Genomic DNA, 57,671 nt, shown 5'->3' with positions numbered 1-57,671 from the left:
GGAATCATCACCATTGATAGTTAATAGGCGACGACGACGGTCATAATATTCTAAGATAGGGATAGTGCGATCGTAGAATAGCTCTACACGCCGCTGTACAATCTCTGGTTGATCATCTGGGAGCGATCGCCCTAAGGAACGGCTAACCATTACTGCCTGTGGTACTTGCAGATATATTGCCCAATCTAACTTTTCTCCCAAATTGTCCAATAAAAAATCTAATTCTTCCGCTTGAAAAGCCGTTCGAGGATAGCCCTCTAATACCCAACCACAATTAGCATCCTGTTGACTCAGACGCACCTTGATAAATTCAATCATCATTTCATCTGGGACTAATTCCCCTCTGATCACATAAGCACGGGCATTACGTCCTAAATCATTCAGTTCACCATAGCCATTGCCTGTTTTGTCACCAGAGATAGCGTCTCGTAAAATCTCACCTGTGGAAATCAGCGGAATATCAAAGTATTTGCACAGCCTTTGTGCTTGAGTACTTTTTCCAGATCCTGAACCTCCTAGAATCACCAATCTCACAATCATTCACTCCTCATCATCTTAAATTCACTACCACCTAACTCTGTTTTGCCCAAATAAAATGATCAATCTACTTTTTTAATGATTTTCAGCCCCTAGCCCAGAGTTTTAATTGATAAATACTGCCAATTATTTGTTTCTATTTTTACAACTACCTTCAGGTAAGAAAAACAAAAATGTAAATCAAAATAGCTCTTGACTTCAGAATAAATCTAGTGTTTGACTAAATAATGGCAATCATGAAATACACTAGACCTGTACAAAACAGACTGATTATACAGCTTAGATTTACGATTACTACTCTCAACGAAAACTATTTAATTTATTGTGACTTTTTAAACTTAACCCTATGGTTGCACAACTAGAAACCCCAAGTATCAATTCGACTCTCAGCTTACCATATTCAGTTGAGGGACTATTACAAGTTTTCACTAGTCCCCATCGTAACTTTTTCACAAGCGTTATGGCACAAGCGCTGAGAATAGCAGGTCAAGGTACACCAGTATTGATAGTGCAGTTTCTCAAAGGTGGTATTCGTCAAGGAAATGACAAGCCTATTCAAATGGTTCAAAATTTAGATTGGATTCGCTGTGACTTACCCCGTTGTATTGACACCCCACATTTAGACGAAACCGAAAACCAAGCTTTACAAATATTGTGGCAGTACACACAAAAAGTAGTATCTGAAGGGAAATACTCTCTCTTTGTTTTAGATGAGTTAAGTTTAGCTATCAACTTCGGCTTAATTCCAGAAGCAGAGGTTTTAGAGTTTCTGGCAAAACGCCCTCCTCATGTTGATATCATTCTCACCGGCACAGAAATATCGAAATCTCTACTAGATGTAGCAGATCAAATTACAGAAATTCGTCGTAGTCATCAGCCTTAAAAAAGGTATGACTTAGAGTTCTCCAATTAAAAAAATATCCCAAAATTTCTTGTGGTGCGGGCATCTTGCCCGCTAATAATACAAGGACGGGCAAGATGCCCATCCCACAAGATTGGATCATCTTTTTTGTGGAGTTCTCTTAGAGAACTCCATAGAATAGACATCTCTGGAAAAGAATTGTAGAGACGAGAATCCCTACCCATTAAACGTCTCTACAAGGTTTCTAGGAAACGCAAATTTAATTTTCAAAGATGTCTAATGATTGATCCTGTTTTAATATCATTCCCCTAAAGCTTGTCCCCGTGAAAGGGACTTCCAGAAAATAAATGGTCTTATCTTGTGGGGTAGGCTAGTTCTACCCGTAATTGATTGACAACCCGATCTAATCCAACGGAATGGGCTGCTTTAAATAATAAGCGATCGCCCTCCTGCATATAATTCTTCAATCTCGCTACCAAATCGGTATGGGTGACAAAACACTCAGAAGGTATGCCAACAGCACTTTTGGCGATAGTTTCTGCATCTTGTCCATCAACTAAAACCAGCAAACCATCTAACTGCAAATTCTGCACCATTTCCCCAACTTGTTGATGCAATTGAGGGGATCTTGCCCCTAATTCCTTCATTGCCCCCAAAACAGCTATTTTTCGCTTTCCGGGGGTATCTGCCAATAACTGCAACGCCGCTAACATCGCCTCTGGGGCAGCATTGTAGGTTTCATCTAAGATTAAAATATCATTAGCTAAGGTAAACCGTTGCGATCGCCCATTAGGCATATTCACAACTACCCCAGCTTGTAGAGATTTCCAATCAATTTCTAATACCTTAGCTACTGCTAAAGCTGCTAAAAAATTAGTAGCATTATGACGACCTGGTAACGGTAAAGGTAAACGCATTCCTGCTACTTCTACAACTTCGTTATCAATTAACTTCCCTTGAATATCTCCACCAGAAAAGCCATAACTAATCACTTTCCCTTGCCAAAATCTCGCTGCTGTCTCCATTAATAAGGAATTATCATGATTCAGAATCGCCACACTATCACTAGGCATTTCTGCTAATAATTCACATTTCGCCTCAGCTATGGCTAATTCTGAACCGAGTAACTCAATATGTGCCGTTCCCACATTAGTAATTAATCCAATTGTTGGTTTAGCGATTTGCGTTAGTTCGGCAATTTGTCCCCTTCCTCGCATTGCCATTTCTATCACAGCAAAATCATCTTCTGCACCGAGTTCTAACAAGGTTTTGGGGACACCAATTTCGTTATTGAAATTCCCATAGGTTTTGTGAACTCGTCCCTGAGTGGCTAAAACTGCGGCGATTATTTCCTTGGTTGTGGTTTTACCCACCGAACCTGTTACCCCAATCACCGGCATAGCAAAGGAATCACGCCACCATCTAGCAATTTGCTGATATGCCTTGAGGGTGTCTTTCACCTGCAAAACTGGGAATCCAGGGTTTTCATAGTCGTAATCTACAATAGCTGCGATCGCACCTTTAGCGATCGCTATCTCCACAAAATCATGTCCATCAAATTTTTCCCCTCGTAAAGCCATAAACACTTCACCAGGTTGCAAAACTCTGGTATCTGTTTGCATACCAATGCCCAATTGAGCTAAAGCAGATACAGATACATTAACAGGATTCGCTAAAAGAACTTCAACTAGTTGGGATAGAGTAGCAGAGACAGGCATACTGATAAACGATAGGGTCTTGAAATCAGATAACCAAATCCTACAATCCTTAGGGTCAGAAATAATGCATCAATTTCAATACTTTTAAACTTCACAAAACTATTTATTTACAAAACTTCATTAAGGAATATTTATCCGAGAAAATACAGAAAAGATACAGCGGTCTTCTTTATTAAAAAAATATATTTCTGAATAATAGTAATTATGTACTGTAAAAAATATTTTTCCTACTCTCCATCAATGGTATTTAGTTAGCCAATTTCCTGTGTAGAGTCATACTCCTGATTCGTCATCAATAAAGAAAAAGTCAAGCTTGTTTTTTCCTTCCCCTACTGTCAATAACCGTCCCGATAGCGGTACAGTTACCTGCGCGGTTGATCACTTCCAGGTAAACCTGCAACGCTGTGAGACTTGTAGGGCTTACTGTTCCCATGATTAACACAAAGGGAACACGGACAGAGAATTTTTTGGTCGCTGAAGCACACCTAGAAAGTGAACTTAGTGATCTCCTGTTTTTTCAATCGTCTCAATCACTGCCAAACCTATACTCGAAGCTGCAATTAAAAGAATTGCTGAGATCAAATAGGCATTGGTCAACATTCGGAGGGCATCGTCAAAAAACATATAGGTGGTCATTTGTTCACCTTCAGAACTTTAAGCAGTTGCTAGTACTATTAATGTCTCAGCATCCAGATGGATTGATCTTGCTGATTAATCCCTAGCAATAGCATCTTAACAAAACTTTAGCTCTTTCAGGAGATCATGACAAATTTTTATCGCTAAAGATTTGATGAATTTAGCCCTGATTTGGTGAAAGACAATACAGAAAAATACTATAAGTAAAAATAACGCCACTTCTAAGTACCGTAAGCAACTTTATAATTCCGTGTCATTGATTACATCTACTGTGAGGAAGATTATGGAATATTTACATTTGGCAATATCCACCAATCGCCTATTATTACAGCCGATATCACTTAAATATAAAGAAGATATTTTTCGAGAATTCACTCCTGAAATCACAACTTATTTATATGCTGCCCCACCTAGAGAAATTGAAGATACTGAATTTTTTATTAATGAATCTTTACTAGAAATGAAAAAAGGAGAGAACTTAATAGTTGTGATATTAAAGAAAGATTCTCAAGAATTTTTAGGTTGTAGTGGCATATATAAAATTAATAGTAAATCGCCCCAAACAGGAATTTGGTTGAAAAAATCAGCACATAATCAAGGCTATGCTACAGAAGCAATTAGATCATTGAAACAATGGGCTGACGATAACTTAGATTACAAGTATTTGAGATATCCTGTAGATCGTGAAAATGCCGCCAGCCGCAGGATTGTAGAAAAACTAGGAGGGCAAATTTATCTAAAATATCAGCATATTAATTTGAGTGGCAAAGTCTTAAATATAGTTGAGTATAGAATCCACAAATTAGCAGATATCTATACTAAAAATACAGCATTAGGCTAAACAGCGTTCAATAGTGGCAACTACTGATTGTGATAATGATGATAAATCATAGCCACCTTCCAAGCCAAATAAAATTTTGCGAGTTATACCTAAACAATATTCTGTAAATAAACCAAAATCTTCAGGTTGCAAATTGACACTTGCTAAAGGATCATCTTTTAATGCATCATAACCAGCACTAATGATCAGTAAATCTGGCTGAAACTTATTTAAAAAAGGTAAAATCAAACTTTTCCATAGAGGTTGATAGACAGTAATATCACTACCAGGGGGTAAAGGTAAATTGAGAACATTCTGATGTAAACCTTTTTCGGAAGCTTTCCCACTACCGGGATAAGCTGGGTATTGATGTAGAGAACAATATGCAATTTGTGAGTGAGTCTCCACTATCGCTTGAGTACCATTCCCATGATGTACGTCCCAATCTAAAATAGCGACGCGGTTAACTCCTGGTTGTTGTAAGGCGTATAAAGCCGCAATAGCCGCATTAGAAAATAAGCAAAAACCCATTCCTGCATCACTTTCGGCATGATGTCCCGGTGGACGCGCTAATACAAAGGCGGGATTTTCTCTGGCTAAAACTACATCTACCCCTTCTAACCAAGCGCTAACCGCTAATAAAGCTACGTCATAGCTACGGGGAGAAACTGGGGTGTCTCCATCTAAATAACCACCACCACTGGAAGCGATTCCTGCGGAGCGCTTCGCTATCGCTTGTAGTTTGCTAATGTATGTTGCAGTATGGGCAGTTTCTATCCAAGACATCAACCCTAATTTGAGGGTAGGAGATAGCCATTCTAGCTTCTCAGCAAAGCTGGCACTTTTCAAAGCATTAACAATAGCTATTAAACGTTCCGGTTTTTCGGGATGATAGCGTCCGGTTTGGTGTTCTAGAAATTCATCAGAATATATAACTGGTAGCATGAATTAGAAGAGTCAAAACACTGAATGTAATTCTAACCTGACTCCTCTTTAAATCAACCCAGTCATTTCATTAGCGGGTTCATCCATCATTTCGGGAACTAAAGCTGGATTTCCGCGTTTTTCAGTTGGTGATTGTTCTCGAATGACATCATCCATTTTTGGTGGATGTTTAATTTTGTCTAGTAACTCTAGACTTAATTGTGATGCTTCTTCTTCAGGGTTCAGCTTTTCGGCTTGATTGGGAACTGTTTCTTGATTCATGAATTTTTTCATAGCTTTACCAACCTAGCCTAAACAATCTGATTGTTAAATTTACCTATCTATAGGCTTAATTGTGATCTAAAAATTCCTCATCCAAAAGACTTAGAGAACTCCATAGAATGATTGATTCTGTTTTAACCCACATTTCCCTAAAGCTTGTCCCCGCGAAAGTAGGGGTAATTCATGAATTACCCCTACTCCATTGGATCATGTTTTTTATGGAATTATCTTAATAACATAAAATAATTTTGAGCTTGGTTGAATATTTATGATTAAAATACATCAAATTAAAGGAAATAAACCACTTCTCCTAGATACCATTGAAAAAGTATGGTTAGTAAAATCAGGTTCTTTGGCACTTTTTAGTACTAAAGTTGAGGCAGAAAAACCAATAGGAAATCGCCGTTATCTTTTCTGTGTTAGCCAGGGAGAAGCTGTATTTGGATCTAGATTATGGCATGAACCAGAAACTAATACTCAACGCGGTATTGTAGCCATAGCTTTGGAAGATACAGAACTTCAGTTATTAGAATTTAGCGATATGATTGCAGGGATAGAGGAGAATACAGCAGAAACTCCGCTATTTACAAACTTAATAGAAACCTGGCTCATTAGTTTAAATCAACTAGTGATAGGAGAATCAAAACCGAATGTAAAAGTTGTTGTCAAAAAAGATTTAGAACAACTTTCTTTATCACCTGGGGAATTTTTACAAGCTAGACATCAATCAGTTATTTGGGTGCAGGTGTGTGAAGGTGATGCTTTATGGATGGGTAGAAAAGATTTTTCTTTAGATGAGAAAAAATGGTTTCCAATTACTTCTGGGACTTGGTTGCAACCGATTACACAAACTGAACTTAAAATTAGGATGACTGCGGATTTAAATTATGAACAATTACTGATTGGGTTAACTTATTTTTATAAATATTTTCATAACTATTTTTATCAATTCTCGTTAAAAGAAATAGAATTGAAAGTGCAGAAATTACAAAAACAGCAACGACTTAACCATGAAAATATTCAGACAGCAATTTCAAATTTAGCCTCTAATTTAACACAGCCACAACAGAGATTTGAGAAAAAAGAAACACCATTATTAGTTGCGGCTGGGGCTGTTGGTAAAGTTATGGGAATTAGGATTGTTTCCCCCAAATTATCAGAGAAAAGTCAGCGTCAAAACAAAGATATAGTAGAAGCGATCGCTCAAGCTACCCAAATTCGCACCCGCAAAGTCATATTAGCAGGAGACTGGTGGCGAAAAGATAATGGGCCGTTATTGGCGTTTACTCAAGCCGAAAATCGTCCAGTAGCACTGTTAATTGACAAAAGTCAAGGCGATCGCTACTTCTTATTTGATCCAGAACTACAGACTCACACCTTGGTTTCTGAACATATAGCCACAACTTTAGCACCAGAGGCTTATATGTTTTACCGACCTTTCCCATCGGTAGTCAAGAAAATAACAGATGTGCTGAAATTTGGCATTAAAGGATTTGAGAGAGACGTTTTTGTACTTATAGCCGTGGGGATAGTGGGGACATTATTGAGCATGATTACGCCCCAGGCTACAGCCATTCTCATTGATACAGCCATTCCCAACAGCGATCGCTTCCTCCTCATTCAACTAACTGTAGGTTTATTAGCTGTCAGCTTTGGCAGGACTATTTTGAACCTATCCCAAGGTTTAATCTCCCAAAGAATAGCCGAAGGAACTAGTAGTCAAATACAAACAGCAGTTTGGGATAGATTATTGAGATTGAAACCCTCATTTATTCGTCAGTTTAATAGTGGCGATATGCTACTGCGAATCATGTCCGTCAGCCAAATATATAGCATGATTAGCGGTGCAATTCAACGCACTCTTTTAAGTGGAGTATTTGCCTTATTAAACCTGGGGCTAATGTTTATTTACAGCCCCCAACTAGCTTTAGTAGGAGTTATAGTTGCCCTAGTAGGGATCAGTTTTACAATCTTCTCTAGCTTGATATTATTAGCCCAAGAACGCCAACAGGAAGTATTGATTGGTCGCATTCAGGGTCTAGTGGTGCAAATGCTGAACGGAGTTGCTAAAATACGAGTTGCAGCCGCAGAAACAAGAGCATTTACTATTTGGGCAAAAAGTTACAATCAGCAGATCCAGTTTACCAATGAAATTATCCGCCTCAATCACATAGTTTCCATATTTAATGACCTACTTTTACCAGTTAGTTACCTGCTACTTTATTGGTTTGGGTTTACAGCCATGCAAAACAATTTAATAGGTCAAGGGGATTTGACACTAGGAACATTTTTAGCTTTTAACGCTGCATTTGGAACATTTTTCGTCGGGGTAACTTCCCTCAGTAATACTTTAGTGGGTATAGTCCACATTATACCTTTGTGGCAACGGTCAGCATCAATTTTACAAGGGGAATTAGAATCTGCATCGAATCAAGCCGAACCAGAACCTTTACAGGGGCGTGTAACATTAAAAAATGTGAGTTTCCGCTACCGTCAGGATGGACAATTGATATTGAATGATGTCACTATTAATGCTGAACCAGGAGAATTTATAGCCATTGTTGGCCCTTCAGGAAGTGGTAAATCAACACTATTGCGCTTACTCTTAGGATTTGAAACGCCCTTAAAGGGAACAATATCCTATGATGATCAAGATTTAGCCCAGTTAAACCTCTCCGCAGTCCGGCGACAATTGGGAGTAGTGCTGCAAAATAGCAAAGTCATGCAAGGGTCGATATTTGACAATATCACCACCGGGTCATTTGTGACTATGGAACAAGCTTGGACAGCAGTGAGAATGGCAGGTTTAACCGCAGATATCGAAGCCATGCCGATGGGAATACATACTTTAGTGAGTGAAGGTGGTAGTAATATTTCCGGTGGGCAATTGCAGAGGTTAATGATTGCGCGATCGCTCGTCTTTCAACCTAAAATCATCTTCATGGACGAAGCTACCAGTTTCTTAGATAATCATACCCAAGCGATCGTCACCGAAAATTTAAATCAATTGAATGTCACCAGAATCGTCATTGCCCATCGTCTTAGCACCATTCGTCATGCAGACCGCATCTACGTCATAGAAGCCGGTCAAATTGTCCAGGTTGGTTCATTTACAGAACTGATGCAACAACCAGGAATATTCACCAAACTCATTGCCCGACAACTAGACTAAACCGGAACAATTAATTAAATATACAGCCAATAGCAGGTTGGAAGAAATTCAAAAAATCATTATCACCTGAGTTCGGTGTGAGGAGTTTCTCCTATGCCTACGGCACGGCTTCGCCGAACGGAGACGCTACGCGAACGAAGTTATCATTTTTAAGAGCGAGAGAATAAGGGTTTGAAACTCCTACTGGGGGAGAGTTTTCCACAAATGATCTGATGTCGAACTCAGGTATTATCAAGACTTACGCAAAACAGAATGAAAGTAGCAGTAATCTGTTACGCACCTAGATTGGATAATCCTCAAATGGTTAAATCCTGTGGGTGGGCATCTTGCCCGCCATACTTATACAAATTAAATGCACAACAGCTTAATTCATGAATTAACGCTACATAATCATCAGGTTTTCAGACACATCTTGCCTAAGTCCTAATTATTTAAGATGGATGGTTTTAATGCTGCGTAACTAGTCTACTAATAGGCGTATGCTGCAAAGCTCTGGTATTTAAAGATATGATGAAAATTTATGTTTATGGGTAAGAATTACGATTCCCTCATAGTATGCTATCTATACACAGATATAAAAAAAATTTGCTGTTGAGCAAAAATACTGTGTCTCTTAAACGGCAGATAATCTAGCAAAGTATCAGCCTAGAGATAGAGTTGGCACATATAAATCAATAAAATTAACTAGGAGCGCAAATAATCATGTCTAACACAATTGAGCCAAAGTCTAATCTAGATATATCTCAACCATCTGAAACAACAGATATAGAACAAGAGCAAGAAGACTTGGAATTAAGTGATGAGCAGTTAGAAACCGTTGCAGGTGGTAAACCCCAATCCCCACTTGCCCCAGTAGATGTCTAAGTCTCATCCAGTCACTGAATATTTATCTGACGGTGTAACAAACTTTAACCCATCATAATTATTTTCATATATTTGAGTGTATTAGGGCAAAGTCCTTAATACACCATATCCATATATAGGAATTAGGACTTACGCATTGACACAATCTATCAAATATGAATTTTATCTCTTGTAGGGTGCGGTTCGGCAAGCTCACCAACCACGTCAGACCCGATAATTTAGGACACATACAGATTTTATCTATCTGACGCACCGCACTAATATGCGATTCCAAAAGCCTGAAACTAGGTAATTTCGTGCATAAATATCATATGAAGTTTCTACAGTGCGTCAGTCCTAGGAATATAGGAATCCTATTTGATTTTTGTTGGTGAAGCCTGCGCTTTGAGATTAAAAAACTCAGTACACAAAGCACACCGAACTTTCTAAAATCCTATTCCCCGCCTTCACGAGTAATTCAGTAATACAACCGGATTCGTATAGATGTTTTTTATTGCTATTTGATTAAATATTACTCTTAATAAAATTATTGAAAATTGCATCTTCATGAGCATTTTAAACAGCTTTAGCAACTGCATAGAATTAAATTTGAAGTAATGGAAATTATTGAGGATGGCATAAAAAATTCATGCAGTGCAATTACTATCAAGACCATCAAAAATCATGAAAAAACTTGTGCCGCGTTGTCATAACTCTCATTTATCGTGTATTAGTTTTCTACAATCCACACTACTGAACAAATCCACTAAATTAAACGTAAAATCTATTTCCTACACAGAGAGAAGCTTCGATTTCATCTGGCCACTTCATCAAAGAGGTTGGGTAGTTAAATCTATTGTATATTTTGTAATTTTAACTTCCTTATCAACACAAAAAACCTCAGCACAACTTACTCCTGATACTACCCTGGGAACTGAAAACTCCGTCATTACCCAAACCGTAAATAGCAAGGATATGAGTATTAACCGCATTGATGGCGGTGCTGCTCGTGGTGCTAACCTTTTCCATAGTTTCCAAGAATTCAATGTTGAGCAAGAAAGAGGTGTTTACTTCTCTCAACCTGCTGGTATTGAAAGAATTATCACAAGAGTCACCGGTTCTCACCCATCTCAAATCTTGGGAACTTTGGGGATATTGGGCAATGCTGACCTGTTTATGATTAATCCCCAGGGAATTATATTTGGTCAAAACGCCAGCCTAGATATCAAAGGCTCTTTTGTAGGCAGCACCGCCAGTAGTATCAACTTTGAAAATGGTATCCAATTTAGCGCTATTCATCCTGATGTTAAGCCTTTACTGAGTATTCATGTTCCCCTGGGCTTACAATTTAGCTCCAATTCTGGCAGCATCACCAACCTGAGTAAACTAGGTCTTCAGGTAGATTTAGGGCATACATTTGCTTTAGTTGGAGGTGATATCAACTTTGAAGGTGGTGCGGCAACTGTTGAAGGCAGAATTGAGTTAGGAAGTGTTAGTGACAACAGTTTAGTCAGCCTCAAACCACTAGCTTTAGGTTGGGAATTAGGCTATCAAGGAGTACACAACTTTAAAGACATTCTTATATCTCAAGGCGCTGCAATTGAAGTAAAACATAACCCAAATTCAACTTCTAATAGTCAAGGTGTTGATGTGATTACGATTCAAGGAAGGAACTTAACTATTAGTGAAGGTTCTTATATTTTTGCCGAAAACTTTAATCCCATCAATACACCCAATTTATTGATCAACACATCTGATTCTATCAAACTGATTGGAGTTGGAGCAGGCACTAATTTCGGTAGTGGCTTATATAATCAAACTTCATCTGCAAATAATGCGGGAAACATTATCATGGAAACCCAGCGACTAATTATTCAAGATGGAGGTGTAGTATCTACTAGCACCTTTGGCAATGGCAGAGCAGGTGATGTGACTATCAATACCTCAGAGTCTATAGAAGTAATTGGTTCTAATCCAGATCCCAGAAATGGTGTTGGTATTTTTTCAGATGCCAGTAATGGGAATGGAAGTAGTGGGAACTTGACCATTTATACAAAACGATTAATTATTCAAGGGGGGGGAGCAATCACAACATCCACAAGGACATCAGGTAAAGCTGGTGATTTATCTATCACCGCTAAGGAATCAATTGAACTGATAGGTGATAATAAGATTACTGGCTTGTTTGCTAACAGCTTGGCTGTAAACAATCCTGGTATTGGGGGTAACTTGGATGTGACTACAAAGCAGTTGAGCGTCAGCGACGGAGCAACGATCACAGTTAGTAATCGTTTTGGACAGGCAGGTAACTTAACAGTAACAGCAGATAAATTGTTTCTGAATCAAGGTAAATTAACAGCGAATACTGGCGCTAGTGAAAGCGGAGAAGGTGCGAATATTACCCTATCTCTGCAAAATTTATTGCTGATGCGGAATCAAAGTCTAATTTCCGCACAAGCTTCTGGTTTAGCTAACGGTGGTAATATTATCATTGATGCTAAAGATGGATTTGTTGTAGCATTATCTTCAGAAAATAGTGATATTATTGCCAACGCTGACAAAGGCAATGGAGGTAACATTAACATCACAACACAAGGGATTTTTGGCATAGATTATAATCTCCAAAACACTGAATTTAGTGATATTACAGCTAGTTCTCAGTTTGGCTTAAATGGTCAAGTAACCATCAATACCCTAAATATTGATCCCTCCCAAGGATTAGTCACATTATCTACTAATGTGCTTGATACCACCAATCAGATTGATCAGAGATGTGTGACTAGTAGAAAATTTGCACTTCAAAAAAATCAATTTACTGTTACTGGCAAGGGTGGATTTCCATCTAGTCCCAATGATTTATTTACAGGTACAACAGCACTAGTTGACTTAGTAGATTTAGTACCCAGTCAGAAAAATAATAGAGATATTCAACCAGTTGATGTTAGTGCCATTCCTCAAAAAGAGATTTTGGAAGCACAAGGATGGGTGATTGATGATCAAGGTCAAGTTCATTTGGTTGCTAAGGCAGTGAATACTCTGTCTATTAGTCCTATACTTCCTTCAATTTCTTGTTCCAAACCCTGATATCAAAACAATTCTGGCATCATGCTAGAGTCCTAACTAATAAACAGGTTATTCCAAAAGCCCGAAATTAGGCTATTTCCTTCATACATATCATGTGCATTTTGTACAGTAAGTTCTATATGCTATAGTTCTGATACCATAAAATTTCAAGTTATGAAACCAAAACTTTCTCCTTTTGGTGTGTTGCAAGAGCAAGATATTCAATGGATTTTAGATCAAGGCATAAAGAGGGAATTAGCTGTTGGTGATATCTTAATTCAAGAAGGAAGTTATATTCATAATCTGTTTATTATTTTAGAGGGAACTTTGTCGGTTTTTGTCTCCCAGCAGTCTGAGGTAGATACGGAAAATCCTGATCAGGAAATTGCTAGAATCACACCAGGAGAGATAGTAGGGGAAATTTCTTTTTTAGATAAACTACCAACATCAGCCACAGTCAAGTCATTTGAAAATTCAGTGGTTTTATCTTTATCTTGGCAACAATTATCATCTAAACTAAATTATGATTTAGGTTTTGCATCCCGTTTTTATCAAAGTCTTTGCATTTTGCTTGCTGAACGAATGCGGAAAATCACATTTCTTTTAGTTAGCCGCAAAGTATTGTCGAATCCTCCTTTGAGAAAAGTCCTATTTGTATTTGGAATTTTAGATGATATTGATATTGATTGGATACTCGCTACAGGAAAATTGTTGCAATATTCACCAGGGACAGTATTACTCCAACAAGGAGAAACAGTAGAGTCACTTTATATCCTTCTTGAAGGCAAATTAGCAGTATTTTTAGAAATTATTGAAAATGAAGTAAAAATTATTAAAGAAGTTGCTCAATTACCACAAGGGGAAATAGTAGGAGAAATGTCTTTTGTAGAAACAGGAAAAGCTTCTGCCACAGTAAAAGCATCAGCAATATCACTCTTATTGGCAATTCCTCAGCAGAAATTGAGAACTAAACTAGAGAATGATATGGGATTTGCATCCCGTTTTTATCGGGCAATTACAGTAGTTATCACAGATAGATTAAGAGAAAGAATGATTAGCAGAGGTTATCGTAATGTGGCATATATTCAAAGTCAATCTGTCTCTGAAGCTATGGAAGATGAAGATGAACTGAATTTAGATACTTTGGAAAATACAGCACTAGCTGCAACCAGATTTAATTGGCTATTAAAACAAGTCAGAAATAGTTATTAAGATAACAGTTTAGAGGATGTTTTAAAAGTCATGCTGTAGCTTGCTTCCCGTAGGATAAGTAGTGAAGCATCTCCGAGTAATCGCTCAAACCCTAGATTCTTTCCTTCGGAACGCTACGCGAACGTTCCACTCAGAATGACAAATTATACCTTTTCCAACTTTTCAAACACCCTCTTATAATCTGGCTGATAAACGCTCATCTATGATCACCAGATATCTAAAAAAATGACTAATGATAAAAATAAAAATCTATTCCGAAAACAAGCGCTAGATCATTTATCTTCCCCTGAGCAATTAGATCTACTAATTCATATTATTAAGCCTCAAGATTGGCTACATTTATCTGTATTAAGCACATTATTTTTACTAATTATTGTTTGGATGTTCTTGGGGAGAATTCCTATTTCGGTTAGTGGCAAAGGAGTATTAATTTATCCTCGTCAAATAGTAGACATACAATCCCCTATTTCTGGACAAATAAAACAGTTAAATGTAAAAGTTGGGGATTGTTTAAAGAAGAATAATGGTAATGAAATTGAACAAGCAGAAGAAATAATAGCATTCATTGACCCAATTGATCTTAAGCAACAGCTACAACAGGAAAAAACTAAATTAGAGGTATTACAACAACAAGATATTGAAGCTACTAATCTAGAAGTGCAAAAAAATCAACTAGAAAAATTAGCATTACAGCAACAAAGGGAAAGTTTACAACAACGGCTGCGAGATAATCAAGTTATAAGTCCTATTCTTAAAAATCAAACTAATAGTGCTATCCAACAGCGACAAGTAAGTTTGCAGCAAAATCTCAAGGATACAGAAGCTTTAGTGCCAGTATTTCGGGAGAGATTAGAGAAAAGGCAAGAACTATTTACCAAGGGAGCAATTTCCAAAGATGGAGTATTAGAATCTGATCAACAATATCGACAAAATCTACAAAATATATCTAATATTAAAGCACAGCTAAAGCAATTAGATGTAGACATAACTACAACAGAAAAACAATACATTGATAATGTTAATAATTTATCTGAAATACAAGTTAAGTTAGAAGAAATAACCACCAAAGAAAAAACTCTAAAACAACAAAATTTCACCGATGTAATTAACAGAAAAAATCAAATTTTACAAAACAAACAAGAAATTGATACCCTGGAACAAAAAATCAAAAACAACAGCATTATTAAAAGCCCTTATACTGGATGTATTCTTGAACTCACTACCAGTAATGGACAGGTAGTTAATACTGGGACTAGCATTGGTTCTCTAGAAATAAAAGCAGCAGCGTCTGAAAAATTAGTAGGAGTTACATATTTTTCTGTAGGAGATGGTAAAAAAATTAAACCTGGAATGGAAATTCAAATTACTCCTACTAGTGTGAAGCGAGAACAATTTGGGGGTATTGTTGGTAAGGTTATCTCTGTTTCACCTTTTCCCGTTACTAAACAAGGTGCGGTGAATGTTCTTGGTAATACTGAATTAGTAGAAAGTATAGTTACCAAATCTCAAGAACCACAAATAGAAGTATGGGCTGAATTAAAACCAAATTTTACTAATTTTAGCAAATATGAATGGTCTTCTTCTACTGGGCCAACAAACTTAAAGTTATCTTCGGGAACAACTACTAAAGTCAATATTATTTTAGAACAAAGACAACCTATCACATTTATTTTACCATTTTTGAGGGAATGGAGTGGCATCAATTAATCCCTGCCAGAGTTTCTGGCAACTTATTAAATATTCGAGAAAGAGGGTAAAAACGCCAACAGTGCTGCAAATGGAAGCGACTGAATGTGGTGCAGCCGCACTGGGTATTATTCTTGCTTATTATCAGCGCATTGTCCCTCTGGCAGAACTACGTCAAGAATGTGGGGTATCGAGAGATGGTAGTAAAGCTGCAAATATCCTCAAAGCTGCCCGACGTTATGGAATGCAAGCAAAAGGTTATAAAAAAGGTCTAGAATCTTTAGAAAAAGTTCAATTTCCTTATATTGTATTTTGGAATTTTAACCATTTTTTAGTAGTAGAAGGATTTAGCATCAATTGGGTTTATCTTAATGATCCAGCTAGTGGTAGATGCCAGGTGTCTAAGCAGGAATTCAATGAAGCTTATACGGGTATTGTATTAGTAATAGAACCGGGAGAAGATTTTAAAAAAGCTGGAGAAAAGCGCAATACTTTTTTGGCTTTATACTCCCGGTTTAAAAGTTCCTATGATGCTTTGCTGTTATCCATTTTAGCAGGAATTCTGCTGACGTTAACTCGGTTAGCTTTACCTGCAATTGCACAATTTTTTACAGATGAAATTCTCATTCAAGGGCGAGAAGAATGGCTAAAACCTCTGTTGTTGGCTATAGTAATTACCGCTATACTCCAAATATTAATAAGGCAATTACAATTACTATATTTGCGGCGATTAACTATTAAATTATCAATGGTGATGACAGGTAATTTTATTTGGCATATTCTGCGTTTACCTATCAATTTTTACGCTCAACGTTTCGCTGGTGATATTAGTAATCGTGTAAATTTGAATAAAAATGTAGTTAATGGTTTAAATAATATCAGCACGACAATCATTGATACCTTGATGTTGGTATTTTATGCAGTGATGATGCTCATTTATGATCAAGTTTTAACGATAATGACCATCAGCTTTGCTGTTCTTAATCTTTTAACTTTACAGATGGTGAAAAGATTTCGGGTAGATGCAAACTTAAAGGTAAGTCAAGAACGAGATCAACTTTATGGTTTTGCTACTAGTGGGATTCAAAATATAGAAACGGTGAAATCATCTGGCTTAGAATCAAGTTTATTTGCTAAGTTTGCCGGATATTATACTAAATTTCATAATGCCCAACAAAAGCTAGATTTACAGAGTTTATATTTAAATCTGTTACCAACAATTTTTAGCTATCTTGCAACTACTATCATTTTAGTAGTAGGAGGTGTGCGAGTGATGGAAGGTAGCATGAGTATGGGAATGTTAATTGCTTATCAAAGTTTGGTAACTAGTTTTCTCCAACCAGTTAATAGCTTGGTCAATTTTGGTGCTAATTTACAACTTTTAGAGGCTGATCTGGAACGTCTAGATGATGTTTTTAATAATGCTATCGATTCTGAAGTTACTAGAGAATTAGTGATTAAAAATGATGATGTTTCGTTATTATTAGAGGGACAGGTTGAGTTACGTAATCTTACGTTTGGCTACAATCACTTAGAAGCGCCTTTAGTTGAGAATTTTAACTTGATTGTCCAATCAGGACAGAGAGTGGCATTGGTGGGAGGTAGTGGTTCTGGTAAATCTACGATTAGCAAACTAATTACAGGGCTTTATACTCCTTGGAATGGGGAAATTTTGTTTGATGGTATTCCTCGTCAACAAATTCCACGTTTGGTATTAGCAAATTCATTGGCAATGGTGGAACAAGATATCTTTTTGTTTGAGGGAACAGTTAGAGATAATTTGACTCTTTGGGATGAATCTATATCAGATGTTGATATTATAAAAGCTTGTCAGGATGCGGAAATTCATAGTTTGATTATGTCTTTACCCGGAGGATACAATGCTCAATTAAGTGAGGGTGGTTTAAATATTAGTGGGGGACAACGCCAACGTTTAGAAATTGCTAGGGCTTTAGTCAGAAATCCGGTGATTTTGGTGATGGATGAAGCTACAAGTTCTTTGGATGCGGAAACTGAACTAATTATCGATCGCAATATTCGTCGTCGTGGTGTATCTTGTATTATTGTTGCCCATCGTCTTAGCACTATTCGAGACTGTGATGAAATTATTGTGTTAGATAAAGGAAAGGTGGTACAACGTGGAAGTCATGAAGAATTGCGATCGCAAGCAGGAACTTATAGTTATTTACTAGATAAGTAAAAATTAGCACAAAATTCAGGAGTCAGGGGTTCGGAGTTTGGGGTTCGGGTGTCTGGCGTTGAATTTAGATTCTTTACTTCATTGATCTGCTATGGGCTGTAAATCCTAATATGATTAATTTATGGTGGTTATTTTTGGCTAATAATATTGGCTTTAAGGATAAATAAATCCGAATAAATGTATCAATAAAAAATATCAAAGTATTAATTTAAACTCTTGTATTCTCACTTCTCAATTTGTCTTGAACATATGATAGAAGATTTTAATTTTAAGTTTCTATTGGATTAGATTTTTGTAGAGCTACTTTGTCCACAAACTAGGATAAATATATGTTAAAATTATAGCAAAATATGACAATTATTCAAGACTAATTTGACATAATTTTGTATTTTGTCAAGTACAAAGGCTAAAACCTGCATTTTTTGGAGTTTTGTAGTTTATGACAACCTCACAGGAGAGGATTATCCCGACGGATTTGCGAAATGAAATGTCGCGATCTTATCTGGAATACGCCATGAGCGTAATTGTAGGTCGGGCGCTGCCAGATGCCAGGGATGGTCTAAAACCTGTGCATCGACGCATTCTCTACGCCATGCACGAGTTGGGTTTGCTGCCCGATCGCCCTTTTCGGAAAAGCGCCCGTGTGGTGGGGGAAGTTTTAGGTAAATTTCACCCCCACGGTGACACGGCTGTGTATGATGCGTTGGTGCGGATGGCGCAGGATTTTTCGATGCGATCGCCTTTAATCAACGGACATGGTAACTTTGGTTCTGTAGATAATGACCCGCCGGCGGCAATGCGGTACACAGAATGTCGTTTGCAAGGTCTAACCAGCGCGGCATTATTGCAAGATATTGAATCAGAAACGGTAGATTTTGCCGATAACTTCGACGGTTCCCAACAAGAACCGACAGTTTTACCCTCACGTATTCCCCAACTACTACTCAATGGTTCTTCTGGGATTGCGGTGGGAATGGCCACAAACATTCCTCCTCACAACTTAGGAGAAGTGATTGATGGGTTAGTGGCACTAATTCACAATCCAGAAATCACCCCAGTTCAGTTAATGCAGTATATCCACGGGCCGGACTTCCCAACCGGGGCGCTGGTTTTAGGAACAGCAGCAATTAAAGAAGCTTACACCACTGGGCGCGGTTCCATTACCATGCGCGGCGTTGCCAATATTGAAACTATTGAACAACGAAATAGACCAGACCGGGAGGCAATTATTATCACAGAATTGCCTTACCAAACCAACAAAGCGGCATTAATCGAAAAAATTGCCGAGTTGGTGAACGATAAGCGCATTGATGGCATTTCTGATATTCGGGATGAGAGCGATCGCGATGGGATGCGAATCGTCATAGAATTAAAACGCGATGCTTATCCCCGTGTTGTTTTAAATAACCTTTACAAACAAACCCCACTGCAAGCCAACTTTGGCGCGAATATGTTGGCATTGGTGAATGGTGAACCCCAAATCCTCACCATTAAAGACTTCTTAACAGTCTTCCTCGATTTCCGCATCGAAACCATTAACAGACGGACACGTTTCCAACTGCGAAAAGCAGAAGAACGAGATCATCTTTTACAAGGTTTATTAATTGCCTTATCACATTTAGATGCAATTATCGTTTTAATTCGTCATGCACCAGATGCACCCACAGCTAAAGGGGAGTTAATTACAACCTATGGACTTTCAGAAGTACAAGCAGATGCAATTTTGCAAATGCAATTGCGACGGTTAACAGCCTTAGAAGCCGATAAAATTCGTCTGGAACACGAAGAATTACAAAATATAATTGCCGACTTGCAGGATATTTTGGACAGACGGGAACGGGTGTTAGAAATTATTGAAACCGAAATTAGTCAAATCAAAACTAGCTTCGCTACACCCCGACGCACACTCATTACCCACGGTGAAGGTGATTTAGATGATCTTGACCTCATCGCTAATGAAAAAGTCCTGATTCTGATTACCAAACAAGGCTACATCAAACGGATGCCCGTGAGTACCTTTGAAGCCCAAAGCCGCGCTACAAGAGGCAAAGCCGGGGCTAAAGTCAAAGAAGATGACACCATTGAGCATTTCTTCACTTGCTGCGACCACGATAGCGTACTATTTTTTAGCGATCGCGGTGTCGTCTACTCAATGAGAACCTATCAAATCCCCCTTGGTTCTCGTACCAGTCGCGGTACACCCATCGTGCAGATGTTACCCATACCCAAAGAAGAAAAAATCACCTCCATCGTCCCTGTAGACGAATTTAGGGAAGATGAATATTTGATCATGCTCACCAAAGGCGGTAACATCAAAAAAACCGCACTGGCAGCATTTAGTAACATTCGCGCTAATGGTTTAATTGCCATATCCTTAGAAGAAGGCGACCAACTACGCTGGGTACGAAGAGCAAAAGTAGAAGATAGCGTCATCATTGGTTCTCGTAACGGCATGGCTATTCACTTCCGCTGTACCCAAGAACAACTGCGTCCCCTCGGTAGGGCGACTCGTGGTGTAAAATCCATGAAACTCAAAAAAGGTGATGAATTAGTGGGAATGGATATTCTTCCAGCCGCAGTTCTCGAAACTTTGAATACCGAGACAGAAGCGGAAATCGAAGAAATCATCGAAACCGAAGAAATCATCGAAACCGAAGAAATCATTGAAACCGAAGAAACCGCAGAAGTACCCAACAACAGTACTGGCCCTTGGGTGTTAGTAATTACGATGGGAGGATATGGAAAGCGCGTTCCAGTTGCACAATTCCGACTCCAAAATCGTGCCGGTCAAGGTTTAACAGCCACCAAATTTAAAAACCGCAAAACCAAAGACAAACTAGCAACCCTGCACATTGTCAACAACGACGAAGAAATCATGATGGTCACAAATCGCGGTATCATTATTCGTCAAGCTGTGAATGCAATTTCCGTACAATCACGTTCAGCTACTGGGGTGAGAGTGCAGCGTTTAGACGAAGATGATGCTATTACAGGAGTAGCGATTGTTCCAGCAGATACGGTTGAAACTGGTGAACTTGGTGAAACTGGCGAAATTGGCGAGTTAGAAGCAGCCGAATAACTATAAAAGATAAAGTATGAAGTCTTTGGAAAAAAAGCTGTTTTCATCCTTCCATCTTTACACTTTATCCTTGATCAGCGGCCTGTTGATGGGGGTGACAGTCGCCCCCGTCGGCGCTTGGGTTTTCGCCTGGTTTGCCCTTGCACCACTCTGGATATTGGTAATTAAATATACTGGCAATAAAATACTCTATGCCTTTATTTGGGCGATCGCATATCATGGATTTGCCCTATCCTGGATCACCGGCATCTATCCTATGGATTGGTTAGGTGTTCCCCCCTTACCAGGTTTAGCAATCACTCTTTTTTGTTGGTTATTTATTAGCCTCTGGGGAGGAATATTAGTCTCCCTTTGGGCAGCTTTAATGGTGCGGTTAGACAAGCAAAAACCCTGGTTGCGTGTATTAGTTGGTACGGCTTTATGGTGCGCCTTAGAAAGCCTTTGGAGTGCAAGTCCTTTGTGGTGGAGTTCTCTAGCTTATACTCAATCACCACACAATCTGGTAATTTTACATTTGGGTCAATTGTCTGGTACTAGTGCTGTAACGGCTGTTATTGTGGCTGTTAATGGCTTGGTTGCTGAGGCTTGGATTTATTATGAAAAGCTCACGCAAAGTCGCAAAGGCGCAAAGGAAGAAAAGCAAGAAAGAAAAACCTCTGTGTACTCTGCGTCTCTGCGGTTCGTTAATTATTATTTAATCCTTGCTATCGGACTATTGATTATCTCTCATATTTTAGGGTTTATTTTATATACTCAACCTTTGCATGATAGCCAAAATACTGCTTTAAAAATTGGTATTGTTCAAGGTAATATTCCTAATAAAATTAAATTGCTTCCTGAAGGATTTCGTCGGGCGATTACAGGTTATACTGAGGGATATTTAGAATTAGCAAATCAAGGTGTTAATGGAGTTCTTACACCTGAAGGTGCGTTACCTGTATATGAAAGCAATTTCAGTAATACACCTTTGGTTGCAGCAATACGAGAAAAAGGTGTGGTTGCTTGGATAGGTGCTTTTGGAAAACGGGGGAAAAGCTATACAAACAGTTTATTTACTGTCGTTGGTAATGGAGAAGTTACCAGCCGTTACGATAAATCTAAACTAGTTCCTTTGGGAGAATATATTCCTTTTGAACAAATTTTAGGGGCGCTTGTACAACGTTTATCACCATTAGATGAACATCAAGTTCATGGTTTACCAAATCAAGTTTTTGATACTCCCTTTGGCAGGGCAATTGTGGGAATTTGTTATGAATCAGCATTTCCAGAAATCTTCCGTCGTCAAGCTTTAAAGGGTGGGCAATTTATCCTCAGTTCTTCTAATGATGCCCATTACACGTCTGCTATGTCAGACCAACATCATGCCCAGGATATCATGCGGGCTATTGAAACCGATAGATGGGCTGTTAGGGCAACAAATACGGGATATTCGGCTTTTGTTGATCCTCATGGCAGAACTTTATGGAAATCGGGCTATAACACTTACGAAACCCATGCAGAAACTATTTATCGTCGTCAAACGCAGACTTTATATGTGCGTTGGGGTGATTGGTTGATGCCTTTGTTGTTGGTTCTAGGGGTTTTAGGGTGGATATTCCGATGATTTTTCTGTGCTTTTTTAACCTGACTTTTCAAACATGCTCTTAAATAAACCTTTTGCAGTAGAGACGTTTCATGAAACATCTCTACTATTTCCACTGAATTTAACTACTCAATGCCTTAATAAACCGTTGCAAACTCTTGAATACACTAGCTTTTTTTGTGGGTGTTCCGTCGGTGGTGGTTTGCGGTTGTCCTTTCATGAGAATTACATCTATTTCATCACCAGAAGGACGTTTAGGTAATTCAGCGATTTTTTGATATTCGTCGTTGGTTTCTAGCCATACTTCCCAATCTCCAGGGTAGCAACGAAACAGGGCAGATTCATCATCAACGGGACGCAGATAATAACAAGATTCAATGGTGCTAATAAAACGTCTGCGGGTTTCTCTAGCCGCATAACCGATACCTACCACACCGGAATCTTCTAAACGGGGATTTAATAAAATAAAGGGACGTGTGCCTATGATTTCACAGAGTTTTTCTAATTGTGGCACTTCCACAGAAGTGGGAGCGATAAACAGGAAAATTTCATCTTCTGGCTGAATTTTGGTTTCTAAAGATGCCGCCCTACCTGTACCGATATCTTCAACTTTAAATGGTGAATCTGCCCAATCTCGACGGGCTAAAGCGGCGGCCCCAGCATCTGCAAAAAAGACTTTCAGCCGGGATTCATATTTAGCGAACAGGGGTATAAACTGTTCTGCAATGGGCATAATTTTGAGTTCGGGAAACAGAAAATCAACTTGAATGCGATTCATACCATCAGCTAAAGCCGATTTTACAGCTTCACGGGATTGTGCGATCGCATCTTCTAGGGTTTTGGGTAATTCAGCCATAATTTATAAAGTCTCTCAAATTAATGATCAATATTTCGATTCTCTCACCACCAAAGAAGAATTTACTTCTCCGCGAACCTCTGCGCTTACCTCCGCGTCCCTCTGCGTTAAAAAACAATACCCCTCTCCGCCACCGGAAAGGGGTAAATCACAAATGAACGCACTAGCTAATAAGCATCTTGCAACTCATAGAAATCAGGCGAAATGTAATCCTTACGCAAAGGCCAACCTACCCAATCTTCCGGCATCAAAATCCGCTTCAAATTAGGATGACCTTCATAGATAATGCCATACATATCATAAGACTCACGCTCTTGCCAGTCCGCAGTCTTCCAAATCCAGTAAACTGAAGGCACAGAGGGATTTTCTCTAGGTAAGAACACCTTCACCCGGACTTCTGCCGGCTTATCAGCATTATCATTTACCTTCACCAAATGATAGACACTGACCAAATCTTGTCCTGGCCCCAAGTCAATACCTCCCTGAAACTGGAGATAATTAAACCCGTAGGCGTACAAAGCTGTAGCGGTAGGAAGCAAGAAATCAGGTGCTACCTTAATAATCTCCACCCCATTCACGTCTGGGGCTAAAGATTCATGGTCAAAACCATTTTCTGTCAACCACTGGGAAACCTCACCTGCTGGAACTATAGCCTCTTCAGCCGCAGGAACTAATTTAGATTCTTCTTCAGCCACGCTTTTCTGCCTCCTTTGTCTTTGTTGTCAGTAGCGCAGGTGGTATGGGCATACCCATTGCTTCCGTCAATTCCTTCGGTGGAGTAAAGCGGGTATCTGACTGCATATACTTACCAGTTAAAATTTCCGGTACTGGTTTCAAGTTATGAGTCGTGCTGTAATAACGGTGAGTTTGTTTAATTTGACCCCGTTCTTGCATGGAATCATTAGCAATTTTTTTCCGCAACTTAATAATTGCATCAATAATTGCTTCAGGACGAGGAGGACAACCAGGTAAATACACATCAACTGGAATCAGCTTATCAACTCCGCGCACAGCACTAGGAGAATCAACACTGAACATTCCGCCAGTAATTGTACAAGCACCCATAGCAATTACATACTTGGGTTCGGGCATTTGTTCATAAAGACGCACCAATTGAGGAGCCATCTTCATGGTGATTGTACCAGCAGTGATGATTAAATCAGCTTGCCGGGGACTAGAACGGGGAATTAGACCAAAACGGTCAAAATCAAAGCGAGAGCCAATTAAAGCCGCAAATTCGATGAAGCAACAAGCTGTACCAAACAGCAAAGGCCACAAACTAGAAAGTCGCGCCCAATTGTAGAGGTCATCAACAGTGGTTAAGATGACGTTTTCTGACAGTTCTTGAGTAACTGTAGGACGCTCAACCGGGTTAATGATGCGCTCTTTGTCCTGGGTGGTTATGTTAGAATTTAAGACCATTCCAATGCTCCTTTACGCCATGCGTAAACTAAGGCGATTACAAGAATCGCAATAAAAACTAACGCTTCAATAAACGCTAATAACCCTAAACGATGGAAAGCAACTGCCCAAGGGTACAAGAATACAGTTTCCACGTCAAAAACTACAAAAACCAGCGCGAACATATAGTAGCGAATGTTGAATTGAATCCAGGCTCCGCCAATGGGTTCCATGCCGGATTCATAAGTGGTGCGCCGTTCTGGGCTGAAACTACTAGGTCTGAGAAGCTTGGACGCTGAGAGCGCCAGGGCTGGTACTAGGCTACAAAGGAGGAAGAAGCCTAGAAGGTATTCGTAACCGCTAAGGACAAACACAATGTATATCTACCGCTGATGGTGCAATTGAAATGGATAATTTTCTCTTACATTATTATATCTTTCCCGGCTTTTTGAAATCGTGGAATTAAACACACTGAGGGTAAGGTGTTGATTTAATTGGCAATTAGTCTAAAAATGCTCATACAGTTTCTATGAATAGCAAGAAATGGGTGGTATTGAAGCGCCGTAAGTCCCTAAATTGAGGAATGGGTAGAATAAATTAACAATATGAATTCCTTGATAGAAGCTACTAATAGTTACAATAGAGAAACCTATGAATGCATTGCGAGAGCGATAGCGAAGCGCTCCGTAGGAATCGCATTTATGCAAAAAAATTATCTACACCAGCCTGACTTGGCAACTGTCGCCCAACACGTACATCTGAGCGAGTATCACTTTCAGCGATTATTTACGAAATGGGCAGGAATCAGTCCCAAACGTTTCTGGCAATATCTCACGGTTGAGTATGCAAAATCAAAAATTGCTGAGACTAAGAGCCTTTTAAATCTAACTATGGATGTGGGGTTATCAAGTCCGGGACGTTTACACGACTTGTTTGTGAAGCTAGAAGCCATGTCACCCGGTGAATTTAAATCCGGGGGTGCTGGGTTGAAGATTTGCTATGGGATTCATGAAACCCCTTTTGGTGATTGTCTCATTGCCACAACAGCGCGTGGCATCTGCAATCTTCATTTCCTCAATGCAAAAGATGAAGAAATTGCTGAACATACGCTACGTAAAGAATGGAAAAATGCGGAAATTATTCATGATCAGCAAGTGACAAAAGAAACTATCACTCGCATCTTCCAACCAGTTGCAGAAAATAGTCCTTCCTTAGTTCTGAACGTGAAAGGGACTAACTTCCAGATTCAAGTTTGGCGATCGCTACTGAGAGTTCCCTGGGGAGGGATTACCACCTATCAAGGTTTAGCAGCATCAATCGATCGTCCCACCGCTGCTAGAGCCGTAGGTAACGCCATAGGAAGTAATCCAGTTGCATACTTAATTCCCTGTCATCGGGTAATTCGAGCATCGGGTGAGATGGGCGGTTATAGGTGGGGATTAGAACGTAAAACGATGATTCTAGGATGGGAAGCAAGTCGAAATCAGTATTAAGGATTGTAGGTACATTGACTTTGAATAGCAATTCCGACGCAGTAAAAAGCTCTGGAATTCAGAAATGACAAATATTTTCGGAAATTAATAGAATAGGGATAACTAGCCCTATCCTTTGATATTGTCATTCATAATTATGGCGCTCTGCAAAAGCGTTAATTTCATTCACTAACCATGCTTTCTCGTGATCACTCAAAAACAGTCCAAGCTTGATATTTGTTGAGGCGATCGCTAAAGTAAAAAACGAGTTGAGATTTTTCACTATAAAAAACTGGTGCTGCATAGGAATCAAGCTGGCCTGGAGTTTTGCATTTCGTCTAATTGGTAGTAGTTGCAAAGTAAAAAATCCTAAAGAGTATATCTTTTGAATCCTCCAGCAAGGCTGAATCTCAATCCGAGTACGAAAGGCACTGCTAAATAGCAAACTTTGAGCCGCATTAAGGTAAATACCTAAAGCTAAGGGGAAAAAGCCGATCAAAACAAGAAGGCGGAATATTAGCTCCCCTCCAAAGTAAAAATCATATTTGGGTTCTAGCACCTCAACAATAAAAGCATCAACAATCCAAAAGATAAAGACACATCCAAACACTGGTGATAACCCTAACCACAAACTCTGAGGACTATTGAGGAGTGGGGAAGGAATATCAATGATCATTTTGTCGGTTGTGGTGGTTAATTGAATTTTGCTTTGTTTGGGTTTTTTGTAGGTAGTTGCACGCGGCGGGAGTGGTTGCTTTCCTTGCAAGACAACTAACGCTTCTACAGCCGAAGGGAATCTTACTGTACTGATTGGTTCAATCATTCGCTCTAACCAAGCAGCGAAGCGTTTGGGCAATTGGACAACACTATGAAAGTCAATTGTAAGTTGGTGGTGTGGTAAATCTGCGGGGGATTTGCTTGTTAATAAAAATAACAATGTTGTCCCCAGTCCATACAAGTCAGTAGATAACACTGCCTGTCCGCGAAATTGTTCGGGAGCCATATAGCCAAAGGTTCCCACTACTGTACTGCCACCAGTTACAGTATTGTGATAGGTATCTTGAACTGCCCCAAAATCTACCAGAAAAATCTGCCCATTCTCCTGACGGATAAGATTTTGTGGTTTAATATCACGATGAATTACGGGTGGAGTTAACTGCTGCAAATACACGAGGATTTCTAGCACTTGAGCAGCGATCGCTTGGACTTGATCAACGCTTGGTTTCCAGCCTTGATTAACTAGCTCAAACAGAGATTGTCCTGCGGCTAGTTCTTGCACCAGATAGAAAGCGCGATCGCCATCTGTTTCTATTTCAAAGTAATTCAAATATTGCGGAATCCCCGGATAGTTTAGATTAGCAAGAATTTTCGCTTCTCGTGCAAATAATTCCAGCATTTTCCAATCTTTGATGCGATGCAAGGAAAGCATTTTCAGCGCCACAGGTTGATTAGTTTGCAAATCAAAAGCCGCATAAGTAATACCCATACCACCATGTCCTAAAACATGGCGAATCTGATATCGTTCCGCAATCACATCACCGCAGTTGTGTAACGTGTTCATACTTGCTTCCTATTTATTATTTCGGTTTTTGAGTTCTTTTTGCCAATCACGAAGGCGCTCAGAATCAGACTCACGGTTGGCGATCGCACCTTTTTCTAACAGCATGAGAGCAATTTTGACTTCATAACGCATGGTTGCTATATCTAATGCTGTGTTGCCCTTGCTGTCTTTGGCGTTGATATCAGCACCATTGTTAATCAAAAATTCGGCAACTTCCTGTTGACTGTTGAAAATGACTTGATTAAGTATCGGTTCTTCTTCGTACAAGCCTCTGCTAGTATCTTTACGAGAGAGTTTGGCGTTGGGATTTGCACCGTATTTCAAAAGCAATTTCATGAAATCAATATCGTTGTCAATTGCTGCTTTATATAAAATTGGTTCGCCTGACTCTACAGCATTGGGATCAGCTTTATACTGAAGCAGTAGTTCTACACTTGCAAGGGAAGAGACACAAAATAATAAAGGCCATCGATCGCTTCCAGCCCAACTAAACCTGCGGTAGTATTTAATGCGAAGATTAGGGTTGCCGCCTTGCTGAAGATAGTTTTGTACAATACCGATATTGTCACAAATATAGCGCGGTGCTAGACCAAAACTACTCCATACTTTCCACTTGAAAGCATTACCTAACCCCATCGCCGCAAATGTGCCGATAATTAAGGCCATGACAGCAACACGGGGGGAGATTTGGCTAGTTATCTGAACAGCTTTTGTCGGCTGTCTTAAGGCTAACAAAGCGGCTTCGGCTGAGGGAAAGCGATCTTTAATATCAGGTTCTAAAAGTTTCTCTAACCAATCAGCAAAAGCATCGGAAACTTGAATATGATCGCGGAAATCTATATGTAAACCAGTTTGGGGTAGTTCTGCCGGCGATCGATGAGTCAATAAAAATAGTAATGTTGCTCCCAATCCGTATAAATCTGTTGCTGGTGCTGCTTGTCCAAGAAACTGTTCGGGAGCCATGTAACCATAAGTCCCAACAACTGTACTACCCCGCATGAAGGTACTGTAGTAAGTATCTCGCACTGCACCAAAGTCTACTAAATACAGTGAGCCATCTTCATGACGAATGATATTTTGCGGTTTAATATCACGATGAATCACCTGTGGATCTAACCGTTGCAGATAAACCAGAATCGCTAATATTTGCCGAGCAATTTGCTTGATGCCTGTTTCATTAGTACGCCATCCCTGTTCTATCCATGCAGCTAAAGATTGCCCTTTCGCCAATTCTTGCACAATGTAAAATCGGCGATCGCTTTGAGTATCGATCTGAAAATAATTGAGATAACGTGGTATTCCTCGATGCTGGAGTTTTTCTAGTACCTTAGCCTCGCGCTCAAATAACTCCAACACTTTCCAGTCTTGTGTTTGCTGAAAAGATATAACTTTTATTGCTACGATGACACCCGGCTGTGTTATGTCTTCTGCCGCATAGGTGATACCGCTATTGCCTTCACCCAATATATTAATAATGCGATAACGATTACAAGGCGGCTGCTTTGTAGCATCAATGATTGTGTCACCTAATTGATGCATAGTTCTAAATCTGAAATTTTGAGCGATCGCAACAATTCCATGATTCCACCCCAATTCACCATTGAAGATCAAGGTGATTTTATCCCGTTTGTTGTCGCTTTAGGTGCTGCATCAACTCGCTCATGAATGAGAATTGCTGTATCGAATAACTCAGCGATAGAAAAGCCTAACAAATATGTCATAATTTGTAACGTATATTTAAGATTTCCCTCTGGGAGGCTATAGCCATGAGCGAACAAGCTGAAGAAGCTATTGAAACTCCAGTGTTAGATAGATACGAGTGTCGCTCTTGCGGTTACGTTTATGAACCGGAAAAAGGAGACGACAAGAATGATATTCATGCTGGCATACTGTTTGCAGAATTACCTGCAAATTGGCGTTGTCCAGTTTGTAATGCCAAAAAGGTAGCTTTCGCTAACATTGGGCCTGCGGGTACAGCATCTGGTTTCAAAGAAAATTTAGGTTACGGTTTAGGTGTTAATACGCTGACACCAACCCAAAAGAACATTTTGATTTTCGGTGCTTTGGCGCTTGGATTCTTGTTTTTTATTAGTCTTTACGGCTTACAATAAAACCCGGTTTTTATAGACATCCTACAAAAATTTACAAAACACTAAGAAATACTGATGCATTCAATTGTGAGAAGTTGGCAACGAATATTTGCCGCGTTAATAGTAGTCATCGCCTGTATTGGCTGTAGCAAAGTTCCCTCAATCAGTTCTAATCCCTGGCAAGTTATTAATGTGCCAACAGAAGCGAAACTGTTGGATATTGGCTTTACTGGTAATCCCCAGCATGGTTATTTAGTCGGTAGTAGTGCCACTTTATTGGAAACTAATGATGGTGGAGATACTTGGCAGCCTCTAAAATTGGAATTGGATGATGAAAGGTATCGCTTTAACTCAGTTAGTTTTAGTGGTAATGAAGGCTGGATTGCCGGAGAGCCTTCACTGTTACTACATACTACTGATGAAGGCAAGTCTTGGTCACGTATTCCTTTAACCGAAAAGCTACCCGGTAGCCCAATTACGATCGCAGCCTTGGCTGAAAATACAGCAGAAATGGCTACTGATGTCGGTGCTATCTATCAAACTACAGATGGTGGTAAAAACTGGAAAGCTCAAGTCGAAGCAGCCGTTGGTGTGGTGAGAAACTTAGAGCGATCGCCTGATGGTAAGTATATAGCTGTTTCGGCTAAAGGCAGTTTTTACTCAGTCTGGGAACCAGGACAAGCCGCTTGGGAACCCCATAACCGTCTCAGTTCTAGACGGGTAGAAAATATGGGCTTTGCTGATAATGGCCAATTATGGTTATTAGCACGAGGTGGTCAAGTTCAATTTAGCGATTTAACTAACCCAGATGAATGGCTAGATGTACAATATCCAGAGTTATCCACTAGCTGGGGTTTACTAGATTTGGCATATCGCACACCCGATGAAATTTGGATTGGTGGTGGCAGCGGTAATCTACTACGCAGTACCGACGGTGGCAAAACCTGGGAAAAAGACCGTGAAGTAGAAGAAGTTGCAGGTAACTTGTATAAGATTGTGTTTCTCAATCCTGAACAAGGCTTTGTGATCGGTGATCACGGTGTTTTGCTCAAATACAACCCCAATGCAGCTTAAATAGTATTGAGTAGCGAGTAATGAGTATTGAGTAAAAAAGGCAATAATCTCAAATTACTCAAGACTCGGTACTCGGTACTCAGGACTCGGTACTCAGTACAAAGAGATTTCTGAGAAGAACGTTGCAAGTTGTAACTCTTTTTAAACTTTGTAGGATAATAAACTCAATAGTAGTTTTTGAGAAGGTAGTGATCTAAATGTCAGGTACCACCGGAGAACGTCCGTTTTCGGATATTATCACCAGCATTCGTTACTGGGTAATCCACAGCATCACCATTCCAGCTTTATTTGTTGCTGGTTGGTTATTTGTCAGCACTGGACTGGCTTATGATGTGTTTGGCACACCCCGTCCTAATGATTATTTCACACAGGTACGGCAAGAAGTGCCAATCGTCAGCGACCGTTATGAAGCTAAAAAGCAAGTAGAAACATTTATCGGAAAGTAATTTGAAATCATGACTAGCGGCAATAACATCAATCAACCAGTTACCTATCCAATTTTTACGGTCAGATGGCTTGCAGTTCACACTCTAGGTGTGCCAACTGTCTTCTTCTTGGGAGCGATCGCCGCAATGCAGTTTATTCAACGCTAGGAGCAACTCATGGAAAGATCGCCTAATCCTAATCAACAACCGGTTGAATTAAACCGTACCTCTCTGTATCTAGGACTGCTATTGATTTTCGTTCTAGGAATTCTGTTTTCCAGTTACTTCTTTAACTAACTGGATCTGTGGCTGCTAATTTCTGTTGACTTTTGTAAGGGAGGAGAAAACTGTGTCAGGAAGTGGAAGAATTCCCCTGTGGGTCGTCGCTACGATCGCAGGTTTAGGTGTAATTACAGTTGTAGGTATTTTCTTTTATGGAGCCTACGCCGGAATCGGTTCTTCACTGTAATGTGAACCTTAACCGAATTTTTGGTTAAAAACCGACATCAAAAAACCGCCCTTCTCATTGAGATAGGCGGTTTTTTAGGTAAAAATGGTAATTGGTAATGGGTAATGGGTAATTGGTAATGGGTGATTGGAAAAATGACTTCCCCATCTTCCCCATCTTCCCCATCTTCCCAGTCCCCAGTTCCCAGTCTCCAGTCCCCAATCCCCAGTCCCTAATTAAGCGATATCTTCGCGTTCAATATATGAAAATAGAAATGCGAAGACTACTGCTGGTAAAACTAGACCAGTCAGAGGTACGAAAATAGAAGGCAAGAATGAAGAATAGGCCAAGATAGAGGGCAAAAATGAACTTGACATAGAAAAAAGTCCTCTGAGTCACACTACAATTCAAAAAGAGCTTACTGCAAAATTCTGCTTATTTTTGCAAATTATCAAGATTTTTAACACAGCCATTTACATTCCTAGTAAGTCATCTAGTTCTATATTTGGCAAATCGGCGGGAATAACGGTTTTGACGACGGTGACTTTACCACTTTCCTGTTGAGTATTCAGGTCGAGTGCGATCGCTCCTACACGGATTTCTACACAGCCGAAAGGAACAATTAATTGAGTTATCGCTTCCCAATTTCCCCAAGGGGTAGGTCGCAAATCTTTGAGCAGATGAGGCCCGTCTAGCAAACCGCGAGTTTGATAATCTTCAACCCACAACTTAACCACCACCGCTGACGACACCGCAGACAATTCTAAACGCACTTTGATCGACGTTCCCGCCAGTAATTCACCATTTGGTAAAAACAGTTGGGGTGTTGGTAAAGATTTCTGAACAGGACTCGATAAATCTACCAGTGGTGGATCTGGTTGGGTAGATAACTGATTGTTACCCTCATGGCTCAAACTAATATATGTATCATCTAAAACTATTTCTTGGGACAACACAGTAGGTAGAATCTGAATTGGCTGCACTATTTCTTCTGCTGTCTCTCCTGTTTCACTATTATTTATAGCCAGATTTTCCTCAATATCATCTTCCTGTGTATCCATCTCAACCGAGGGATTTTCTGCATTCAGAACTAAAAGTGGCTGCTCATTCAACTCATTAGTATCATCTTCTGCGGCTGCCAAATTGAGACTTTCCGCCAAATACCCTTGGCTATGCATCCATTTTTGAATCAGGGGAGATGTTTCTGGAGTCTTCGCTGTGATTAATTCCTCACTGGACAAAGTAGGAGATTGAGCAGGAACATTTTCTCTAAATTCAGCGGATTCATCCTCATATTCTGCATTATTGAGCCGAAATTCCGATGTATTTTCAACTTCAGATAATTGAGTTTCTGAGATATCTGACGGATAGACTTGAGGTTCTTCTTCCTGAACTGGAGTCGGTTTTAACCTTTTTAAAAAAGGCAAAGTAGTTTTAACCTGTTTAATCACCAACTTTTCCAGATTAATTGGGGATATCTGAGGAGGTTTGATAGCATCTTCAGATTTGAGTGATTCTGCTATTAAATTTTTGTGAACGCGAGGCAAATTCGGTAATTCTGGCGACAAACCACCTAACACAATTACTGGTTTAATTCTGGGTGGCAACTGTTTGTTGGCAGAAGACTTTAAACTATGAAACTGAGCTAACTTGGGAGTTTTAACCAAATTGAAAAGTTCCAAGCCAACGCTAACAGCTGGTTCTGGCTTTGTCTCAGCTTGAGTTTGTATTTCGGTGCTTGCAGATGGCAAGTCTGGTGGACTTGATTTTGGTAAAGAAATTGTCAGTAATTCTGTGACATCTGCCGTAATTGTGAAAGCGTGGTTGGCCAAGAATATGACTTCTCCACCATCTGTAACTGCGCCGTATAAACTAATGTCTGCCAAAATCAACTTTGATTCACACTCAGGGGGAATATTAATGGCAGTGCTGAATGTAAAAGGCAGAATTTTATTTGTTAAGGGTTGTCTGACTTGAGTTAAGACTTGTGATTCTGAGGGCGATCGCAATTCGATTAATAGCTGTAGCTGATTAAGACTGGTTATTGATAATATTTCATCTTCCAGATCACCCGTTTGAGCCAGTTCCACATCCCCATTCACTGTCAGAGTTTTTCCCCAAGCCGTAATATAGGTGTCCCTTTCCAGAGATAATTTCAGTGGTGATGGTGGGGATATTGGCAGCCAATCCTCAGATGTTTGCTCCTCCCCCAAAGATTCCGAATTGGGTAAAGCTAAATCTATTAAACTTTGTAAAAGTTGTTCTGCTGTCTCACCTTTGAACCAAACTGGGCTGACAGGCTGATTAATAATTATATCTTCTTCGGTTTGATCTTCTTGATTCAGTAATACCTCAAGCTCATTGTCAAACTCATCACCACTACCTTGATTTGGTTGGTTACTGTCTTCTTGTGGAGAGACTTTGATCAGCAGACTATATTGCCAGGATTTACCCAGCATATCTGTCATTAAGTCGGCTGAACATCGTAACTCCCAAATTCCCGGTTTCAGTTCAGTAAAGGGAATTACAGCCATCAGCCCATCTGCATTAGTGCGACGCAAACGTTTAAAAATTCGCCGTTTGGGTGGAACTTCCTGGATTGAGGAGTGAGTTACCCGCACTTCTACATCTTTATTGGGAAGGTGTGAACGAGCCAAAACCCTGTATTTACCTGCTAAAATTTGCAAAGTAGGCGATTCCAGGGGTTGCCAAGCGCGATCGCCCTGTTTCTGTATCAGAAATTGCCAGTGTTCCATTGTGAGTAATGCCCAAACCGAAGATCCGCCAATTAATATTTTGCATTAACTTGCAAGCAAGTTTAACTCAGCATTGTGTAATTACATCAGTTTTACTCCAGGCTCCTGACTCCTGAATTCTGCCATAAGACCCAACATTATTATTATATTCATGCAATGAAAGTAGCTCCATTACCATCCAATGAAGCAGAGAGGCTAAAAGCACTAGAAAAATACCAAATTCTTGATACCGCTGAAGAACAAGGTTTTGATGATTTAACTGCTTTAGCCGCATATATTTGCAAAACTCCCATTGCCTTAATCAGCTTAATAGATGAGCATCGACAATGGTTCAAATCAAAAATTGGTTTAGAAGTCACAGAAACTCCTAAAAATATATCATTTTGCGCCCATGCTATTCTCCAACCAGAAGAAATGCTAATAGTGCCAAATGCCCTTGAAGATGGTCGTTTTTATGATAATCCATTAGTCACAGAAGACCCTAATATTCGGTTTTATGCAGGCACACCGCTAGTCACATCTGATGGTTTGGCTTTGGGAACTTTATGCGCTATTGACCAAAAACCGCACATTCTGAATCCAGAACAAATTGCAGCAATGAGAAGATTAGGTCGTCAAGTTCTCACCCAAATGGAACTGAGAATTAATTTAATGCAATTAGAAAAAAATATTGTCCAGCGTCAAATAATTGAAGATGAACTACGCATCAGCAATCAGGAGCTTTCTAATACTGTAAATAAGTTAAGAAAAACTCAAACACAACTGATTCATGCTGAAAAAATGTCTAGTTTAGTTCCCTTAATCACAGGTATTGCCCATGAGATTAATAATCCTGCTAACTTTATTTATGGCAATCTCAAACACGTAGATGATAATGTCCGAGATTTATTAGATTTATTAAGTTTATATCAAGAAAATTATCCCCATCCCAGTTCTCAGATTCAGCAGAAAACCGATGCTATTGATTTTGGCTTTTTGAATGAAGATTTATTTAAAATCCTTAACTCTATGAAAGTTGGTACTCAGCGCATTCGTGAAATTGTGCTGTCGCTGCGGAACTTCTGTCGGATAGACGAATCTGAAAAAAAATCAGTAAATATAACCACAGGTATTGATAGCGCACTATTATTTTTACAGCATAGACTGGAAGCAAAGGGAGATTTTCCGAAAATAGAAGTTATTAAAGAATATGGTGAACTGCCATCAATAGAATGCTATCCAGCACACTTAAACCAAGTTTTTATGCATTTAATTAGTAATGCTATTGATTCGCTACAGGAGGCATTTGTTAACCAACCTGAAAAAAAGCAAGAACTCAAAATTAGCATTCAGCCCAAGTATCTTGAACCTGGCTTTGCTATCATCAGAATTGCAGATAATGGATTAGGTATACCTGAATCTATTAGTAAACAAATATTTGATCCATTTTTTACAACTAAGCCTGTTGGGAGAGGGCAAGGTTTGGGATTATCTATTAGTTATCAAATTATAGTGGATAAACATGGTGGACTATTGAAATATGTATCCCAAGAAGGAAAAGGTGCAGAATTTTGGATTGAAATACCTTATAAAACCCTGACAGCAAGCTCTTCCTCTTGTATCTAAATTCCCTGATGCTAGTAATTGAAGTTCACTGAGACATTTTCCATAGAGAAGTAAGAATTCAGGAGTCAGGAGTCAGAATGCAGATAAAATGAAGAATAGAGAGACGTGAGATTTTATCAAAATCATCAAATTTGACTAAAAGATCTTTATTTTACTGACTTTTATATTCTCTATCCTGAATAATTACATAGAAAACTCAATCAAAAGAATAGTGAAAAATTTGACAATTTATGATTTTTAGTTGATTTATTATGAATAAAATCAATTTTGTTAGAAATAGTAGTTTAATCATGCCTAGTTCTAAAACTTTATCCACATCTTTAAATTTTCAAGAAGATTACCCATGTCCTGTTTGTCGAGTCGGTAAAATTTCCCCCATGCCATTAATGGAAGCAATGTCTTGTAACTTTTGCCAAGAAATTTTTACAGTTAACCTGGAAATACAGCAAATCAAGATGCCTTCTAGACAACCTCCCCTAGTTTGGCATTGGAATGGCTTTAAGTGGACAGAAGCTCAATTAGAAGGTGTTGAATTAGGCTGGGGTTACGTATTAGCAGCAATAGCTTTTGTCATTTTACCAACTGCCTTAATTGGCCTAGCAGCTTATTATTTTCCTCCAAATCCTGATGTACCTCTTTCGTGGCTACCATATATCTGGACATTACTCACATTTTTGTTACATTTATCAATTATAGTTTGGATTTTTATTGAAGTTTATCAGATTCCGATTGGGGCATATTTTCGAGCCATCAATCGCTTGAGAAATAGTGTAACAAGGTAAATTTCCATATCTATATTGTGATACCTTTAGTAGCCGTAGTCATCACCATTTGACACATCCTCGGCTAAAATTGAAAATTTGGTGGGGGTCTTAAACCCGATTATTCATACGTTGGTCGCACAGAATTAAATTCTGAATTCTGGCTCCTGACTCCTGAATTCTGTTTGATAAAATACAAGACATTAGGGATTGGGGATTAGCCATCAGGAAAATTTCTACCTTAGCCGTCAGTTCGCAATTTTCCGTATGAGTGCGGAAGCCAACTCAATGAATCGTTATACTCAACATATAGCGATATCACTCATAATTAATTTAATTATTATTTGATTTTCCATCAACACATCATATGAGCGAACTGGAGCGATACTACAAAATCTTAGAATTAGAGCCTGGAGCAACACTAGAAGAGATCAACCAGGCTTACAAAGATTTAGTGTTTGTTTGGCATCCTGATCGCCTTCCTAAAGACAACCACCGCTTACAACAAAAAGCTCAAGACAAACTCAAAGCCTTTAATGAAGCTCGTGAAAAATTACGTTCTTTAAACGATAGGTCTCAAAGTGCAAATTCTAGACCAACCCAACCAAAAAAACCATCCTCTACTTACTATCAACAACCACAAACAAACTATCAACAACCCAATCAAAATCCAGACTTGAGTGGAAAAGATTTTAGCCGCGCTAATTTAAGTAACAGAGATTTATCTGGTAGAAACCTAAGCTATGCAAATTTAAGCGGTTCCAATCTCAGTGACACTTTTATGCACAAAGTTAATCTCAGAGGTGCGGATTTATCAGAAGCTAATTTATTTAGAGCTAACCTGCTGTTAGCAGATATGAGAGAAGCAAATTTACGCTCGGCTAATTTAATTGGTGCGGATCTCAGCGGTGCAGACTTGCGGGGTGCAGACTTGACAGGTGCTAGAATTCGCTCAGGTGAGCGTCTATTAGTGAAACTTATTGGTGCTAACTTAGCTGGGGCTATTATGCCAGATGGTGTAATTCATGCCTGACCTCAACCCTAGTTATCAAAAAAAACGAATAACTTAAGTTGACGTACCTACAATATGGGAAACTTCGTAATATTCCTGAGAACAGAAATTCCTCCAAAAAGGTATCCTAGGTAACAGAAAGTTGAAAATATTCTGAGAGAAGCTACTTTATAGGTGTCTAAAATTTTCCAAACAGACTACTTAAGTTTGAATTTTTAAATTCAAACTGGAAAATAGCGACAATCATTTAGTTATAAACTCTTGTAATATCGCTTTTTGCAAATGTAATCTGGAAAGTAATTTAATTTTTTGTTTAGATCGTCATGAATATAGCAATAATTGGTTGTGGTTATGTTGGTTATGCAGTTTCTCAATATTGGCAGGAAAATAAAAATTTTATCATCACTGCAACCACAACTACACCTGAGCGTGTATCTGATTTAAAGGCTGTAGCTCAAAAAGTTATAGTCACCCAAGGGAATGATTTAGAATCTCTAAAATCAGTATTAAAAAATCAAGATATCGTCATATTAAGTCTAGGTGCAAAAAGTGGAAATACCTATGAAGAAACTTATCTGCAAACAGCCAAAACCTTAGTTTCTGTACTACGACAATCTCCCAATATTCGCCAGTTGATATATACAGGAAGTTATTCAGTATACGGAGATAGAAATGGTGTTTGGGTAGATGAAGAAACACCACCAGCACCACCTAATCTAAATGCTCAAATTCTTCGCAAAACTGAAGATGTTTTACTATCAGCAGAGAATGAAAACCTCCGTGTTTGTATCTTACGTTTGGGAGGGATCTATGGGCCTGGTAGAGAATTGGTGAAAATATTTGGACGAGTAGCTGGTACAACTCGTGCCGGCAATGGTGAAGAAATCACAAATTGGATTCACCGAGATGATATTGTTGGGGCTATAGAATTTGCACGTAACCAGCGTTTACAAGGTATTTATAATCTAGTAGATGATTCACATCTCACCAGTCGAGAACTAATTGATAATGTGCTAACAAAACATAATTTACCTGATGTAATATGGGATGCAACAAACAAGAGTAACCGCCCATATAATACGTGGGTGTCTAATCAAAAGATAAAAGACGCGGGATACAAGTTAATTCATCCTCAAATAACTTTTTAGCCAGAAATACTGAATTTAGGATTATGCAACATTTTACCATAGCCAATACATCGGGGATTACAGCATCTCCTACCCAGTTTTATGATTGGCAGAATTATCGCTGTGCTTATGAAGTACATCAAGCCATAGATTCATCTGCTGATAGTACTCCTTTACTTTTAATTCATCCTATTGGGGTAGGATTATCAAGGCAATTTTGGCAACGATTTTGCTATAAATGGTATCAAACTAATCATCACAATATCATTTATAATCCTGATTTATTGGGATGTGGTGAAAGTGATATGCCTCCTCAGGCTTATAAACCAATTGATTGGGCAAAACAATTACAACACTTTTTAAATACAGTAGTACAAAAACCTGTGATTATAATAGTACAAGGTGCTTTATCACCAGTAGCTATTGAATTAGTTAAATTAGAACCAAATTTAATTAAAGGACTTGTACTTTCTGGGCCAACAGCTTGGAGTGTAACTACTAAAAATGCACCTAAATGGCAACAGAATCTACTTTGGACTATCTTTAATTCACCTTTAGGAAATGCTTTTTTCGCTATGCACGTACACGCAAATTTTTAGTTTCTTTCTCAACTGAAAAATTGTTTGCATCTAGCGAAGCTGTTGACGAAGAATGGTTAAATACTTTAATAGCAGATGCTAAAAATATGGGTGGTCGCTACGCTGTATTTTCTTTTTTAGCTAGGTTTTGGCAACGGGATTATAGTAGTGATATTGCCTCTATTCAAAAACCGACATTAGTTGTTTTAGGAGATACAGCATCAGCTATTAGTAAGGAAGGTAAAAAAGAAACGCCTGATGAACGTTTGGCAGATTATCTGGCTTGTTTACCTCAAGGTCAAGGTATGAAAATCAGCGGACGAAATGTTTTACCATATGAATCAACTGCTGCATTTGTAGCAACTATATCTTCATTTGTTAATGAATTTTCTTAGTTGACATCGTTTACTATGGCAGCCTATCGGTAAAGTGGCTTGCGCTTAAAAACCAATTATACAATTTAATATTGCGTGCTAAGTATAACTACGTTATTAAACTTTTACAAATCAAATTTGATGTGTAGAAGCTATGATAGTTGCCACTCTCGTGTCAAACTTATAAAGGAATCTTAATGACGAAATTATAGGAGTGGTGGGAATGGATGTGAGCTTGATTGTATCCAACATCTTGAATCCACCTGTGTTAGCTTTTTTTATGGGGATGTTGGCAGTTTTCCTGAAGTCAGATTTGGAAATTCCAGCACCCATTCCTAAGCTGTTTTCCCTGTATTTGCTATTTGCGATTGGGTTTAAGGGTGGTGTGGAACTGGTAAAAAGCGGTATTAGCCAGGAAGTGATTTTCACCATGCTGGCGGCGATTTTAATGGCTTGCATTGTTCCAATTTATACTTTTTTTATTCTCAAAGTAAAACTGGACTCTTACAACGCCGCTGCGATCGCTGCTACCTATGGTTCAATTAGTGCTGTAACCTTTATCACGGCTAGTTCTTTTCTGACTCAACTGGGTATCAACTTTGATGGTTATATGGTTGCAGCCTTGGCTTTAATGGAATCTCCGGCTATTGTTGTTGGTTTGATATTAGTAAAATTATTTACTGCTGATCAAAGTGACAGAGAGTTTAATTGGGCGGAAGTATTACAAGAAGCATTTCTCAATAGTTCCGTATTTCTCCTAGTTGGTAGCCTGATTATGGGTTTACTCACAGGTGAACATGGTTGGACGACATTAAAACCTTTTACACAAGATATGTTTTACGGAGTCCTCACGTTCTTCTTATTAGATATGGGACTTCTAGCAGCAAAAAGAATCAAAGATTTACAAAAAACCGGCGTTTTCTTAATCTTATTTGCCATACTCATACCAATCGTCAATGCTGGAATTGGTTTAATTATTGCTAAACTAATCGGTATGCCCCAAGGAGATGCTCTTTTATTTTCCGTGTTGTGCGCTAGTGCTTCATACATTGCAGTTCCAGCAGCTATGCGACTAACCGTTCCAGAAGCTAATCCTAGTCTATACGTTTCTACTGCTTTGGCTGTGACATTTCCTTTTAACATCATCATCGGCATACCCTTTTATTTATACGCAATTAATATCTTTTGGAGTTGAGATTATGGAGTTAGTTAAACGGCTAGAAATTTTTGCTAATTACGTTGAAGTCGGCAAGATTTTAGAAGCTTTAGAAAAAGCTGGTGTTCCTGAACATACGGTTATTAAGAATGTTGCTGGTAAAGGTAGAGGAGGAACAGACAGTGATGATTTAGCAATGACTTTGCTAGATAACATTTATATTATTGCTTTCTTTCCTCCTGAAAAATTGCCACTGGTAGAGGTACAAATTAGAAAGATTTTAAATAAATTTGGCGGGACTTGTTTTATTTCTGATGCAATGGAATTGAACACAACTAAGTGTGTTGGTTAGATAAACATTAAATTTTCCACTTCTCCAATAACTCCGCCTTGTTTTTGGGAAATAGTATTCTCTAGGTACAGGCGAAAAATTAAGAACCTGATTACAATACACAAGGCTAAAACTAATTACCTTGTGTGACTAATCGTGGAAAATTTTGTTTTTTACAATCCTGTTAAAATCCTATTTGGCAAAGGCCAAATCGCCAACATTGCAGCGGAAATCCCCGCAGATGCCAAAATTCTCATCACCTACGGTGGTGGTAGCATTAAAGCAAATGGCGTTTATGATCAAGTAAAATCTGCATTAGCGGGAAGGAATGTATTTGAGTTTGGGGGAATTGAACCCAACCCTCACTTTGAAACTTTGATGAAAGCAGTGGAATTAATCCGCAAAGAAGGTATTGATTTTCTTTTAGCTGTGGGTGGTGGTTCCGTTGTTGATGGGACTAAATTTATAGCAGCTGCGGTTCCTTTTGTCGGCGACCCTTGGGATATTTTAGCAAAAGGCGCACCGATAACTGCGGCTTTACCTATGGGGGTGGTTTTGACTTTACCGGCAACTGGTTCGGAAATGAATACAAGTTCTGTTGTTACCAAGTGGGAAACTCAAGAAAAGTTATTTTTCAGCAGTCCCCTAGTGTTTCCTAAATTTTCGGTTCTTGACCCAGAAACAACTTTCTCCCTCCCTCCTCGGCAAATTAGCAATGGTATTGTTGATGCTTTTACTCATGTGATGGAACAGTATTTAACCTATCCGGTGAATGCACCATTACAAGACCGCATGGCTGAGTCAATTCTGAAAACTCTGATTGAGGAGGGGCCAAAAACCTTAGCAAATCCTACAGATTATGATGCACGGGCGAATTTAGTCTGGTCTGCGACAATGGCGTTAAATGGATTAATTGCTGTTGGTGTACCCCAAGATTGGACAACCCACATGATTGGTCATGAGTTGACAGCCTTACATGGTATGGATCATGCTCAAACTTTAGCGGTTGTGTTACCTAGTACGTTGACAATTAGGCGCGATCGCAAATGGCAAAAACTTCTACAATATGCAGATAGAGTTTGGGAAATTGTCGGTGGTTCTGAAGCAGAACGGGTAGACGCAGCAATTACTAAAACTCGTGATTTCTTTGAATCAGTTGGTGTCCGCACCCGTTTATCTGACTATGGTGTGGGATTAGAAACTATTCCCGCAGTTATCGAGAATTTAGAAAAGCATGGGATGACAGCTTTGGGGGAAAATAAAGATGTTAACCCCCAAGCTGTTGAGAAGATTTTAGCTCTTTGCGTTTAGAAATTAAATAATTAGGTCAGGCTTTTGTCTGACCTTTATCTACATTTATTGCTGAATGACTGATGAAGTAGTGTAAAATGTTGCTGAGGCAGAGCCTCAATTCTGCATTCCCAGTCTGAGACTAGGAACGAGATAAATCAAGTAGGCAACACCCGCCTGAGTTAAATTAACTATTTTTTATTCACACTGTTGTAGTAATGCAAAAACTTTACTTATCCTTACTATCTCCCCTTTGTTGTCTGGGTTGACTGGGTGGAGGAGATGGAGGTGGTGTTTTAGACGGCTCATTTTTTTTGTCATTATTCTCTTGCTGATTAGACATGGAAAACAATCTCATAGATAGTGAAGAACATACTAATACTAAATTAGCTTATGAGTATACAGAAAGTGTATTAAAAGATGTCAATAAAAGTATAGATTCACTTAATACTAAGATGACCACTGTCATAGGTTTTAGCGGTGTACTGCTGAGATTTTCGGCCGACCTCTCAAACGATGGTTACTGTTTGTACATCAAAATTGCTGTTTGCGCTCTTCTTGCTATAGATATTGGTTTATGTATCATTGGTTTAATGCCGTCTCCATGTGGTCATGTCGTCTCACCTGAAGATTTGTTAGACGGAGAGTGGTATTATAAATCAGATGAAAGATGTCGTCACTATATTGCTAGTGCGTGGAAAGTGGCTATACAACAACTTGATATTCAACTAATTAATAAGAGAAATTGTCTAAGATATGCTATGTGTAGTTTGGCCTTATCAACAATACTATTTGCTGTTAGTATAATCATGGAAGCAATAGCTAAAAGTGACTTGACTCTTGAATAACTAATTTTGTGTGAATAATTGGTAAAAAATAATCATTTTTCAAGCTGAGATAATTTTATGAATAGATATTTTCTATTATTTCTAAAAATTCTTTTACTACTTTATCAGAATTTTCATAGCAATTTTTAGGCTCAAATCTTTCTACTACCTTGATACCATTTCTTTTAAGCATACGTTGTCTTTCTTGCTCTTCTATTCTAAGTTCTGGTGTATAATAAATTTCATCAACTTCTAAAATACCCCAATTACCCTTATAACGCACTAAAAAATTTGCTTCTTTATTTGCTCTGCCATTGTCTGCATTGAGTCTAGCTACACAGTTTGGTAAATATAGAACTCCAGCGCGGTCTAATGCTTGAGCAATTTTTATCTCTGCTTCTGAATGAAACCGTAAATTTTCCCAATAGGAAGAGGTTTGGTTTAAATAAAGCTCAAGTCCTTGATTATTTACTTCATCATCTTCAAAAATTTTACTTACAATTAAATTTTTACTGTCTATAATTTTTTTGCAGAAAATAGCAAATTTTCCAGGTTCAAAATTACCCTTTATGGGTCGCCTTTCTCTTTCATTTACATCCAGATAAATATAATCACAAATTACACCATTCAATTTTGTTTTATGGTTAATGTTCCAATTTTTTATACAAGCACCTGTTATGTTAGCCTGATTAAAGTTAGTAGCTATTACCTGTGAGAAACTTAAATTTGCATTATTTAAGTTAGCATGACTGAGATTAGCTCCACTTAGAACAGCATAACTGAGATTAGCATGACTGAGGTTAACTCCACTTAGATTAGCCCTACTGAAAAAAGCATAACTCAGGTTAGCACCACTAAGATTAGCCCCACTGAATTTAGTCTCATCAAAAGTAAAACCATAAGCTTCAACATCATACAAGTCAGAATCACTGAAATCAAACCATAGAGTAGCCCTAATCAGATTAGCACCGCTAAGATTAGCCCCACTAAAGTTAGTATTATAAAAATCAGCTTGACTGAGATTAGTTCTACTTAGATCAGCACCACTAAGGTTAGTATCCTCAAAATGACATTGACTTAGATCAGCATCAGTGAGATTACTATGACTGAGATTAGCTCCACCGAGATTAGTGTTATAAAATGTAGCATGACTGAGGTTAGCCCCACTTAAATCAGCATCACAGAGACTGGTAATGTAAAATTCAGTATGCTTTAGATTAGCTCTTCTTAGATCAGCACCATTAAAGTTAGCATGACTAAGATTACATCCAGTGAGGTTAGCTTCACTAAAATTAGTATTATTTAGAATGGCATCACCGAGATTAGCTCCACTAAAGTTAGCTCCACTAAAGTTAGCAAAACGTAAATTAGCCTGAAAGAAAGAAAAATTACTGAAATCAGGTATTATATTTGGATTTTCATCCCTCCAATTATTCCAAGTTTCTAAACCTTTCTCTAAAATTTCCAAGTGTTCCGAATTTGCCATAATTAATTTTTTATATCTAAACTTTGCGTAATTTACCATCCTCACGATTGGTAAGTTGGTTTTAATCTATGGTTATAATACCAGCATTACTGTAAAAATAGACCTATGATAAATGTCCAGAAAAGACATCTTCCATGATTTAGTCAAAGATGCCCTCACTCAAGACGGTTGGAATATCTCTCATGATCCTCTATACTTAAGTATCGGCAATTTGAATATTCAGATTGATTTAGGGGCTGAATGTCTAATTGGTGCAGAGAAAGATCATCAAAAAATCGCCGTTGAAGTGAAAAGCTTTCTCAGAACCTCGAAAATTACAGATTTCTATGGTGCTTTGAGACAATATCTATCTTACAAAATTGCCCAAGAGGAAAACGAACCAGAACGCATATTATATCTAGCAGTTCCCGATTCAACATATCAGTCATTATTTGGAGAAGTTCTCATCCAAAAAGTCCTACAAAACTATCCTGTTAAACTAGTTGTCTATGATGAAGTAACAGAGGTAATAAAATTATGGATAAACTAAATTACTATCGCCAATGTTTGCGAGAATTCCTCACCCAATACGCCAATTACGGCTCAGAAGATCAAAACATGGAAACCCAATTGATCTTTGATACAGAAAATGATCATTACCTTTTATTGCGGACTGGTTGGGATAAAAAACGCCGAATTCATTCCTGTATATTTCATTTTGATATCAAAGATGGAAAAATCTGGCTTCAGGAAAATAATACAGATATTGATGTTGGTGAAGAACTAGAAGAAATGGGAATTGCTAAACAAGAAATTGTCATAGGTTTTCATTATCCTGCACTTAGACAACATTCAGAGTACGCTGTTTCTTAATTCAGAATTGAGGATTTAAAATAAAATTACAATCTGTTCTTAGAAAGTAGTAATTAAAAAATATGCCTACTGAAACTGTTACACTGCAAATACCCGAAATTATCTATCAACGGTTAGTCAATACCGCCCATGCTACTCAACGTCCTTTAGAAGAAGTCATGCTTCATGCTTTACAAGTGGGTAGTCCACCAGCATGGGATGATGTACCAGAGGAATTTCAAGCCGAACTTGCAGCTTTAGATAAGTTAGATGATAATACTCTCTGGCAAATTTTCCATAGTCAGAAAAGATCAGCCGACATGGAAGAATATAATAACTTACTAGAGAAAAATTCTAGTGGTACATTGACAGAAATAGAAAGATTAAATTTAATATCTCTCCGACACGAATCTGATCTCTTTATGTTACGTAAAGCCCAAGCCGCAGTTTTACTTCGTTGGCGAGGATATAGTTTACCAAATCCTTAAATTCTTGTGTCTACTTATATTCCTGAAAGTTTAAGAAAACAAATTACTGATAGTGATAAATCACGTTGCTGCTATTGCTTAACATCCGAAGCGAATAGTGGTATTCCCATGACCTATGATCACATTCAACCAGTTTCACAAGGTGGAGATACAACTTTTGAAAATCTTTGTTTAGCTTGTCGATCTTGTAATGAATATAAAAGTAACTTAACTGAGTCTATAGATCCTTTAACGGGCGAAATAATATCACTTTTTAACCCTCGTAAACAGAAATGGTCAGAACATTTTGTCTGGAGTGCTGACGGTACAAGAGTGGAAGGTATAACTGCTATAGGTCGCGCTACAATAATTAGGCTACGCATGAATAACCCAGTAATTATATTTGCTCGCAAACGCTGGGTAATAAGTGGTTGGCATCCCCCTAATGATTGATAGTATAAAAACAACTATGACACAACAACCCATACAAGTAATAGGCGGCGGACTCGCGGGAACAGAAGCCGCATGGCAAATAGCCCAAGCCGGCGTTCCTGTAATTCTCCACGAGATGCGCCCTAAAAGGTTCAGCCCTGCCCATCATACGGAAAATTTGGCAGAATTGGTCTGTAGTAACTCCTTTGGGGCTATGGCGAGCGATCGCGCAGCAGGATTATTACACGAAGAATTACGCCAACTTGGTTCTATTGTCATTGCTAAAGCTGACGAACACGCAGTCCCCGCTGGTGGGGCTTTAGCGGTAGATAGAGGACAATTTGGGGAAGATTTAACCCAAACCTTAGCAAATCATCCTTTAATTGATTTCCGACGGGGAGAAGTGACAGCAATTCCTGAAGGTATTGTTGTTTTAGCTAGTGGTCCCCTGACTAGTCCCGATTTATCGGCAGATTTACAGCGTTTTACGGGGATGGAATATCTCAACTTTTTTGATGCTGCAAGTCCGATTATTTTAGGAGATTCTATTAATAAAGATATTGCTTTTATGGCTTCTCGCTATGACAAAGGTGAAGCAGCATATCTCAATTGTCCTATGAATAAAGAGCAGTATTTACATTTTTGGTCAGAATTACGTAAAGCTGAACAAACAGAATTAAAAGACTTTGAAAAAGAAACGGCGAAATTTTTTGAAGCTTGTTTACCAATTGAAGAAATGGCACGCAGAGGGGAAGATACCATGCGTTATGGCCCCCTAAAACCTGTAGGTTTATCAGATCCTCGCACAGGTGAACGTAACTATGCGGTAATTCAATTGCGACAAGAAGATAAAGCCGGTCAACTTTGGAATATGGTGGGATTTCAAACTAATCTGCGTTGGGGTGAACAAAAACGAGTATTTCAAATGATTCCTGGTTTGGAAAAAGCTGAGTTTGTCAGATTGGGAGTTATGCACCGCAATACTTTTTTAAATGCACCACAATTGATGTCTGCAAGTTTGCAATTTAAAGAACGTCCAACTTTATTAGCAGCGGGACAATTAATAGGTACAGAAGGTTATACTGCTGCATCTGCTGGTGGTTGGTTAGCAGGAACAAATGCAGCGCGGTTGGCTTTGGGTAAAGAACCGCTAATTTTGCCGGTGACAACGATGATGGGGGCTTTGTTTGAGTTTATTAGATCTGCTGCCCCGAAGCATTTTCAACCGATGGCTCCTAATTTTGGTATTGTGCCTGATTTGGGTGTGAGAATCAAGAGTAAACCGGAAAAATATGGACGTTACCGCGATCGCTCTTTGGCTGATTTAGCCAGTTGGAAAACAGAAAATTTAGCCGTTTAAATGTGAGAATTCAGGAGTCAGGAGTCAGGAGGAAGAATTAGAAGGAGATCAGAATATGCTCAAATCTGGGTAAATGAACGGTTTTTGATGCTTTCATCGCTTATTGCATCTTATCCACCTGAGTTCGACATCAGATAATTTGTGGAAAACTTGCCCCCAGTAGGAGTTTCAAACCCTTATTCTCTCGCCCTTAAAAATCATAACTCCGTTCGCGTAGCGTCTCCGGAGGAGAAACTCCGAACTCAGGTTTATCCAACTTTTTCAGCCTGAAACTGTTGATATATCTAGGTTTTTTGTTTATATGCCTAACGGCACGCTCTTCGCGTTCAACAAACCCTAATTAATTCTGACTACTGGCTACTAACTCCTAACTCCTTCTTCAATCTTTCTCTTTCAATGTGACTAAACCATGAATACCTACAGATGCAATCAAACATCCTAATAATCCCCAAGTAGCATCTGCAAAAACGTTAATACGATGAGCTAAGGCTTGATGATAGGCATGATCTAACTTTCTTTGATTTGTATTTTCGGCTTCTGCTAATTGTGTCGCATAACTTTCAGCTTTGACTAGTGCTGAATAATCTGTACCAAAATAATAAAGTGATATTGCCAATACTAGAAAGCCTGGTATCAGCAAAGTAAGTAAGAGAATTCCTTGTCGTGTCTTCATAAATATTTTTAATAATAGAGTTGATTGTACACAAAACTAAGGTATAGTGATCAATTAAAGCACAATAATATCAACCCAAAAATCAGTAAATGCACAGAGGGAAATTAAGGATCTGGAAAGATGATCGCGGATTTGGATTTATTCAAGCCAATGATGGAAAAAAAGTTTTCTTACATATCTCCAGTCTCAGAAATAAGCAAAAACGCCCTAAAGAAGGGGATATTATTAAATATCAACTGACAACTGATCAAAAAGGCAAGCTTACTGCTACCAACGCATCCATCCAGGAAAGATTTTCAGCATCATGGATATTCATTTTACTAATTTTATCAATTTTACCTGTTTGGGGAACAGTTAAGCTGTCAAGGATTTATGGTAATCCTTTACCGATTGCTGTTTATCCCATCACAGGATTAATTACTTATTTGTTTTATGCACATGATAAAAAACAAGCAACTAATGGAAATTGGCGCATTCCTGAAAATACTCTGCAATTCTGGGAATTGATGGGTGGATGGATGGGTGGTTTCATTGCTCAGAATATACTTCATCATAAAAGCAAAAAGTCTTCCTATCAGTCAGTTTATTGGTTCATCGTAGCTGCTCATTGGGCAGGTTGGACGTATTGGTTATTCATAAAATCATAAAATTTTATTGGTAGTCAGCATCTGAGCAGATGGGTGTTAAATTTTCGCAAAATTTGGGCATAATACTGTTGTGCTTGCACCTCTTTGGCTGAATATAACGGCATGAACACGGCATTTTTGGGAAAAATCGGATTTAGGTGGTGGTTTGGGACATTGTGCTGTATTTTGTTCAGCTTTTTAGTATTGCTACCAGTATATGGGACATCTTCTATTGATAATTTGAAACAGCAGCAGCAGCAAATTCAGCAGGAACGTGAGAATGTAGTCAAGGAGAGCGATCGCTTAACCAATCTGCAAACCGAAGCGCAAAAACACCTAACTGGTTTAAATCAAAATCTGCAAACTACTAATAGCTATATTCAAGAGAGCGAAGCCAGGTTAAAATCGGCAACGGAACTCTTACAACAGTTAGAAGCTGATTTACTGATAGCAGAACGTGTTTATCAAGAACGACAAGTAGCAACAGTGGCAAGATTGCGGTATCTTCAGCGTTCTTCAACTTCTCAAGGATTAGCTGTTTTACTGCAAAGTACAAATATCAGTGATTTTATCAGTCGTCGTTATCAGTTGAAATTGGTTTATCAAGCAGATCAGCGAATTTTGGCTAAACTGGCAGCGCAAGCAAAGTTGTTAATTGCCCAAAGAACCGAAGTAGAAGGGCAAAAAAATCAGATTGCTTTGATTAGAGAACAATTATTAGGGCAAAAAGCCGATTATCAAACTCAGGCACAATCACAAACGGAATTAATTCAACGCTTAAATAGCGATCGCTTGGCTTTGGCAGCAGCGCAAAATCAGCTAGAACAAGATTCCCAAAATTTGACCGTTTTAATTCAACAAAAAATCGCTGAACAAATAGCCAGAGAAGCACGGGAAGCAGCACAAGCAAAAGCTAACAGTAAAATTTGGATTCGTGGTACAGGTATCTTTGCATTTCCTAGTGATGCACCTACCAGCAGTCCCTTTGGTTGGAGAATGCACCCGGTGCTTGGTTATCGTCGCTTTCATGCAGGTTTGGATTTTGCTGCTAGTTATGGTAGTACGATTAGAGCCGCAGATTCAGGAACAGTGATTTTTGCAGGTTGGTATGGTGGATATGGCAAAGCTGTGATTATCGATCATGGTAAAAGTATCACCACACTTTACGGTCATAGTAGCGAATTATATGTGACAGAAGGGCAATCTGTGCAAAAAGGACAAGCGATCGCTGCTGTCGGTTCAACAGGTTTATCGACAGGGCCTCATCTACATTTTGAAGTTCGCCGCAATGGTTCACCCGTTGACCCAGCAAATTACTTGTAATTCAAAAAATGTGTTATACTAGGAATTGTATGAGGGCGCGTGGCTCAGTGGATAGAGCAACAGGTTCCGGTCCTGTGGGTCGGGGGTTCAAATCCCTCCGCGCTCGTTTTTTTACCTTATGGTGAGGGATGATCACCCCATTATACAACCATTACTCTTCATTACTAAATTCCTGAGAGCATTGATGTGGGCTTTTGAAAGCGTAACCACCATTTAGGGCATTTTCATTGCTAGTGCCTATCTTCTCTAAGCTTTCAGCCGCCTGGCTAAGGGTGTAATCATCCTGGGATGTCTTGAGGAGTTGCACCAAAGCGGCGATCGCTTTTTCATTACCAATACCTATCTCCCCTAAGCTTTCAGCCGCCTGGCTAAGGATGTACTTATCCTGAGATGTCTTGAGGAGTTGCACTAAAGCGGCGATCGCTTTTTCATTACCAATACCTATCTTCCCTAAGCTTTCAGCCGCCTGGCAAAGGATGTACTTATCCTGGGATGTCTCTAGGAGTTGCACCAAAGCGGCGATCGCTTTTTCATTGCCAATACCTATCTTCCCTAAGCTTTGAGCCGCCTGGCTAAGGGTGTCATTATCCTGGGATGTCTTGAGGAGTTGCACCAAAGCGGAGATCGCTTTTTCATTACCAATACCTATCTCCCCTAAGCTTCGAGCCGCCTGGCAAAGGATGTACTTATCCTGGGATGTCTCTAGGAGTTGCACCAAAGCGGCGATCGCTTTTTCATTACCAATACCTATCTCCCCTAAGCTTCGAGCCGCCGGTCTACGGGTACCCTCATCCTGGGATGTCTCTAGGAGTTGCACCAAAGCGGCGATCGCTTTTTCATTGCCAATACCTATCTCCCCTAAGCTTCGAGCCGCCAGCCAATGGGTACCCTCATCCTGAGTTGTCTTGAGGAATTCCACCAAAGCTGTGATCGCTTTTTCATTGCCAGTGCTGATATACCCTAAGCAATCAGCCGCGTGCCTACGGTTGCAAACACCCTGGGATGTCTTGAGGAATTCCATCAAAGCGGTGATCGCTTTTTCATTACCAGTGCCTATATTCCCTAAGCTTTGAGCCGCGTGCCTACGGGTATCCTCATCCTGAGATGTCTCTAGGAGTTGCACCAAAGCGGCGATCGCTTTTTCATTGCCAGTGCCTATCTTCTCTAAGCTTTCAGCCGCCTGGCTAAGGATGTACTTATCCTGGGATGTCTCTAGGAGTTGCACCAAAGCGGCGATCGCTTTTTCATTGCCAGTGCTGTCTATATGCCCTAAGCTTTCAGTCACCAGGCAACAGGTGTCATTATCCTGGGATGTCTCTAAAAGTTGCACCAAAACTGCGATCGCTTTTTCATTGCCAGGGTCTATAATCCCTATGCTTTGAGCCGCCCGCCTATGGGTGTAATCATCCTGGGATGTCTTGAGGAGTTGCACCAAAGCGGTGATCGCTTTTTCATTGCCAGCGCCTATCTTCCCTAATCTATAAGCCGCTTCCATCAGGGTGTCATCATCCTGGGATGTCTCTAGGAGTTGCACCAAAGCTGCGATCGCTTTTTCATTGCCAGGGTCTATATTCCCTAAGCTTTGAGCCGCCTGGCAACGGGTATACTCATCCTGGGATGTCTCTAGGAGTTGCACCAAAACTGCGATCGCTTTTTCATTGCCAGGGTCTATATTCCCTAAGCTTTCAGCCGCCTCCATCAGGGTGTCATTATCCTGGGATGTCTCTAGGAGTTGCACCAAAGCTGCGATCGCTTTTTCATTGCCAGTGCCTATCTTCTCTAAGCTTTGAGCCGCCTGCCTACGGGTATTATAATTCTGGGATGTCTCTAGAAGTTGTACCAAAGCTGCGATCGCTTTTTCATTGCCAGGGTCTATAATCCCTAAACTATCAGCCGCCTGCCTACGGGTATCATAATCCTGGGATGTCTCTAGGAGTTGTACCAAAGCTGTGATCGCTTTTTCATTACCAGTGCCTATATGCCCTAAGCTTTCAGCCGCCTCTATCAGGGTGTCATTATCCTGGGATGTCTTGAGGAGTTGCACCAAAGCTGCGATCGCTTTTTCATTGCCAATACTTATCTCCCCTATGCTTTGAGCCGCCCGCCTATGGGTGTCATCATCCTGGGATGTCTCTAGAAGTTGCACCAAAACTGCGATCGCTTTTTCATTGCCAGTGCCGCCTATATGCCCTAAGCTTTCAGCCGCCTTCATACGGGTATCATCATCCTGGGATGTCTCTAGAAGTTGCACCAAAACTGCGATCGCTTTTTCATTGCCAGGGTCTATATGCCCTATGCTTTGAGCCGCCTGGCAACGGGTGTCATTATCCTGGGATGTCTTGAGGAGTTGCACCAAAGCTGCGATCGCTTTTTCATTACCAGTGCCTATATGCCCTAAGCTTTCAGCCGCCTTCATACGGGTATCATGATCCTGGGATGTCTCTAGAAGTTTCACCAAAGCTGCGATCTCTGTTCTTCGTTCCGTTTCTTCCCGCGCTGCCTTGGCTGTATTTTTAATTTCTGACATAATTTTTCCCGACCAACTCCACTGGATGAAATGTAGCTAAGTATATCCCGCAACTTATAAATATTTAACAGTAAACCAAAAAGTTTTTTTCCTAAGAGCAAAAGCTAAAAAAATAGTGGTTTTTAATACTTAATGATACACAATCCTTTAATCAGCAAACATAGTACAGATAATTTTTACTTATAATTTATTGATTAATAATTTCTTGATGTTAACCTGATGGAATGTAGATGCCTTGGACTACTTGATATTTACGCTCAACAGCCTGAGATAAAAAGGCTAACATTTGTTTGAGTACGAAAAGCGTGCGATAAATTAATCGACTACCTTTCCTCTTACGACTAATTTTGCACCACAGGATATTCACCCAAATATTAACTAAAAGAAAGGATATACCAACGAATAATAATCTCAAAGCAGGCTTTTTATTATTCGTTTTTATACGACAGATATTTTTCAACCGATAGCTAGTTTCGATTCCAAATCTTTTTCGATAATCTTGATAGATATAATCTAAATTCGTTTTAATTTTATGCACAACATAAGCCAAATATTTTACCCCATGCTTATTATGTTTTCCCTTTCTATATTTACAGATAATCCATAAATCAAAAGTAACTGAATCGTCTTTATCTCTTGTGATAGTATGGGTGGTTTTATAACTTTTTTTACCCTTCAAAAATTGCTTGATTCCTCCTTGTTTTCCCGTTTTAATAGCAGGCATCATAAATGGTATATCTAATGCTTGCAACCATCGGATTACAGGAGTGTTAAAAAATCCCCTATCTAGATAGAGTTTTTTAACATTTATGTTAAGAGAGTCAAGTTCTGCCAATAAATAAGTAATTATTGCAACACTAGTATCTAATCGTCGAACACCTCTCACTGCAAGAGTTACACGCTTATTTTTGCTAATAACATATAAGGTTGCATAGGCGTAAAATGAATGAGTACCAGATTTTGCTTGACTTCGATATATGTAAGGTAATTCCTCATCCGTTGGTTTACCATAATAGCAAATTAAATTTAAATCAATCGCTATTTTTAAGCACCCTTTTTTTAATCCTAAAGGAATTCGACTTTTCAACGCTTGATTTATTTGCGCCTCTAATTCCTCAAAATTGTTGATTTTATTGAGATGATATCTAATATCATTAGCTGTGGGAACATTCTTTAATATTTTAGCTGTATTCTCAATACTATCTCCACTGCTTGCTGCTTTTATGAGGATCTCAAATAAAGTTTTTTGGTCACATATCCCTTGTGTTTCAATCGAAAAATTTTCTACTAAACATTCAATAACCTCATCCAGAGTTTCTGAGTCTGTTAAAATTGGTTCTTCTGTAAACTCGTTCCCCTTGGCTTTTTTTAGAGATGAAATAGTCAATTTTTTTAGATAAAATACAATTTATTACTTTGATTATTTCACATTTTGACCCACTGCAAAATATGATAATTATTTTTTATACAAAGAGTATTACATAATACTCTCTTGCTATACGTATTTATTCGTGATACCTGCTGCATCCCTAGTGGATCGCTCTCTTTGAAAAACTTTTTGGTTTACTGTTTAACCATTTCGGGAAGTATTCTGGCTGAGTTCTCATGTATTTAGATCACAGTCTTGATTCCTCTCTGTACCTCTGCGCTACGCCAGTTGCTACAACACGGGGAACCCGCGCAACGCATTGGCTCCTCTGCGTGAGAAAAAAGTGGTTCATTGACCCGAAAAGTCTTGAGGTTTTAGTTTTTTGTATCGGAAAGATAATGAAAACATAATGAAAACATAAAGTTTTAGTGACATTAAATACAAAATTACTTGAGTAATCAATAATTAAGAAAGAGTTAAGGCTTTCAACCGACTGCACTGAGTGGAATTACTGGTATGAAAAATAAATTGGCTTCTCAGCAAGAGGTGTATCAAGGCAACCTGCTCAGTTACATCACCGATCGCATTTCTCAATCTCTAGAGTTGCCAGAAATACTAGCCACGACAGCAGCGGAAATTCGCACATTTCTCAGAATAGACCGTGTAAAAATCTATCAATTCCATGAAGATGGTAGTGGTGAGGTAGTAGCAGAATCAATTCAGGCCAATCGCTTGCCTTCATTACTCGGATTGCACTTTCCAGCCAGCGACATTCCACCCCAATCACGGGAACTCTTCATCACAGCCCGTCAGAGAATAATTGTAGACGTGGGTTCTGAGCGCAAAACCCTGAGCCGCATTAAATCTTTCGGGGTTCTTAACGATCAAAATCAAGAAGATATTCGCTACAAATCTGTAGATCCATGTCATTTGCAATATCTAAAAACAATGGGTGTAGCCGCTTCCCTAGCTGTACCGATTTTGTACCAAAATGAATTGTGGGGGTTGATGGTAGCACACCACACTCAACCTAGACCCTTTACAGAACAAGAATTACAGATAGTACAACTTCTAGTAGACCAATTGCTGATTGCGATCGCGCAATCAAACCTATTTGCCCAAGCGCAACAGCAAGCACAGCATGAAGCCTCCATTAATCACATTAAAAACTGGCTCGGTACTGCCGTGGTTCCAGAAGAGGTGCGGCAGAAAGTTCTTGAACACATAGTCACCACACTAGGCGCAACCAGTGGGAGACTCTACATCACTGCTGATATGGCTGAACGCCCTGCACAGATCTATACCTGCGGTGAACAACCAAATCAAAACTTCATTGAAGAAAGCAAGGCGTGGCAGAAACTAATGGGATGGCAAGGTGTGCTGGCAGTCAGCCCTCGTCAGTTCTCAGAAGTGATGAAAACCTGGGAAAAAACCGAATCATCAGTCAATCAACCAGGCGCTGTTTATTCCTATACCATTGCCGACTTTTACCAAGATGCCCGCCTGAAACCGCTAGTTGCAGCCTTTGAAGCCACCTTAATTAGATCAGTACTCATCATTCCCCTGCAATATCAACAGCAGTATTTAGGTTGCTTAACCCTTTTCCGTCCAGAAATGGAAACAGAAACCTTGTGGGCAGGACGCTGGAATCAGGACGAACGCAATTTACGCCCCCGTGAATCTTTTGCAGCTTGGAGAGAAATTAAAACCGGACAGGCAAAACCCTGGAGTCAGAATGAAATCAAGCTGGTGCAATCCTTTGGTATGCATTTGTATATTGCGATCATGCAGCAGCGAGTCGAGAATTTACTGCGCCATCACACTTCTTGCGATTTACTCACCAAGTTGCCCAATCGTTTGTTATTTGATGAACTCCTGGCTTTGGCATTGGTGAACATTCACCAACGGGGAGAGATGTTGGCGGTTATGTTTCTAGATCTAGATCGCTTCAAACGAATCAATGATAGCTTGGGTCATGCTGTAGGCGATCGCTTATTGCAAATTGTCGCCGAACGGCTGAAGGGTTGTCTCAAAGAAGGAGACACCGTAGCGCGTTGGGGAGATGACGAATTTACCCTGCTGCTAACTCACATCAATTGTGCAAACGATGCCACCCAAATTGCTGAGAACATTCTCGAAGTCATCGCTAAACCTATTCAAGTAGACCAACAAGAACTGCATATCACTGCAAGTATTGGTATTGCCTTAGCTCCCTACGATGGTGAAGAGGCAGAAACTCTACTAAAACACGCAGATTCTAGCCTGAATCGTGCCAAGCAACAAGGCAAAAATAATTACTTGTTGTATACAGCAACTATGAATGCCACTTCCTTTGAAAAGTTGATATTAGGCAATAACCTCTACAAAGCTTTAAGTAAACAAGAATTACTACTGCACTACCAGCCCCAAATAGACCTCAAAACCGGGCAAGTTAAAGGAATGGAGGCATTACTGCGCTGGCATCATCCAGATATGGGGTTAATTTCGCCTGCCCAATTTATTCCCCTAGCAGAAGAAACGGGATTAATCTGCGAAATTGGTGAGTGGGTATTACGCACTGCTTGTTTCCAAAATCGCATTTGGCAGTTAGCCGGATTACCACCTTTGCGAGTTGCTGTTAATCTTTCTGCCCGTCAGTTCCAGCAGCCTAACTTGGTGCGAATCATTACCGAAATCTTACAGGAAACCCAGCTAGATCCTGAATATCTAGAATTAGAAATTACCGAAAGTTTGCTGATGCAAGATGTAGATTTTACCGTTTCTGCCTTGCGGGAACTCCAGGCTTTAGGAATTCACATTTCTATGGATGATTTCGGC

Annotated in this window: 52 protein-coding genes, 1 tRNA gene and 1 pseudogene (2 of these 54 cut by a window edge); 36 read left to right on the top strand and 18 right to left on the bottom strand. The window is 39.3% G+C overall.

The genetic code is table 11. From position 1 onward, the window contains the following. Nucleotides 1–534, bottom strand: partial view of an adenylate kinase family protein gene (locus tag AC012T_RS13385; RefSeq protein WP_487066579.1) — the 5' portion only. It extends 42 nt beyond the left edge of the window; the window shows 534 of its 576 coding nt (coding positions 1–534); the start codon lies at nt 532–534; the stop codon falls past the left edge of the window. A gap of 349 nt (nt 535–883) precedes the next feature. Between AC012T_RS13385 and AC012T_RS13380 the strand changes: the two genes are divergently transcribed. Further along, nucleotides 884–1,420 carry a P-loop NTPase family protein gene (locus AC012T_RS13380; protein ID WP_487059003.1) on the top strand — a complete coding sequence of 179 codons (537 nt, stop codon included), beginning with the start codon at nt 884–886 and terminating at the stop codon, nt 1,418–1,420. Between the two features lie 26 nt (nt 1,421–1,446). On the opposite strand, the gene AC012T_RS13375 is transcribed toward AC012T_RS13380, so the two are convergent. The 3 genes from AC012T_RS13375 to AC012T_RS13365 all read right to left on the bottom strand — a co-directional run bounded on the left by AC012T_RS13375 (nt 1,447) and on the right by AC012T_RS13365 (nt 3,753). Further along, nucleotides 1,447–1,623, bottom strand: coding sequence for a hypothetical protein (locus AC012T_RS13375; protein ID WP_487059001.1), 177 nt, complete (start codon nt 1,621–1,623; stop codon nt 1,447–1,449). A 129-nt stretch (nt 1,624–1,752) separates the two neighbouring features. After that, the gene (locus AC012T_RS13370) at nt 1,753–3,117 is read right to left on the bottom strand and encodes a UDP-N-acetylmuramoyl-tripeptide--D-alanyl-D-alanine ligase (protein ID WP_487059000.1); all 1,365 of its coding nucleotides are present in this window, start codon (nt 3,115–3,117) and stop codon (nt 1,753–1,755) included. A 498-nt stretch (nt 3,118–3,615) separates the two neighbouring features. Beyond that, the gene (locus AC012T_RS13365; protein ID WP_487058999.1) at nt 3,616–3,753 is read right to left on the bottom strand and encodes a hypothetical protein; all 138 of its coding nucleotides are present in this window, start codon (nt 3,751–3,753) and stop codon (nt 3,616–3,618) included. Nucleotides 3,754–4,036: 283 nt separating this feature from the next. On the opposite strand from AC012T_RS13365, the gene AC012T_RS13360 reads away from it, so the two are divergent. Continuing rightward, a complete protein-coding gene (locus AC012T_RS13360) occupies nt 4,037–4,594 on the top strand; it encodes a GNAT family N-acetyltransferase (RefSeq protein WP_487058997.1) in 558 nt (185 codons plus the stop codon). On the opposite strand, the gene AC012T_RS13355 is transcribed toward AC012T_RS13360, so the two are convergent. Next, entirely contained in the window at nt 4,586–5,518 is a 933-nt protein-coding gene (locus tag AC012T_RS13355) for a histone deacetylase family protein (protein WP_487058995.1), read from the bottom strand. The genes AC012T_RS13360 and AC012T_RS13355 overlap by 9 nt on opposite strands. A gap of 48 nt (nt 5,519–5,566) precedes the next feature. Then, nucleotides 5,567–5,779 carry a hypothetical protein gene (locus tag AC012T_RS13350; RefSeq protein ID WP_487066577.1) on the bottom strand — a complete coding sequence of 71 codons (213 nt, stop codon included), beginning with the start codon at nt 5,777–5,779 and terminating at the stop codon, nt 5,567–5,569. 268 nt (nt 5,780–6,047) lie between these two features. Between AC012T_RS13350 and AC012T_RS13345 the strand changes: the two genes are divergently transcribed. From AC012T_RS13345 to lnt, 8 genes are all read left to right on the top strand, one after another. Continuing rightward, nucleotides 6,048–8,951 carry an NHLP bacteriocin export ABC transporter permease/ATPase subunit gene (locus AC012T_RS13345; protein WP_487058993.1) on the top strand — a complete coding sequence of 968 codons (2,904 nt, stop codon included), beginning with the start codon at nt 6,048–6,050 and terminating at the stop codon, nt 8,949–8,951. A gap of 702 nt (nt 8,952–9,653) precedes the next feature. Continuing rightward, the gene (locus tag AC012T_RS13340) at nt 9,654–9,815 is read left to right on the top strand and encodes a hypothetical protein (RefSeq protein ID WP_487058991.1); all 162 of its coding nucleotides are present in this window, start codon (nt 9,654–9,656) and stop codon (nt 9,813–9,815) included. Between the two features lie 663 nt (nt 9,816–10,478). After that, on the top strand, nt 10,479–12,878 hold the full coding sequence (locus tag AC012T_RS13335; protein ID WP_487058989.1) for a two-partner secretion domain-containing protein: 2,400 nt from the start codon (nt 10,479–10,481) through the stop codon (nt 12,876–12,878). 153 nt (nt 12,879–13,031) lie between these two features. Further along, nucleotides 13,032–14,069 carry a cyclic nucleotide-binding domain-containing protein gene (locus tag AC012T_RS13330; RefSeq protein WP_487058987.1) on the top strand — a complete coding sequence of 346 codons (1,038 nt, stop codon included), beginning with the start codon at nt 13,032–13,034 and terminating at the stop codon, nt 14,067–14,069. A gap of 225 nt (nt 14,070–14,294) precedes the next feature. Then, entirely contained in the window at nt 14,295–15,776 is a 1,482-nt protein-coding gene (locus AC012T_RS13325; protein WP_487058986.1) for an NHLP bacteriocin system secretion protein, read from the top strand. 70 nt (nt 15,777–15,846) lie between these two features. Continuing rightward, a complete protein-coding gene (locus AC012T_RS13320; protein ID WP_487058984.1) occupies nt 15,847–17,955 on the top strand; it encodes an NHLP family bacteriocin export ABC transporter peptidase/permease/ATPase subunit in 2,109 nt (702 codons plus the stop codon). Nucleotides 17,956–18,394: 439 nt separating this feature from the next. Then, a complete protein-coding gene (gyrA, locus tag AC012T_RS13315; protein WP_487058982.1) occupies nt 18,395–21,034 on the top strand; it encodes a DNA gyrase subunit A in 2,640 nt (879 codons plus the stop codon). A gap of 16 nt (nt 21,035–21,050) precedes the next feature. After that, nucleotides 21,051–22,637, top strand: a complete 1,587-nt coding sequence (gene lnt, locus AC012T_RS13310) for an apolipoprotein N-acyltransferase (RefSeq protein WP_487058980.1) — start codon at nt 21,051–21,053, stop codon at nt 22,635–22,637. A 100-nt stretch (nt 22,638–22,737) separates the two neighbouring features. On the opposite strand, the gene AC012T_RS13305 is transcribed toward lnt, so the two are convergent. The 4 genes from AC012T_RS13305 to ndhC form a co-directional block, all read right to left on the bottom strand. After that, complete coding sequence (locus tag AC012T_RS13305) at nt 22,738–23,472, bottom strand: DUF1995 family protein (protein WP_487058979.1); 735 nt, start codon at nt 23,470–23,472, stop codon at nt 22,738–22,740. A 167-nt stretch (nt 23,473–23,639) separates the two neighbouring features. Further along, on the bottom strand, nt 23,640–24,167 hold the full coding sequence (locus AC012T_RS13300) for an NAD(P)H-quinone oxidoreductase subunit J (RefSeq protein WP_487058978.1): 528 nt from the start codon (nt 24,165–24,167) through the stop codon (nt 23,640–23,642). Next, entirely contained in the window at nt 24,160–24,894 is a 735-nt protein-coding gene (gene ndhK / locus AC012T_RS13295) for a photosynthetic/respiratory NAD(P)H-quinone oxidoreductase subunit K (RefSeq protein WP_438891902.1), read from the bottom strand. Before ndhK ends, AC012T_RS13300 begins: the two co-directional genes overlap by 8 nt. Then, nucleotides 24,885–25,247 (bottom strand): photosynthetic/respiratory NAD(P)H-quinone oxidoreductase subunit C, encoded by a 363-nt coding sequence (ndhC, locus tag AC012T_RS13290; protein WP_015214106.1) that lies wholly within the window; start codon nt 25,245–25,247, stop codon nt 24,885–24,887. Before ndhC ends, ndhK begins: the two co-directional genes overlap by 10 nt. A gap of 231 nt (nt 25,248–25,478) precedes the next feature. Here ndhC and AC012T_RS13285 point away from each other — a divergent pair, with 231 nt between their 5' ends. Continuing rightward, entirely contained in the window at nt 25,479–26,366 is an 888-nt protein-coding gene (locus AC012T_RS13285; protein WP_487058976.1) for a methylated-DNA--[protein]-cysteine S-methyltransferase, read from the top strand. A gap of 124 nt (nt 26,367–26,490) precedes the next feature. Here the strand turns inward: AC012T_RS13285 and AC012T_RS13280 are convergent, their stop codons facing one another. Beyond that, nucleotides 26,491–27,906, bottom strand: coding sequence for a serine/threonine protein kinase (locus tag AC012T_RS13280; RefSeq protein WP_487058975.1), 1,416 nt, complete (start codon nt 27,904–27,906; stop codon nt 26,491–26,493). Nucleotides 27,907–27,915: 9 nt separating this feature from the next. Beyond that, nucleotides 27,916–29,445 carry a protein kinase domain-containing protein gene (locus AC012T_RS13275; RefSeq protein ID WP_487058973.1) on the bottom strand — a complete coding sequence of 510 codons (1,530 nt, stop codon included), beginning with the start codon at nt 29,443–29,445 and terminating at the stop codon, nt 27,916–27,918. Between AC012T_RS13275 and AC012T_RS13270 the strand changes: the two genes are divergently transcribed. The 7 genes from AC012T_RS13270 to AC012T_RS13240 all read left to right on the top strand — a co-directional run bounded on the left by AC012T_RS13270 (nt 29,440) and on the right by AC012T_RS13240 (nt 31,964). Continuing rightward, a complete protein-coding gene (locus AC012T_RS13270; protein WP_487058972.1) occupies nt 29,440–29,571 on the top strand; it encodes a hypothetical protein in 132 nt (43 codons plus the stop codon). The two genes, AC012T_RS13275 and AC012T_RS13270, sit on opposite strands and share 6 nt — an antisense overlap. A 101-nt stretch (nt 29,572–29,672) precedes the next feature. After that, on the top strand, nt 29,673–30,017 hold the full coding sequence (locus AC012T_RS13265) for a rubredoxin (RefSeq protein WP_487058970.1): 345 nt from the start codon (nt 29,673–29,675) through the stop codon (nt 30,015–30,017). Nucleotides 30,018–30,071: 54 nt separating this feature from the next. Continuing rightward, entirely contained in the window at nt 30,072–31,070 is a 999-nt protein-coding gene (locus AC012T_RS13260) for a photosynthesis system II assembly factor Ycf48 (protein ID WP_487058968.1), read from the top strand. Nucleotides 31,071–31,267: 197 nt separating this feature from the next. Continuing rightward, nucleotides 31,268–31,516, top strand: coding sequence for a cytochrome b559 subunit alpha (gene psbE / locus AC012T_RS13255; RefSeq protein WP_015214115.1), 249 nt, complete (start codon nt 31,268–31,270; stop codon nt 31,514–31,516). A 9-nt stretch (nt 31,517–31,525) separates the two neighbouring features. Further along, complete coding sequence (psbF, locus tag AC012T_RS13250; RefSeq protein ID WP_015115279.1) at nt 31,526–31,663, top strand: cytochrome b559 subunit beta; 138 nt, start codon at nt 31,526–31,528, stop codon at nt 31,661–31,663. 9 nt (nt 31,664–31,672) lie between these two features. After that, nucleotides 31,673–31,792, top strand: a complete 120-nt coding sequence (gene psbL, locus AC012T_RS13245) for a photosystem II reaction center protein PsbL (RefSeq protein ID WP_081462709.1) — start codon at nt 31,673–31,675, stop codon at nt 31,790–31,792. Nucleotides 31,793–31,844: 52 nt separating this feature from the next. Continuing rightward, nucleotides 31,845–31,964 (top strand): photosystem II reaction center protein J, encoded by a 120-nt coding sequence (locus AC012T_RS13240; RefSeq protein WP_013190555.1) that lies wholly within the window; start codon nt 31,845–31,847, stop codon nt 31,962–31,964. A gap of 215 nt (nt 31,965–32,179) precedes the next feature. Here the strand turns inward: AC012T_RS13240 and psaI are convergent, their stop codons facing one another. Then, nucleotides 32,180–32,320: a photosystem I reaction center subunit VIII gene (gene psaI, locus AC012T_RS13235; protein WP_487058966.1), complete on the bottom strand. Its 141-nt coding sequence runs from the start codon at nt 32,318–32,320 to the stop codon at nt 32,180–32,182. A 96-nt stretch (nt 32,321–32,416) separates the two neighbouring features. Further along, nucleotides 32,417–34,699 (bottom strand): hypothetical protein, encoded by a 2,283-nt coding sequence (locus AC012T_RS13230; protein WP_487058964.1) that lies wholly within the window; start codon nt 34,697–34,699, stop codon nt 32,417–32,419. A gap of 156 nt (nt 34,700–34,855) precedes the next feature. Between AC012T_RS13230 and AC012T_RS13225 the strand changes: the two genes are divergently transcribed. The 9 genes and pseudogenes from AC012T_RS13225 to AC012T_RS13185 all read left to right on the top strand — a co-directional run bounded on the left by AC012T_RS13225 (nt 34,856) and on the right by AC012T_RS13185 (nt 43,781). Further along, a complete protein-coding gene (locus AC012T_RS13225; protein ID WP_487058962.1) occupies nt 34,856–36,304 on the top strand; it encodes a sensor histidine kinase in 1,449 nt (482 codons plus the stop codon). A 290-nt stretch (nt 36,305–36,594) separates the two neighbouring features. Beyond that, nucleotides 36,595–37,086, top strand: a complete 492-nt coding sequence (locus AC012T_RS13220) for a hypothetical protein (protein ID WP_487058960.1) — start codon at nt 36,595–36,597, stop codon at nt 37,084–37,086. A gap of 346 nt (nt 37,087–37,432) precedes the next feature. Continuing rightward, nucleotides 37,433–38,098: a pentapeptide repeat-containing protein gene (locus tag AC012T_RS13215; protein ID WP_487058959.1), complete on the top strand. Its 666-nt coding sequence runs from the start codon at nt 37,433–37,435 to the stop codon at nt 38,096–38,098. A gap of 302 nt (nt 38,099–38,400) precedes the next feature. Continuing rightward, nucleotides 38,401–39,225, top strand: coding sequence for an SDR family oxidoreductase (locus tag AC012T_RS13210; protein WP_487058957.1), 825 nt, complete (start codon nt 38,401–38,403; stop codon nt 39,223–39,225). Between the two features lie 23 nt (nt 39,226–39,248). Beyond that, nucleotides 39,249–40,177: pseudogene (locus AC012T_RS13205) on the top strand (alpha/beta fold hydrolase). A 202-nt stretch (nt 40,178–40,379) separates the two neighbouring features. Then, nucleotides 40,380–41,351, top strand: coding sequence for a sodium-dependent bicarbonate transport family permease (locus AC012T_RS13200; protein ID WP_487058955.1), 972 nt, complete (start codon nt 40,380–40,382; stop codon nt 41,349–41,351). Between the two features lie 4 nt (nt 41,352–41,355). Beyond that, nucleotides 41,356–41,664, top strand: coding sequence for a P-II family nitrogen regulator (locus tag AC012T_RS13195; protein WP_487058953.1), 309 nt, complete (start codon nt 41,356–41,358; stop codon nt 41,662–41,664). 135 nt (nt 41,665–41,799) lie between these two features. Continuing rightward, nucleotides 41,800–42,954, top strand: a complete 1,155-nt coding sequence (locus AC012T_RS13190) for an iron-containing alcohol dehydrogenase (RefSeq protein ID WP_487058951.1) — start codon at nt 41,800–41,802, stop codon at nt 42,952–42,954. A gap of 434 nt (nt 42,955–43,388) precedes the next feature. After that, a complete protein-coding gene (locus AC012T_RS13185; protein WP_487058949.1) occupies nt 43,389–43,781 on the top strand; it encodes a hypothetical protein in 393 nt (130 codons plus the stop codon). A 55-nt stretch (nt 43,782–43,836) separates the two neighbouring features. Here AC012T_RS13185 and AC012T_RS13180 read toward each other — a convergent pair whose 3' ends face one another. Further along, entirely contained in the window at nt 43,837–45,246 is a 1,410-nt protein-coding gene (locus AC012T_RS13180; RefSeq protein ID WP_487058947.1) for a pentapeptide repeat-containing protein, read from the bottom strand. Between the two features lie 112 nt (nt 45,247–45,358). On the opposite strand from AC012T_RS13180, the gene AC012T_RS13175 reads away from it, so the two are divergent. The 5 genes from AC012T_RS13175 to trmFO all read left to right on the top strand — a co-directional run bounded on the left by AC012T_RS13175 (nt 45,359) and on the right by trmFO (nt 48,336). Beyond that, nucleotides 45,359–45,775, top strand: a complete 417-nt coding sequence (locus AC012T_RS13175) for an element excision factor XisH family protein (RefSeq protein ID WP_487058946.1) — start codon at nt 45,359–45,361, stop codon at nt 45,773–45,775. Continuing rightward, the gene (locus tag AC012T_RS13170; RefSeq protein ID WP_487058944.1) at nt 45,763–46,098 is read left to right on the top strand and encodes an element excision factor XisI family protein; all 336 of its coding nucleotides are present in this window, start codon (nt 45,763–45,765) and stop codon (nt 46,096–46,098) included. Before AC012T_RS13175 ends, AC012T_RS13170 begins: the two co-directional genes overlap by 13 nt. Nucleotides 46,099–46,160: 62 nt before the next feature. Beyond that, entirely contained in the window at nt 46,161–46,565 is a 405-nt protein-coding gene (locus tag AC012T_RS13165) for a hypothetical protein (RefSeq protein ID WP_487058942.1), read from the top strand. Between the two features lie 6 nt (nt 46,566–46,571). Further along, nucleotides 46,572–46,997, top strand: a complete 426-nt coding sequence (locus tag AC012T_RS13160; RefSeq protein WP_487058941.1) for an HNH endonuclease — start codon at nt 46,572–46,574, stop codon at nt 46,995–46,997. A gap of 16 nt (nt 46,998–47,013) precedes the next feature. Further along, on the top strand, nt 47,014–48,336 hold the full coding sequence (trmFO, locus tag AC012T_RS13155) for an FADH(2)-oxidizing methylenetetrahydrofolate--tRNA-(uracil(54)-C(5))-methyltransferase TrmFO (RefSeq protein ID WP_487058939.1): 1,323 nt from the start codon (nt 47,014–47,016) through the stop codon (nt 48,334–48,336). A gap of 379 nt (nt 48,337–48,715) precedes the next feature. Here trmFO and AC012T_RS13150 read toward each other — a convergent pair whose 3' ends face one another. Beyond that, nucleotides 48,716–49,009 (bottom strand): hypothetical protein, encoded by a 294-nt coding sequence (locus AC012T_RS13150; protein WP_487058937.1) that lies wholly within the window; start codon nt 49,007–49,009, stop codon nt 48,716–48,718. 89 nt (nt 49,010–49,098) lie between these two features. Here AC012T_RS13150 and AC012T_RS13145 point away from each other — a divergent pair, with 89 nt between their 5' ends. From AC012T_RS13145 to AC012T_RS13135, 3 genes are all read left to right on the top strand, one after another. Continuing rightward, nucleotides 49,099–49,656: a DUF1294 domain-containing protein gene (locus AC012T_RS13145; RefSeq protein WP_487058936.1), complete on the top strand. Its 558-nt coding sequence runs from the start codon at nt 49,099–49,101 to the stop codon at nt 49,654–49,656. Between the two features lie 102 nt (nt 49,657–49,758). Then, entirely contained in the window at nt 49,759–50,958 is a 1,200-nt protein-coding gene (locus tag AC012T_RS13140) for a murein hydrolase activator EnvC family protein (RefSeq protein ID WP_487058934.1), read from the top strand. Between the two features lie 33 nt (nt 50,959–50,991). Beyond that, nucleotides 50,992–51,064 (top strand) — tRNA-Arg (locus AC012T_RS13135). Nucleotides 51,065–51,109: 45 nt separating this feature from the next. Here the strand turns inward: AC012T_RS13135 and AC012T_RS13130 are convergent. Continuing rightward, complete coding sequence (locus AC012T_RS13130) at nt 51,110–53,485, bottom strand: HEAT repeat domain-containing protein (protein ID WP_487058933.1); 2,376 nt, start codon at nt 53,483–53,485, stop codon at nt 51,110–51,112. 211 nt (nt 53,486–53,696) lie between these two features. Continuing rightward, the gene (locus AC012T_RS13125; protein ID WP_487063466.1) at nt 53,697–54,872 is read right to left on the bottom strand and encodes an ISH3 family transposase; all 1,176 of its coding nucleotides are present in this window, start codon (nt 54,870–54,872) and stop codon (nt 53,697–53,699) included. A gap of 498 nt (nt 54,873–55,370) precedes the next feature. On the opposite strand from AC012T_RS13125, the gene AC012T_RS13120 reads away from it, so the two are divergent. Beyond that, nucleotides 55,371–57,671 carry the start of a diguanylate cyclase domain-containing protein gene (locus AC012T_RS13120; protein WP_487066370.1) on the top strand. 2,487 nt of this gene lie beyond the right edge of the window, so only the first 2,301 of its 4,788 coding nucleotides appear in the window; its start codon is at nt 55,371–55,373; the stop codon falls past the right edge of the window.

Source organism: Anabaena sp. EIM26 (assembly GCF_057568715.1).
Note: the sequence above shows the minus strand (reverse complement) of the source record. Positions and strands in the feature narration are given on the sequence as shown.

Coding starts and splice junctions, on each gene's coding strand:
- gyrA (WP_487058982.1), top strand. CDS start 18,395: ATGACAACCTCACAGGAGAGGATTATCCCGACGGATTTGCGAAATGAA.
- AC012T_RS13275 (WP_487058973.1), bottom strand. CDS start 29,445: ATGCATCAATTAGGTGACACAATCATTGATGCTACAAAGCAGCCGCCT.
- AC012T_RS13355 (WP_487058995.1), bottom strand. CDS start 5,518: ATGCTACCAGTTATATATTCTGATGAATTTCTAGAACACCAAACCGGA.
- AC012T_RS13230 (WP_487058964.1), bottom strand. CDS start 34,699: ATGGAACACTGGCAATTTCTGATACAGAAACAGGGCGATCGCGCTTGG.
- AC012T_RS13285 (WP_487058976.1), top strand. CDS start 25,479: ATGAATTCCTTGATAGAAGCTACTAATAGTTACAATAGAGAAACCTAT.
- AC012T_RS13225 (WP_487058962.1), top strand. CDS start 34,856: ATGAAAGTAGCTCCATTACCATCCAATGAAGCAGAGAGGCTAAAAGCA.
- AC012T_RS13325 (WP_487058986.1), top strand. CDS start 14,295: ATGACTAATGATAAAAATAAAAATCTATTCCGAAAACAAGCGCTAGAT.
- AC012T_RS13320 (WP_487058984.1), top strand. CDS start 15,847: ATGGAAGCGACTGAATGTGGTGCAGCCGCACTGGGTATTATTCTTGCT.
- AC012T_RS13345 (WP_487058993.1), top strand. CDS start 6,048: ATGATTAAAATACATCAAATTAAAGGAAATAAACCACTTCTCCTAGAT.
- AC012T_RS13185 (WP_487058949.1), top strand. CDS start 43,389: ATGACCACTGTCATAGGTTTTAGCGGTGTACTGCTGAGATTTTCGGCC.
- AC012T_RS13180 (WP_487058947.1), bottom strand. CDS start 45,246: ATGGCAAATTCGGAACACTTGGAAATTTTAGAGAAAGGTTTAGAAACT.
- AC012T_RS13200 (WP_487058955.1), top strand. CDS start 40,380: ATGGATGTGAGCTTGATTGTATCCAACATCTTGAATCCACCTGTGTTA.
- AC012T_RS13380 (WP_487059003.1), top strand. CDS start 884: ATGGTTGCACAACTAGAAACCCCAAGTATCAATTCGACTCTCAGCTTA.
- AC012T_RS13215 (WP_487058959.1), top strand. CDS start 37,433: ATGAGCGAACTGGAGCGATACTACAAAATCTTAGAATTAGAGCCTGGA.
- AC012T_RS13150 (WP_487058937.1), bottom strand. CDS start 49,009: ATGAAGACACGACAAGGAATTCTCTTACTTACTTTGCTGATACCAGGC.
- AC012T_RS13305 (WP_487058979.1), bottom strand. CDS start 23,472: ATGGCTGAATTACCCAAAACCCTAGAAGATGCGATCGCACAATCCCGT.
- AC012T_RS13260 (WP_487058968.1), top strand. CDS start 30,072: ATGCATTCAATTGTGAGAAGTTGGCAACGAATATTTGCCGCGTTAATA.
- AC012T_RS13370 (WP_487059000.1), bottom strand. CDS start 3,117: ATGCCTGTCTCTGCTACTCTATCCCAACTAGTTGAAGTTCTTTTAGCG.
- AC012T_RS13335 (WP_487058989.1), top strand. CDS start 10,479: ATGAAAAAACTTGTGCCGCGTTGTCATAACTCTCATTTATCGTGTATT.
- ndhK (WP_438891902.1), bottom strand. CDS start 24,894: ATGGTCTTAAATTCTAACATAACCACCCAGGACAAAGAGCGCATCATT.
- AC012T_RS13350 (WP_487066577.1), bottom strand. CDS start 5,779: ATGAATCAAGAAACAGTTCCCAATCAAGCCGAAAAGCTGAACCCTGAA.
- lnt (WP_487058980.1), top strand. CDS start 21,051: ATGAAGTCTTTGGAAAAAAAGCTGTTTTCATCCTTCCATCTTTACACT.
- psaI (WP_487058966.1), bottom strand. CDS start 32,320: ATGTCAAGTTCATTTTTGCCCTCTATCTTGGCCTATTCTTCATTCTTG.
- AC012T_RS13365 (WP_487058999.1), bottom strand. CDS start 3,753: ATGACCACCTATATGTTTTTTGACGATGCCCTCCGAATGTTGACCAAT.
- AC012T_RS13130 (WP_487058933.1), bottom strand. CDS start 53,485: ATGTCAGAAATTAAAAATACAGCCAAGGCAGCGCGGGAAGAAACGGAA.
- AC012T_RS13265 (WP_487058970.1), top strand. CDS start 29,673: ATGAGCGAACAAGCTGAAGAAGCTATTGAAACTCCAGTGTTAGATAGA.
- AC012T_RS13270 (WP_487058972.1), top strand. CDS start 29,440: ATGCATAGTTCTAAATCTGAAATTTTGAGCGATCGCAACAATTCCATG.
- AC012T_RS13340 (WP_487058991.1), top strand. CDS start 9,654: ATGTCTAACACAATTGAGCCAAAGTCTAATCTAGATATATCTCAACCA.
- AC012T_RS13220 (WP_487058960.1), top strand. CDS start 36,595: ATGCCTAGTTCTAAAACTTTATCCACATCTTTAAATTTTCAAGAAGAT.
- AC012T_RS13280 (WP_487058975.1), bottom strand. CDS start 27,906: ATGAACACGTTACACAACTGCGGTGATGTGATTGCGGAACGATATCAG.
- AC012T_RS13175 (WP_487058946.1), top strand. CDS start 45,359: ATGTCCAGAAAAGACATCTTCCATGATTTAGTCAAAGATGCCCTCACT.
- trmFO (WP_487058939.1), top strand. CDS start 47,014: ATGACACAACAACCCATACAAGTAATAGGCGGCGGACTCGCGGGAACA.
- AC012T_RS13360 (WP_487058997.1), top strand. CDS start 4,037: ATGGAATATTTACATTTGGCAATATCCACCAATCGCCTATTATTACAG.
- AC012T_RS13210 (WP_487058957.1), top strand. CDS start 38,401: ATGAATATAGCAATAATTGGTTGTGGTTATGTTGGTTATGCAGTTTCT.
- AC012T_RS13195 (WP_487058953.1), top strand. CDS start 41,356: ATGGAGTTAGTTAAACGGCTAGAAATTTTTGCTAATTACGTTGAAGTC.
- AC012T_RS13330 (WP_487058987.1), top strand. CDS start 13,032: ATGAAACCAAAACTTTCTCCTTTTGGTGTGTTGCAAGAGCAAGATATT.
- AC012T_RS13140 (WP_487058934.1), top strand. CDS start 49,759: ATGAACACGGCATTTTTGGGAAAAATCGGATTTAGGTGGTGGTTTGGG.
- psbE (WP_015214115.1), top strand. CDS start 31,268: ATGTCAGGTACCACCGGAGAACGTCCGTTTTCGGATATTATCACCAGC.
- AC012T_RS13145 (WP_487058936.1), top strand. CDS start 49,099: ATGCACAGAGGGAAATTAAGGATCTGGAAAGATGATCGCGGATTTGGA.
- AC012T_RS13170 (WP_487058944.1), top strand. CDS start 45,763: ATGGATAAACTAAATTACTATCGCCAATGTTTGCGAGAATTCCTCACC.
- psbL (WP_081462709.1), top strand. CDS start 31,673: ATGGAAAGATCGCCTAATCCTAATCAACAACCGGTTGAATTAAACCGT.
- AC012T_RS13165 (WP_487058942.1), top strand. CDS start 46,161: ATGCCTACTGAAACTGTTACACTGCAAATACCCGAAATTATCTATCAA.
- AC012T_RS13375 (WP_487059001.1), bottom strand. CDS start 1,623: ATGGGTAGGGATTCTCGTCTCTACAATTCTTTTCCAGAGATGTCTATT.
- psbF (WP_015115279.1), top strand. CDS start 31,526: ATGACTAGCGGCAATAACATCAATCAACCAGTTACCTATCCAATTTTT.